This window comes from Brevundimonas diminuta 3F5N (assembly GCF_900163625.1).
GTDB classification, from domain to species: Bacteria; Pseudomonadota; Alphaproteobacteria; order Caulobacterales; family Caulobacteraceae; genus Brevundimonas; species Brevundimonas diminuta_A.
In genome coordinates this window covers 1-54445 of sequence record NZ_FUIE01000057.1, presented here as the reverse complement: position 1 = coordinate 54445, position 54445 = coordinate 1, and the positions used below count along the sequence as shown (strand labels likewise).

Sequence of the window (54445 nt, the reverse complement as noted above, 5' to 3'; positions counted from 1 at the left end):
CCCCAGTCCGCCTTGTCGGTGACGACGACCGGATAGCTGCCGGGAAAGGGATGGTGGGCGCAGTCGGCCGGATCCTGCCACTTGTTGCGCGCCCGCAGGATGCGCCAGCCGCCCAGGGCCTCGGCGGCGGGGTCCTCGGATGAGACCTGCAGTTCTCCGGCTGCGAATTCACGCCCCAGGCCCACGTCGTAGGTGATGCGGACCGGCTCGTCGAAACCCTTGGCCCAGACCGGCATGACCTTTTCGACCTGGGCCCAGACGCCGACGCTCTCGACCCAGACCTTCTGGCCTTTCTGGAACTGGGCGCGCGCCATTCCGAACTTCCCTCGTGCAAAGAAGGGAAGGATGCGGTCCCGGCCGTTATCGCCGGGTTCCGCGAAATGGTTAGCGGCGATTTAACCCTGGGGACGGGAAATCTCTTCCAACGCCTCGCCGGCGTAGCGTTCCTTGACCCGCGTCGACAGGTCGCCCAGCGACACCACGCCGACCAGGCGGCCGTCCTTGTCCACAACCGGCAGGCGACGAATCTGGCGTGAGGACATCAGGTCCAGCGCGACCTTCAGGTCGTCGTCGGCCCGGACCACCAGGGCGTCGCGCGACAGGACGTCCAGCACGCGCGCTTCAGGCCCGGCGCCCGAGGCGACGCCGCGCACCACGATGTCGCGGTCGGTCAGGGCGCCGATCAGCCGGTCGCCGTCGGCCACGGGGATGAAGCCGAAATCCCCCGCCGCCATCCGCCCGGCGACGTTTTGAAGGGTGTCTTCGGGGCGGGCGACCTGCACGTCCTTGCTCATCACGTCGCGAATCTTCATGGCCATCTCCCTTGGCGCGGCCGTTGCGGCCTGGCCTTAAGGAACCCGCGCCGCCGGTCGCGGTTCCGGCGGCGCGAGGCAGGCTAGGGTTCGCGGCGTTCGGGCAGGCTCTGGGCGGCGCGGACCAACTGCACGAACTCGGCCCGTTCGCCGTAAGGATCGGCGCCGCGCGCGCCCTGGGCCTGGTTCAGCACCTGATCCCAGCCGTAGGTCGGCGCCATCCACGGATCGCCGCGCAGCTTCTGGCCGAAGGCGGCGACGGCCAGGGCCCAGCGCGTCGCCTCGGGCGGAGCGGCGTTCGCGCGGTCGGTCAGCGGTTGCTGGATCAACTCCGAACGATCCCGTCCCGGCTGTTTGTAGCGCACCTGGATGAAGCCGATCTCGCCGTTCGGGTCGCCGTCCCCGGTCGCAAGGCGATTGTCAGGATAGCGGCGCTCGGGAATCTGGGTCGGCCCGCCGACAGGCGTGATCTCATACAAGGCCGTGACGGAAGCGCCGGAGCCGACCTCGCCCGCATCGACGGCGTCGTTGTTGAAGTCTTCCTCGTTCAGCAGGCGGGTTTCATAGCCGATCAGCCGCCATTCGGCGACGCGGGCCGGGTTGAACTCGACCTGGATCTTCACGTCGTCGGCGATGGGAAAGGCGCCTCGGTCGAACATCGGCCCGAACAGGCGACGCGCTTCGTTCAGGTCGTCGACATAGGCCGCCGTTCCGTTGCCTGCCTGGGCGATCGCCTGCATCCGGGCGTCCTGATAGTTGCCGCGTCCGAAGCCGTAGACGGACAGGTAGACGCCGGTCTTGCGCTTGTCGGCGACGTAGTCCTCCAGCCGCTTGTCGTCGGTGACGCCGACGTTGAAGTCGCCGTCGGTGAACATCAGGATGCGGTTGACCTTGTCCCGGCCGAAGCTGGCCTGGGCCTGGTCATAGGCGTTGGTCATGCCGGTGGCCCCGGCCGTGCCGCCCGAAGCCCGCAAGGAGGCGACGGCGCAGCGCAGCTTCAGCTTTTGCGTCCCGGCGGTGGGGGCCAGGGTCGTGCCCGCGCCTTCGGCGTAATAGGCCACGGCGACGCGGTCCTGGGGTCGCAGACGGTCGATGATCAGATTCATCGACTGTTGGGCCAGCTCCAGCTTGTCCGGACTGTTCATCGAGCCGGATACGTCGACCAGGAAGGTCAGGTTCAGCGGGCGGCGCTGCCCCTCGGGCAGTTCATAGCCCTGCAAGCCGATATGGACGATCCGGCGCCCTTCGGCCCAGGGCGAGGCGGTGGTGCTCGTGGTGACGGCGAAGGGCCGAGCCGCCGAGGTCGGGCGGGCGTAGCCGTAGTCGAAATAGTTGATCATCTCCTCGACCCGTATGGCGTCGCGCGGCGGCGTCCGGCCCTGATCGATGAAGCGGCGGACGTTGGCGTAGGCGGCGGTGTCCACGTCGATGGAAAAGGTCGAGACTGGCTGATCCGCCGTGCGTTTCACTGCATTGGGCGTGGCGTCAGGATAGCGTTCGGTATCGACGGGCCGCGGCGGCATGGGAGAGCCGGGAGGATAGGGACCGATGCGCGATCCGCTGACGACCACGCCGTTCGCCGTGGCGGGAGGGGCGGCGTATTCGACCCGGTCTTCCTTCTTGGTCGCTTCGATCGACAGGGTGACGGGTGGAGGCGGCGCGGGCTGAGGCGGCCGTGATCGCAGGTGGGGCGGTCGCACCGAGGACGGCGGCGACAGGTCGAAGCCGAACTCGCGACAGGCGGCCGGGCTGGGCGTTCCGTCCTGAACCACAGGGGGCGGAACGGGCGCGGCGCCGACTGGGGCGGCGGTCATGAGGGCGGCGGCGGCGACCAGCGTCAGGCTCGCCGGGCGACGCTGGAATCCGGCGGCGCGGCGCCGTGGATGCTGGGGCATTGATCAATCTCCTCCAACCCTGTCCTGCCCATGAAGAATGACGATGTTCGGCGGAACTAAGGCGAAGGTTCTTCGCTCGGGCGCCTCGTCGTCGCCCTGTGGCGCAGATGTTGTGGTGAGGAACCCCCTCGCCATTGAGCGTTTTCGCCCCCACTATGACGGATCAAGCATAAGGGTGAGCGATGGCTGAGGCTGCGACGGGATTGGAACTGGGCCATGTGGCGGCCCTGCTGGCGGCGGGCGTGGTGGCCGTGCCGATCTTCCGCAAGCTCGGATTGGGCTCTGTGCTCGGCTATCTGGCGGCGGGCGTCGCCATCGGTCCCTTCGGCCTGGCCCTGTTCCGCGAGCCGCAGACGATCCTGCATGTCGCCGAGTTCGGCGTGGTCATCTTCCTGTTCATCATCGGCCTGGAGATGCGGCCCAAGCGGCTGTGGGGGATGCGCAAGGAAATCTTCGGCCTGGGGTCGGCCCAGGTCGGTCTGGCGGGCCTGGCGTTGACGCTGGTCGCCATGGCGGCGGGCGTGTCGGCGCCGGTGGCCTTTGTCGGGGCTATGGGCTTTGTCATGTCCTCGACCGCCGTCATCGTGCAGATGCTGGAAGAGCGCGGCGACCTGCCGACGCCCAGCGGCCAGCGCGCGGTGTCCATCCTGCTGTTCGAGGATCTGGCGATCGTGCCCCTGCTGGCCATCGTCGCCCTGTTGGGGGCCTCGATGGGGCAGTCGGCGGAAAGCACGACGCCGCTGTGGCAGTCGATCGGTCTGGCGCTGGCGGCGCTGGCGGGCGTGCTGGCGGTGGGCATCTACGCCATCAATCCGGTGTTCCGTTTCCTGGCCCGCAACGGCGGGCGCGAGGTGATGACGGCCGCCGCCTTGCTGGTGGTGGCGGGCACGGCCTGGATCATGGACGGGGCCGGCCTGTCGATGGCCATGGGCGCCTTCCTGGCCGGGGTGCTGCTGTCGGACTCGACGTTCCGGCATCAGCTTGAAGCCGATGTGGAGCCGTTCCGCGCCATCCTGCTGGGCCTGTTCTTCCTGTCGGTCGGCATGGCGCTGGATATCGGCGTGGTCATCAACGACTGGCGCATCGTCGTGGCGGGTCTGGCGGCCTTCATGGTGGTGAAGGCTCTGGTCATCTATGTCGTCGCCCGCCTGTTCAAGGCGCGTCACCATGAGGCGATCGAGCGCGCGGCCCTGTTCGCTCAGGGCGGCGAGTTCGCCTTCGTCCTCTACAGCGCCGCCGCTACGGCGGGAGTGATCGACGCACAGGCGGGGGCGGCGCTGACGGCCATCGTCATCCTGTCCATGGCGCTGACGCCGCTGACGACCCTGGCGCTGAAACGCTTTCTGCCCAAGGAGGTCGGCCTGTCGCCGGAAGACGCCGAGGGCGTGGACGCCGCTGACGGTCTGCGCGGTCAGGTGCTGATCATCGGCTTCGGCCGCTTCGCCCAGGTGGTGTCGCAGCCGCTGCTGGCGCGCGACGTGGACGTGTCGATCATCGAGAACGACGTGGAGATGATCCAGGCCGCCGGGAACTTCGGCTTCAAGGTTTACTACGGCGACGGGACGCGCCTCGATACGCTCAGGGCCTCGGGCGCGGGCAAGGCCGAGGCGGTGCTGGTCTGCGTCGACAAACCGGAGGCCGCCGACAAGATCGTGCAACTGGTCAAGTCCGAGTTCCCCGGCGTGAAGCTGATGGTGCGGGCTTTCGACCGCGGCCATTCGCTGCGTCTGATCCAGGCGGGGGTCGATTATCAGGTGCGCGAAACCTTTGAGTCCGCACTCAGGTTCGGCCAGGCCGTGCTGGAGGAGTTGGGCCTGCCGGAGGATGAGGTCGCTGACGTCATCGCCGACGTGCGCCGTCGCGACGAGGCGCGCCTGGACCTGGATCTGACCGGCGGACTGAAGGCCGGCGCCGCCTTGATGCGGGGCAATATGCCGACGCCGCAGCCGACGCCCTACATCAAGCCGCATCGCGAGGGTCGCCTGGTCAATGAGGACGAGGCCCCGCCCGAGGCCGTCATCGAGCCGGCTGCGCAGAAGGCGGACTGATCCGGCATGGCGAGCATCGACCTGGCCAAGCGGGCCTATGACCACGGCTGGCGCCTGGACCCTATCGTTCGCAGTCTGCTCGACACCGACTTCTACAAGCTGCTGATGCTGCAACTGATCTGGCGCCGGTTCCGCGACGTGCCCGTGACCTTCTCGGTCATCAACCGCACGACTTCGGTGCGTCTGGCCGAGGAAGTGGACGAGGCCGAACTGCGCGCCCAACTGGACCACGCCCGATCCCTGCGCTTCACCAACCGGGAGCTGATCTGGCTGGGCGGCAACACCTTCTATGGGGTGAAGTCGATCTTCAGCCCGGACTTTCTGGCGTGGCTGGCCGAGTACCGGCTGCCCGAATACGACCTGTCGCGCAGCGCGGACGGCCAGTATCGGCTGGAGTTCTCGGGCGGCTGGGCCGAGACGACGCTGTGGGAAATCCCTGCTCTGTCGATCCTGAACGAACTGCGCAGCCGCCGCGCCCTGCGCCGCATGGGTCGGTTCGAGCTGGACATCCTCTATTCGCGCGCCAAGACCAAGCTGTGGAGCAAGATCGAGCGCCTGCGAAAGCTGGAGCCGCTGGCCCTGTCCGATTTCGGCACCCGGCGGCGCCACGGCTTCCTGTGGCAGGGCTGGTGCGTCGAGGCGCTGAAGGAGGGGCTGGGCGGCGCCTTCATCGGCACCTCAAACGTGCTGCTGGCCATGAACAACGATCTTGAGGCCATCGGCACCAACGGCCACGAACTGCCCATGGTGCTGGCCGCCATGGCGGGCGAGGACGAGGCGGCCTTGCGCGCGGCGCCCTATCGGGTGCTGGAGGAATGGCGGGCGGCCTATGACGGCAATCTGCTGATCGCCCTGCCGGACGCCTTCGGCACGCAAGCCTTCCTGAACGATGCGCCTGACTGGCTGGCCGACTGGAAGGGCTTCCGCCCCGATTCGGCTCCGCCGATCGAGGGCGGCGAGACCATCATGGCCTGGTGGGCGTCCAAGGGGCGCGACCCTCGCGAACGGCTGCTGGTCCTGGCCGACGGGCTGGACGTGGACGGCATCGAGGCGGCCCATGCCCACTTCAAGGGTCGGGTGCGGACCAGTTTCGGCTGGGGCACCAATCTGACCAATGACTTCCGCGACTGCGCTCCGGTCGAGGCGCCCGAATTGCTGCCCCTGTCGCTGGTGTGCAAGGTGACGCAGGCGGCGGGCCGCCCGGCGGTCAAGCTGTCGGACAACGTCGAAAAGGCCACCGGCGACCGGGCCGAGATCGAACGCTATCTGCGCGTTTTCGGCGAGGCGGGGCGAGGGCGGCGGGTGGTGCGCGTCTGAGACGGAACCGCTAAGCTTGGTTGGACATTTGGCTATCAGCGGCGGCGGACGCCGCCCTTAACTTCAGCGGGACGTCTTTCATGACCACCTATAACGTCGGCTACATCATCGGCAGCCTGTCCAAGGGCTCGATCAACCGCAAGCTGGCCAAGGCCCTGGTCAAGCTGGCGCCCGAGAAGCTGCATTTCCACGAGATCGGCTTCGCCGACCTGCCGCTCTATTCCTACGACTACGACGCCGACTATCCGGCCGTGGCCGAGACCTTCAAGGCGGCGATCAAGCGCTCGGACGCTATCCTGATCGTCACGCCGGAATACAACCGCTCCATGCCCGGCGGGCTGAAGAACGCCCTGGACTGGGCCAGCCGCCCCTATGGAACCAACGCCTTCAAGAACAAGCCGACGGCGGTGATCGGCGCCTCGCCCGGCTCGATCGGCACGGCGGTGGCCCAGCAGGCCCTGCGTCCGGTCCTGGGCTTTCTGCAAGCGCCGCAGATGAACACTGTCGAAGCCTATATCCAGATGACGCCGGGCCTGATCGACGATGACGGCAACGTCACTGTCGCCAGCACTGAACAGTTCCTGCGCGACTATATGGAAGCTTTCCATCAGCACATGGCGCGGGTGCTGACCGTCCTGCCGCGCGACGCCTGAGGCGGCGTCAGGCGTCCAGCGACCAGACCCGCGTGCGCTTGACCTCCTGGTCCTCCAGCTCACGCGTGGTCGGCACGCGGTATTCGGCCAGCAGGCTGAGGCCCTCTTTCGGGAAGTAGGTGCGGCCCGGATCGCCGACCAGCACGCTGGCTCCCGCCGCGCGCGCCTGCTTCAGCCAGGCCAACATCGCCTCGGCCATCGGCCCTTCATAGAAGACGTCGCCGGCGCAGATCAGGTCGAAGGCCGCAGGCGGCGCCTCCAGCAGGTTGTCGGCGGTGAAGGCGATCTCGACGCCGTTGGCCTGGGCGTTCGCCGCCACCGCCGCCGCGCAGAAGGGATCGATATCGGCAGCCAGCACCGAGGCGGCGCCCGCCCTCATCGCCGCGATCGCCACCAGGCCCGAACCCGTCGCCAGGTCCAGCACCCGGCGTCCCGCGACTTCCCTGGGGTGGTCCAGCAGCCAGCGCGCCAGCGCCTGACCGCCCGCCCAGGCGAAGGCCCAGAACGGCGGCGGCAGGCCCATCTCGCCCAGCTCTTCCTCGGTCAGCTTCCAGATGGGCGTGACCTCATCGGCCAGCCACAGGGAAATCTCGGGCGTGTGCGAAACGGGCTGAAGGCGGGTGTTGTCGCGGATGAAACGGGCGGGGTCGGCGATCCGTCTAGTCGAGCTCACGGGCGCCCTCGATCACGGCCTGATAGACCAGAGACCGATCCGGTCCGCGCGTCATGTGCAGCAGCACCCAGGTCGACCCCTTGCGCGCCACGACGACCCGCAACTGATCGTTGAACACGCCGTCGGCGAACCCCGCAGGCGCCACGGCGTCGCTCAGCAGGATCAGCGCGCCCATGCCCGAGCCGCAGCGCGCGATGCCGGTGCAGGCGAAGACGGTTTCATAGCCCCCCTCGCGCAGGGCCTCTTCATAGTGGCGCGCCATGTCGATCGGCGCGACGGCGGGACGGATCACATAGTCCAGGTGGCTGATCTGACCCTGCAGGCGCAGAGCGTTCTCCGGGGCGGCGCCTTCGGCCACTGCGCCGGTCGGCAGGGTGATCTCGGCCACCGACAACTGACGCCAGGCGCGAATGCGCGCGCCGTCCATGCGCGGCAGGTCGTCATGGTCGCGCGCGCCCCGCACGTCCTGCTCGACCGGGGGCGGGGCAGGCGAGGCGGCGGACGCGGCAAGCGGCGCGACGGCCGTCAGGACGGCGAGGACGAAGGCGGGAAGGCTACGCATGACGACAAGCTAGGGGCCGCCGAAGCGGCTGGCAACAAAGTCAGGACAGGCTGATAAAAAGTCAGGTTGACATGACATATTGGCGATGTAAGGTTGTCCTTACACAAAGTCAGGAACGCCTGCCATGTTGACCCTTTCCAAACAGCAGACCCCCGCAGGGCGCCGCTACGTTCTGCGGACCTTCGCCTTCATGGTCCCCTATGTGGCGATCTGCGTGGCGATGATGACGACCGACGCCTTCGACGGCGTGATGGGGCGGCCTGCAGGTTGGGTGCTGGCGGCCGCCGTGGCGGCTCCGGTCGTCGGCCAGATCTGGGCGACGTTGGCGCTGATGCGTGAAAGCGATGAGTTCGTGCGTATGGTCACGGCCAAGCAGTTCATCATCGCTTCCGGCCTGGCGATGGCGGTCGCGACCTTCTGGGGCTTCGGCGAGAGCTTCGCCGGCGCGCCGCATCTGCCGGCCTGGCTGATCTACCCCTTGTTCTGGGCCGCCTTTGGTCTGGTTTCGCCCTTCATCCGGTCGTCGAACTGATGAAGAACCGGCTGAAATTGCTGCGCGTCGAGCGCAACTGGACCCAGGAGCAGCTGGGCCAGGCGCTGGGGGTGTCGCGTCAGGCGGTCAACGCCCTGGAGACCGAGAAGCACGATCCTTCGCTCGACCTGGCCTATCGCATCGCCGCCCTGTTCGAGCGGCCGGTCGAGGATATCTTCGAGAACCCGCACGCCTGACGCGTAAAGTCAGGAAAACCTTACTCGCCTGTTTCGCTTCATCGCCGTCATCCTCGGGCCTGATCCGAGAGGCGAATCCTGCTGCGCGCTGAACCGCGGGCAGGGCCAACACAAAAGGAAACGCCATGACCAAGATCTCCGCGCCCGCCAAGACCCTGCGCGCCTTCATCCTGGCCGCCGCCGTCGGTTTCAGCGCCGCCAGCATCGTCTCCCCCGCTCAGGCCGAACCGGCCCGCGCCGAGGCGCCCGCCTTCGTCTCCGACCGCCTGTCGGTCGAGGTGATCGGGCAGGGAGCGGATGTGATCCTGATCCCCGGCTTCGCCTCCTCGCGCGAGGTGTGGCGGCCGCTGGCGCAGCGTCTGTCGACGACGCATCGCGTCCACTTGGTGCAATTGGCGGGCTTTGCGGGCGAAGCGTGGACGCACGGCGATGGCGCCTTCGTTCAGCCTGCCGTCGATGAACTGGCGCGTTATGCCGCGACGTTGAATCGACCCGCCGTCATCGGCCATTCGATGGGCGGGCTCAGCGGTCTTCTGTTGGCGCAGCAGCATCCCGAGGCGGTCAGCCGCGTGATGAGCGTCGACAGCTTACCCTTCTTCAGCGCCATGTTCGGCCCGCAGGTCACGCCGCAGACGGCGCGGCCCTTCGCCGATCAGGCCGCCGCCTCCATCCTGAACGCGGACGAGGCGGCCTTCCGCGTTCAGCAGGAACGCACCGCTGTCGGCATGATGCGCGACGAGGCCGGACGCGCCGCCATGGTCGACTGGTCGATGGCCTCTGACCGGCAGGCGATGGCCTCGGCCATCCGCGAGGTGATGACCACCGACGCGCGGCCTGGCCTGGCGGCCATGACCACGCCGGTCTGGGCCGTCTACGCCTCAGACGCAGACGGCGGCGCGCCTGCCGCCATGGCCGACGCCCTGTGGAGCCGCGAATACGCCGCCTTGCCGGGCGTGACGCTGAAACGCGTCGACGACGCCCGGCACTTCATCATGATCGATCAGCCTGAACGGCTAAACGTCCTGGCCGACGCCTTCCTGACGGGCGCGGACTGATCGCGGATCAGGCGGCCGGCGCCTTCAACCGCAGGTCGTCGGTGACGTCGCCCGCCTTGGTCGGCGCGCCCGCGAACTCGCCCGCATATTCCGGCGCCAGGGCGCTCTGGAAGGCTGTCAGAGGCAGGGTCAGGTAGTAGGCGCCCTCGACGTAGGGACCGACCGCATAGGCGTCGAGCAGGAAGGTCAGGCCGCCCGCCTTGCCCGGAACCGAGCCCGGCGCCAGGGCCACGGCCACGTCCTTCAGCTTCGGGCAGGCCCACATCTCGCCGCTGGTCGAGACTGGCTCGGCGCCTGGGCGCTTGGTCTTGGCGGTGTTCACCGCCTGACACAGGGCGCGCTCCAGATTGGTCGTGTCGGCCTTGTCGGCGAACAGGTCGGACGCGGCGATGCGGCGGGTCTCGGCCTTGTCCCACAGCAGGCCGGTGGCCACCGTGTTCGGATGGGCGCCGCCCGAATAGTCGAAGTCGGTCCGCATCAGGCTGAACAGGCGGCCGGTCTCGATCGGGGCGCCGTAGACGATGGTCTTCTCATAGGGCGGCATCCCCTCGGTCGAACCGGCTTCGGTGCGGTCGGCCTGGGCGCCCTCGGCGTATTCCTTCAGCTTGGCCACCTCGTCGCGATACAGCGGGGTGTAGAGCGCCGGATAGGACAGCACGGCCTCGGGCAGGCTCAGGCTGACCTTGGCGTAGGGCGTGGCGCTGTCGTACTTCAGCGGCCCCTCGACGGCGTGGGCGGAGGCGGTCGGCGCGGCGGGCGTCTCCTTCTTCTCATTGCGCTGGCACGCTGCCAAGGCGGCGCTCAGCGAGGCCGCGACGGCGGCGGTGACGAGAAGGGCGCGAAGGGGGCGCGAAGGGATCATGCCGGGCTCCTTGGGAACGGTTCGATCAGAAAGCTAGGCCGTTGAACGCGATGGCGGCCAGAAGGATCAACCCCGCATCGCGATTTGACTTGAAAAGACGCAGGGACAGTTTCGGGTCGTCCGGCCGCAACCGCCACACCTGCCAGACGAAATGCAGGGCGTAGAGCGCCAGACCGACATAGAAGAGCGGCCCCAGACCCGCCACGTAGCCCGCCGCGCCCGCCAGGACCACGGCCAGGATGTAAAAGACGGCCACGCCTTCCTTCACCTTGCCGCCCAGCGCCCGCGCCGACGACTTCACCCCGGCCATGACGTCGTCCTCGATGTCCTGAAGCGCGTAGATGGTGTCGTAGCCCAGCGTCCAGAAGATCCCGCCCGCATAGAGCAGCCCCGCCGACAGGGCGAGGTTCCCCATGCGGTTCAGACCCTCGGCCATCCAGAAGCTGTCGCCGCTGATCTTGACCTGCAGCACATAGAGCCAGCCCAGCGCGAACAGCCCGCCCGTCGCGGCGGCGAAACCCAGCAGGGCGCCCCAGTTGAAGGTCAGGCCCAGCCACGCCTGCGGCCACCAGGTGATGCGCTTCATGAAGGGATAGGCCGCCACCAGCCCCAGCGACAGGGCGCCCAGCAGCACCGACATCAGGTTCATCGTCAGCAGGATGCACAGGCTGATGAGGCTGAGGCCGCCGACGAAGGCCCAGGCCTGCTTGACGCTGATCTGGCCGGCCGGAATGGGGCGCAGGGCGGTACGGGCCACCTGGGCGTCGAAGTCGCGGTCGACGATGTCGTTCACCGCGCAGCCCGCCCCGCGCATCAGGGCGGCACCGATGGCGAAGCCGACGATCAGCCACAGCTCATAGCCGCCGAACGGCCGATCATACTGGTTCAGCGCCAGCATAATCCCCTGCCAGCCGGGCAGCAGCAGCAGCCACGTCCCGATCGGCCGATCGAAGCGGCCCAGCTTCAGCCAGGGCTTCAGGCGCTCGGGCGCATGGCGGTCGACCCAGTTCTGGCCGGCGGCGTCGGGAAGCGGGGCTGTGTTCATGCGATGGGTCTTAGACCTTGATGGCGGCGCGGGTGAAGAGGGAGCGTTGAAACGGCGATCTGCAAGGCGTTGCATCGGCGCGTCAGGCCGCCTTTACTGACGCCGAAACAGAGAAGCGAGCCGCCGATGACCGAAGCGCCGATCAAGGGACCCGCGTCCTATTTCCCATCCATCGAGAAAAAGTATGGCCGCCCCGTCGCCGAGTGGAAGGCGGAGATCCGCGCCCAGTACCCGGCCAAGCACATGGAACTGGTGTCCATGCTGAAGGATGAGCACGACATGGGGCACGGCCACGCCAACGCCCTTGTGGCGCACACCCTGGCGGAAGACGGACTGAAATAGCGCTCTGACCGCCATCTGGCGGAAAGGCAAAGTCTCAGATTTATGAAGTTTGCGGCCTAGGCTGGACAGTGAGCACGGTATCCGCCACTGGGCGCGAATGGCTCGCAGCTCCATCCCCCGCAGCGTCTGGATTCTGGGCGTGGTCAGCCTGTTGATGGATGTCTCGTCAGAGATGATCCAGACGCTTCTGCCCATCTATCTGGTGGTCGGACTGGGCGCATCGGCGGTGATGATCGGTCTGGTCGAAGGCTTTTCCGTCGTCGTGGCGACGGCGGTGAAATTCCTGTCGGGCTTCTGGTCGGATCGCATTTCGCGGCCCAAGTGGCTGGCGGTCGCGGGCTATGGGTTGGCGGCCCTATCCAAGCCGATCTTCCCTCTGGCGGCCTCGGTCGAGGGAGTTTTGCTGGCCAAGGGGGTGGACCGGATCGGTAAGGGCATCCGCACCGCGCCGCGCGACGCCCTGGTTGCGGCGGTGACGCCGCCGGACATTCGCGGACGCGCCTTCGGCCTGAGAAAGTCGCTGGATACGGTCGGCGGCTTCGTCGGTCCGCTGCTGGCCATCGGGTTGATGGTGGTGCTGGCGAACGACATCAAGGCGGTGTTCTGGCTAGCCTCCATTCCGGCCTTCTTGGCCGTGGTCTTGCTGGTCGGCGGCGTGTCCGACCCGCCGCGCCCGGACGAGGCCGCCAAGAAGCCGCCCAGCCTGAAAGGGGCGCTGCGTTTGGACGCCGCCACCTGGACCATGATCGCCCTGACGGCGGTGATCGGCCTTGCGCGGTTCAGCGAGTCCTTCCTGTTGATGAAGGGGCTGGACGTCGGCGTCCCCGCCGCGTTCGCGCCGGCGGCCATCGTCCTGCTGCACCTGGTGTTCGGCCTAGCCGCCTTCCCGGTGGGGGCGCTGTCGGACCGCATCGGCCGCACCTCCCTGCTGCTGCTCAGCCTGGTCTTCCTGGCCGCCGCCGACGTGGCGCTGGCGCTGGCCGGGAATCAGGTCGTCTTCTACCTGGGCGTAGCCTTGTGGGGCCTGCATATGGGCTTCTCGCAAGGCTTGCTGATGACCCTGATCGCCGATGCGGCGCCCGCCCATCTGCGCGGCTCAGCCTTCGGCCTGTTCGCCCTGATCTCGGGTCTGATCGCCTTGCTGGGCAATGTGGCGGCGGGCCTGCTGTGGGACGGCTTCGGACCGCAGGCGACCTTTGCGGTCGGCGCGGTGTTGAGCCTCGTCTGCGCCCTGGGCATCGCGGGCTGGATGCGGCTTCAGGCGGCGCGCAGCCGCTCCAGCGCTTCGGAATAACGGCGCGACAGCGGGGCTTCCAGAACGCCCAGCTCCACCGTCCAGTCGCCTGAGCCTTCCGGCCGCAGTCCGGTCATCCGCGCGGCGTTGACCAGCCAGCCTCGGTGCGTCCGCACGAAGCCGAAGCGCGCCAGCTCGCCCTCGACCGCCGCCAGGGTGACGCGCATCAACGGCCTGCGTCCATCGGCCAGAACGAACTCGACGTAGTTGCCCGCCGAGGTCGCGGCCAGAATGTCGTCCAGCGGCGCCCGGATCAGCCGCGCCCCGTCGCGGATGTCGAAGCTGACGGGCCTCAGCGGCGTTTCGCGGGCCTGCCGCAGGCTGCGCACGCCCCAGAAGACGCCGATGAACAGGGTGTAGCTGAGCAGGTCCTTGCGCAGCTCATAGATGAACTTCTCGACCGGCGGGCCATAGTCATAGACCTCGCCCAACAGGGTGTAGACGCCATGCCGCATCGCCACCATCAGCACGACGTGCAGCAGGCTGTAGAGGCAGGCGGCGCCCAGATGCAGGGCCAGGAAGCATCCCCGCGCCCGCCACCCTTCCTGCAACAGTGATGACGGCGCCGCGCCCGCCGCCAGCCACGGCAACCAGATCACCAGCGCCAGCGCCAGGGCGCTGGAGCCCTCCCACACCCACGGCGCCCATGACCGCAGGCCGGGCCAGTCAGCCTGCACCGTGAGGGCGTTGACCACCAGAAACCCCAGGGTGAGGGCGATGATGATCGGCCCGCCGGTCAGCAGGTCGCGCCGGTCCGCCCCGTTCGACCCGGCAGGCGCGCCGTTCGTCCCGGCGCTCCGCGATCCGGCCCCTGAGCCTGACCGAACGGCCCCTGCGCCTTGCCGGGCGCGCGGCGTCGGGGGCACGGCGGATGGCGTCGTTTCCGTCATTTCAGGTTGTCCATGTCCTCAGAAGCCCTCGCCGTCGCCCGCCGCCATGACCTGGACTGGATCCGGGTCGGGGCCTTCCTGCTGCTGATCCTCTATCACGTCGGCATGTTCTACGTGCCCTGGGACTGGCATGTGAACAGCCCGCAGCCGGTCGAATGGCTGGAGCCGGTGATGCAGTTGACCAACCCCTGGCGGCTGACCCTGCTGTTTCTGGTCTCGGGCGCCGCGACCCGTTTCCTGTTCGACAGCTTCCAGCGAGAAGGGAAGGGCGCCGCGCGGCGTTTCGCCGGATCGCGGACCTGGCGCCTGTTGCCGCCGCTGCTGTTCGCCATGTTCGTGATCGTGCCGCCGCAATCCTACTACGAAGTGGTCGAGGCGGCGCAGGGGCTGGGCGTGGTCGATCCGGCGAACTCGCCCTGGCTGGCCGACTTCTGGGTGAAATACGCCACGGGGACCGGCGGCTGGTGCGACGCCGACGGCTGCCTGACCACGCCGACGTGGAACCACATGTGGTTCGTGGCCTATCTGCTCGTCTACAGCCTTGTGCTGGCGGGGCTGCTGGTTTTCGGACGCGTCTGGCTGCCTGTGATCCAGTCAGGGCTGGAGCGCGCCTTGAAGGGCTGGGGCCTGCTGATCTGGCCGGTGCTGTGGCTGTTCCTGCTGCGCTGGACCCTGGCGCGGATCTTTCCGACGACCCACGCCCTGACCGACGACTGGTACAACCACGCGGTGTCGTTCAGCGCCTTCCTGTTCGGCTTTCTCAGCGTGCGCTCGGCGGTGCTGAAGCAAGTCTATGAGCGGCTGCGGCGACCGGCGCTGGTGCTGGCCCTGTGCGCCTGGGCGGGATGGGCGGCCTATGCCTGGACCTATCGCGACGGCGGAAGCCCGCCCGAGGCGCTGAGGGCCGCCATGCGTCTTGTCTATGCGCTGGATCAGTGGGCCTTCATCGCCGCCGTGCTGGGCTATGGCGCGCGCTACCTGAACCGGGGCGGGCCATGGCTGCGTTATCTGACCGGCGGCGTCTTCTGCTTCTATATCGTGCACCAGACCGTCACCGTGGTCGCGGCCTATCACCTGTCGAAGCTAGGCCTGCCGCAGGGGCTGGAGGCGGGGCTGCTGATCGCCGTCACCTTCGGCGGCTGCTGGGGCGCCTATGAAGTCGCACGTCGCCTGGGGCCCTTGGGCCTGTTGCTGGGCGTCCGGCCGCGTCGCCCGTCCGCCTTGCTGACAAAGCCGGTCAGGCCGTAGTCTGAGCCGACGCAAGGCGCAGGAGCGACGCGGCATGGACTACAAGCCCCAGGACCGGCGCCCGCCGATCATCCTCTATCTGACCTGGATCATCCTGATCGGGGCGGCGGTCATCGGCTTCATGACCGACGCCTTCAGCGTGACCTTCGTGGCCGTGGGGACCTTGTTGCTGTCGCTGGTTCCCATGTGGCTGGGCGAGAAGATCGGCGTCGCCCTGCCGACCGCCTTCGTCAGCGCCATCGCCGCCTTCCTGTGCGCGACCCTGTTTCTGGGCGAGGTCGGCGATTTCTACGAGCGGTACTGGTGGTGGGACGTGGTCCTGCACGGCGGCTCGGCGATCGGGTTCGGCCTGGTGGGCTCTCTGCTGATGCTCATGCTGGTGCGCGGCGAGCGCCTGACCGCCGCGCCGATCACCGTGGCATTCTTCGCCTTCTGCTTCGCTGTGACGGTCGGCGCCCTGTGGGAGATCTGGGAGTTCACCCTCGACCAGCTGTTCGGCCTGAACACCCAGAAGTCCGGCCTGGTCGACACCATGTGGGACCTGATCGTCGACGCTGTCGGCGCCCTGATCGGGGCGAGCGCGGGCTGGGCCTACCTGAAGGGACGCGAAGGCGGACCGCTGGTCGGGGCGATCCGCGCCTTCATCGCCAAGAACCGCCGCCTGTTCGGCGACGGTTGAGGACGGCTATTCCGCTAGCCGCCCCTGCGTCTCATCGCCGGGGAAGACCACGTCCGGGTCCTGCTCCCTGCACTCCAGGCCGGGCCGGTTCAGGCGACGCAGGACGTGGCGCAGGATGTTCAGGCGCGCCGTCTTCTTCTTGTCGGTCGCCACCACGGTCCAGGGCGCATAGTCGACATGGGTGCGCTTCAGCATCTCGTCGCGAGCGGCGGAATAGGCGCTCCAGCGGGCCTGGGCCTCGGCGTCCAGGGGCGAGACCTTGAACCGCTTCAGCGGGTGGTCGACGCGCTCCTCCAGGCGGCGGGCCTGTTCGTCGCGGCTGATGTCCAGCCACAGCTTGATCAGGATGACGCCCGACTGGGTCAGCATCCGCTCGAAGTGCGGGGCGTCGTGCAGGAAGCGCTCATGCTGTTCGGGCGTGCAGAAGCCCATGACCGGCTCGACCCCGGCCCGGTTGTACCAGGAGCGGTTGAAGATCACGATTTCGCCCGCCGCCGGCAGATGGGCGGCGTAGCGCTGGAAATACCACTGGCTCGTCTCGCGGTCGGTCGGCTTGGGCAGGGCGACGACCCGCGTCTGCCGCGGCGCCATGTATTCGGTCATGCGCTTGATCGCCCCGTCCTTGCCGGCGGCGTCGCGCCCCTCGAAGACGATGACGACCTTCAGGCCTTGTTCGATGGCCCAGGCCTGGGTCTCGACCATCTGGATCTGCAGGGCTTCCAGGATGTCGGCGTAGTCGTCCTTGGCCATGGGCGTGTCCTTGTGTCGCGATCGGCGAACCTTGCGGCGAATTCACTGGCGTCGCCAGCCTCGCCGTTCAGGGTGCAACGCAAAAGGAGCCGAAAATGATCAATCGTCGTCATGTCCTGGCCGTCGGCGCGGCGGTCGCGGTTGCGCCTTCGGCGGCGCGTGCGCAAGACGAGGCGGCGTTCGACGCCGCCCTGACGACAGCCTTCGAGACGGTCAAGCCGGTCGCCCTGGCGGGCGGGGTGGCGACGGCTCAAGGTCTGGCCTGGTCCGGCGTGCGCGGCGCGCGGCGCGCAGGGCGGGACGATCCGGCGACGACGGACGACCGCTGGCACCTGGGCTCCAACACCAAGGCGATGACGGCGGCGCTTTTCGCCCGTCTGGTCGAGCAGGGACGGGCGCGCTGGGCTATGCCGCTGACCGAGGCCTTTTCCGGCATGACGATCGACGCGGGGTGGGACGGCGCGACCCTGGACGACTTCATGACCCACACGGCGGGGCTGAAGGACGAGGCGGTCATGGGCATGGCCTGGCTGATGACGGCCCGCGCCGATCCTCAATCCCTGGTGGAGCAGCGTCGTGCGATCGTCGAGAAGGCGCTGGCGGCGCCGCCGACGGGTCCGCGCGGGACGTTCGCCTATGGCAACGCCAACTATGTGCTGGTCGGGGCGGCGATCGAGGCCATCACCGGCGGCTCGTGGGAAGAGGCCATGCAGGCCGAGGTGTTTGGGCCGCTGGGCCTGGCCTCGGCGGGGTTCGGCGCTCCGGCCGGAAGCGATAACGCCTGGGGCCACCGCCGCATGGGCGAGACGGCGGCGCCGATGGATCCGGCTGATCCGGGTTCGGACAATCCTCTGGCGCTCGGTCCGGCGGGGACGGTTCACATGACGGCGGCTGACTACGCTCGCTTCCTTCAGGTCTTCCTGACCGAGGGCGGCGGCTGGCTGAAGCCCGAGACGGTGCGGCGTCTGGTCACGCCGAGCGAGGGGCGCAACTACGCTCACGGCTGGATCGTCCTGCCGTCCCAGCCCTGGGCCAAGGGGCCGGTGATCGCCCATGAGGGTTCGAACACCCTGTGGCACGCCATCGTCCTGGTGGATCCGGCGGGCGGACGGGCGGTCTTCGGCCTGGCGAACGACGGCGGGCGCGGCGGCCCGGCCTGTCAGGCCCTGGCTATGGAAATGCTGCGTGTCTGAGCGCCGCCCCGGCGCCTTCTGCGCATCAGGAGCGGCGTTTCTTCGGCGTTTGCGCGAGATGGAGCGTCGCCTGTTCGGTCATGTGCAGTCGTCGGACTATAACACTGCGCGCCGGTGCGCAGTCGGCCGGGCGCTGCGGGACGCAAGCTGCGCGTGCTGCGGCGAAATTAACTGTAAAGCTTGTAAGCTCGATTTCGCTTTACAGTTGACCGCTGTGGATAGTCGGGTGACAACATCGCCGCAGCCCGGATTTCACGTGGGGTCCAAACCCGCGTCTTGCTCCTTCGCCTGAACGAGCTTGTCCAGATGGGCTGACGGGCGCTCCTGCTAGGACGTCCGCCTGGAAAAGCGCGTTTACGGAGACGCAATATGGCGACCGGCACGGTCAAGTGGTTCAACCCCACGAAGGGCTTCGGCTTCATTCAACCCGACACGGGCGGCGCGGACGTTTTCGTCCACATCACCGCAGTGCAAAAGGCGGGTCTGGTGGGTCTCGATGACAACGCCAAGGTCGAGTACGAGCTGGAATCCCAGCGCGGCAAGACCTCGGCTGTGGATCTCAAGCTCCTCTAAGGCCTTACGAACCTTCTGGTTCGTGAAAAAGAAGAAGACGCGGAGGGCGACCTCCGCGTCTTTTTTATTGGGCCTCGCCTTTCTGCTGGGCGGCTAGTCGGCGAAATAGCCCGAGGCGTCGACGAAGGCCTGGACGGCCGCCGGGTCCGAGTAATCCAGTTCGAGCATGGCCTTCAGCGCCGCCGCCTTGTCCGGCGCGCGATCATGGTAGCCGCGCGTGATCGCATAGCCGACGTAGTAGCCGAGATCGCGAACGCCGAAGGCGTTGTCTGCGCTGTTGTAGAGCCAGCCGCTGAAGTCCTCGCCCGCCATGTCGCGACGGAAGGCCGTCTTGATCGCCTCGTCGTGCGCCGGGCCATAGGCCACATAGGCCAAGTCCGGCGTCCGGCCCGTCACCTGTTCGGCGACGAAGTCGGCCACGCCCTCATAGACGGCCTGGGCCAGCAGGTTCGGCCGCTCGCCTCTTTGCTGGGTGTGGACCACCTCATGCACCGCCAGCAGGTCCAGGTTCTCCAGCGGCTTGCTGGCGAAGTAGGAGGCGAAGAAGCGCTGAAGCCCGGCCGGCATCTCGGAGGTGTCGACGCTCTCGTCGCCGGTGGCCATTTCGACGCCCAGCAGAACCTTGTCGCCCTGCGTCGTCCCGGCGGATCGCAAGGCGCCGACCTCGAAATAGATGCCGGCGGGACGCAGGTCGGGATAGAGGGCGCGGAACCGTTCCAGATGCCCCTCGAGCCGCGTCAGGGCCCCGGCGGCCAGCGCCGTGCGGGGCCGCACCGAGTCCCAATAGGACGGATAGGCGCGGATGGCCTGAAGATAGGTGTCCGCCGTATAGCCCTTGGCCTCCATGAAGGCGGTCAGGCCTGGCGTTCCGGCGTCGATATAGAGCCTTTGGAACGCCGCCTTCTGGGCCTCCGGCGACGTTTCCGCGCGGACGGCGTCGTAGGCCGTCCAGAAACGGGCGACGTCGCTGTCTTCCAACTGGATCGGCGATGATCCCGATTGGGCCGTTGCGCCGGTCGCCAGCAGGCTGAGGCCCAAGGTGATCGTCAAAGCCAGTCGGCGCATGGATTTTCCTGCTCTCAAGGGGTCGGAAAAAGAGAACCGACACGACTTCTGTGTCAAATGAAACGCCGGTAATGTTAAGCGCGGGCGACGCGGCAGGGATCGACCTCGCCTGCGGTTGGTTGTCTCCCCACAAGGGAGACGCACCATGCTCAAGAACAAGAACTCCTCAGCCATCGTGGCGGTGAAGGATCTGGAGCGGGCCAGGGCCTTCTACTCCGATGTACTGGGTCTGAACCTGGCGGACACCGGCATGGACGGGGTGCTGGGTTATCGCACCGGCGGCACATGGCTGACGGTCTATCGCTCGGACTTTGCCGGGACGAACCAGGCCAACGCTGTGACTTGGGACGTGGGCGTCGAGGTGGACGACATCGTCGCCGACCTGAAAGCCAAGGGCGTCGTCTTTGAACGCTATGACGGCATGGCGCATGACGGCGACGTCCATGTCGCAGGGCCGCTTCGCCTGGCCTGGTTCAAGGACCCGGACGGCAACATCCTGCACCTGGTCGGCGGGGCGGGCGGCGCCTAGCCTTCCAGCGACACGACCGGCTGGCTGACGGCGGCGCCCTTGCCGCGCGCCTTCAGCCAGGCTCGGATGCGGTTCTGGATCGGCTGATCGATCAGATAGTGCAGGCCGAAGGCGAAGACGAAGGCCGCCAGCACGCCCAGAACCCACAAGCCCCAGCGCCAGGCCTCGCCCAGCGCCAGCTTGTTTGCGAAGGCCTCGGCCAGGCCGAACCAGGCGATGCGCACCACTTCGTTCGAGATGAACATGGAGAAGGAGACCATGGCCGCCGCCTCGACCAGCTTCGACGGCCGCTTGGTCGGCACGGCGCCCGCCGCCAGGATGATGACGGAGATGAAGAACAGCGACAGCAGGGCGTTCTTGTCGAAATACTGGGCCACGGCCAGACCAACGGCGGCCAGCACCCCGGCCCAGCCGGCGATGCGGGCGTTGATCCACACGCCTTGCGCGAACCAGGCCAGTCCCATGCCCAGGATGAACAGGGGCAGGGCGCGCCAGATGCCCAGGTTCAGCGGCATCTGATAGACCGGATACTTCAGGATCGCCCAGCTCAGCTCATTGGCGGCCAGATAGCCGACGACGACCAGGGTCAGCGCCGTCCACGGCCCGATCCGGCTGAGGCCCCGCAGCACGAAGGGGAAGGCGACGTAGCAGCCCAGAAGCGCCGAGATCGACCATGTTGGGGCGTTCCAGCCCAGGCCGCCGTGAACGCCGAACGACTGCACCAGGGCCGCCTGGGCGGGAAGCTGATCCCAGGCGAACCACTCGGGATGGCTGGGCGGCATGCCCGCAGCGGTCGCCGCCAGCACCAGCGCCACCAGCAGACCCAGCACGATCAGGTGCGCCGGATAGACCCTCAAGGCCCGCTTGATGAAGAAGTCGCTCTTCGACATCCGGCCCGAGCCGACGGCGCGGCCATAGACCCGCATCAGCACATAGCCGCTGTCGATCAGGAAGAAGTTGGTCAGCAGGAAGCCGCCCCGCTCGAACACGGGATGCAGCCCCTCGGCCAGGGGGACGGGCGCCGACATCTGGAAGTGATGCAGGATGATCAGGGCGGCCACGATGAAGCGCAGCGCGTCCAGCCAGCCGCCGCGCATGATCGGCGGCGGCTCATTCCGGGACGAAAACACAGCTTGCAGCATCACGGCCCCCTTGTTCGAATGTTGTTACGCAAGAATGGGGCCGGGCCCCCCCGGCCTCCTGGATGAATCTGTCGCTGGCGCTGCGCTTTGCATCTGGTATAACGACGAAATCTCGATGGCGGAGCGAGAGGGGCGACCGTGAAAAAGGCTTTTGCAATGATCGGCGGCGCGACCGCCCTGGCCTTGATGCTGGCGGCGCCGGGCGGCGTCAGCGCCCAGCAGGCTTCATCGCCCCCGGCAGGGGCGATCAAGGCGGGGACGCTCCAGGAGGCGCGGCCCACGGTGACCGTCAATATCGTGAGCGGGGATCTCGCGGGCCAGGAGAAGCGGGACTTCGATCTGCTGGAGCGGGCGATGCGCGACATGCAGGCGCGCGGCTACGCCGGTATGGATCGCCATTTGCCTGCGCTCCGACGTGCGATGGAGCGCGCGCCCGCGATCTATCCGCATACGGAGAAGCGAGCGGCGAACGACTGGATCGTGCGCACGCTGGACATCGCCGAAACCATGGTGATGGCGACGGTGCTCCAGGCCTCAGCGGTGGAAGCCGGCGCCTCCAACGTAACCGTGCGGCAGCAGCCCAACGTCTATCCTCTGATCGCCCTGATGCTGGGCAGCGAGGCGGTCGAGCGCGGGCGTCTGGACGAGGCGATCGCCGTGCTGGATCAGGGCCTGGCCCGCCAGCCGGACGACTGGGTGCTGATCAAGGAAAAGGCGTCGGCCCTGCAGGCGGCGGGGCGCAATGAAGAGGCCTTAAGCCTGGCGACCGAGGCGCTGGCGTCCGATTCCATCCGTATCACGTTGAACGCCGGAGCTCTGCATCGCAGTCGGGGCTTCAGCCTGATTGAATTGAAGCGACTGCCCGAGGCGCGCGCCGCCTATGACGAGGCGTTGAAGCTGGACCCCGAGGATCGATCCGCCAAGGCGCAACTCGCCTATATCGACGGGCTGGAGGCGGGACGGCCGCCGGTGGCCCCGGTGATCGTGAGGCCGTTGCCCGGCGAGGCGGAGAAGCCGGCGAACCCGTAAGGCTCGCCGGTCTGCGGGTCTGGCCTAGCCCCGCACCAGCCGCAGGAATTCCTCGCGCGTACGCGGGTCTTCACGGACGACGCCCAGCAGGCAGCTGGTGATCAGGCTGGCGCCGGGGACATCGACGCCGCGCATGGTCATGCAGCTATGTTCGGCCTCGATGACCACGCCGACGCCGTGGGGACGCAGCACGTCCTGGATGGCGTTGGCGATTTCGGACGTCATCTTCTCCTGGATCTGCAGGCGGCGGGCGTAGCCGCGCACTACGCGGGCCAGCTTGGAGATGCCGACGACCCGGTCGGTCGGCAGATAGGCGACGTGCGCCTTGCCCACCACCGGCAGCATGTGGTGCTCGCAGAAGCTGACGAAACGGATGTCCTTCAGGACCACCAGCTCGTCGTAGCCGCCGACTTCCTCGAACGTCTTCTCCAGATAGTCGCGCGGTTCGACCTCATAGCCCTGGAACAGTTCGCGATAGGACTTGGCCACGCGCTTGGGCGTTTCGATCAGGCCTTCGCGCGCAGGATTGTCGCCGGCCCAGCGGATCAGGGTGCGGACGGCGGCTTCGGCTTCTTCCTGGGAAACGGCGGGGGAGGAGGGGGTCTGGTCGCTCATGACAGGCTGCATACCTCCCCCGCGCAGGTTTTGGAAACGGCGCCGCTGTTTAAAACTGCTTCCGTCCCGATCAGGCCAGTTTGCTGATCAGGACAGGCGGACCAGTTCGACGCGGCGGTTGCGGGCGCGGCCCTCGTCGCTGGCGTTGTCGGCCACCGGCTTGTCGGCGCCGAAGCCCTTGGCCTCCAGCCGCTTGGCGTCGATCCCCTGCTGCGTCAGGGCGGCGACCACGGCGCGGGCGCGTTCCTCGGACAGGGGACGGTTGCGGGCCGGGGCGCCGGTGTTGTCGGTGTGCCCCTCGACGGACAGGCGCAGGGCGGCGTCACCCTTCAGCAGTTGGGCCACGGCGTCGACCTGAGGGCGCGAGACATCCAGGATGTCGGCCTTGTCCAGTGCGAACTCGACCGGCACGGCGACGCGGCCGTCCGCGGCGATCTTGCGCGCCAGTTCGCTGGCTGGCAGCAGGCCGGCGGTCGGCGCCAGGGCCTTGACCTCGGCCACCGCCATCGCGCCTTGCGCGCTGCCGACATAGAGGTGAACCCAGACGGTGCGGTCAGCCTGTCGGATGATCCAGGTCTGCGACGGGTTGTTGTAGATGTCGCCGATGCCGTTCAGGGCCGCCATCTGCACCGCCTCGGGCAAGGCGTGGGCGGCTTCATTGGGAATCTGGCCGTCGAAGATGCGAACGGCGCCCGCCTCCTTCAGCGCGTGCTCCATGTTTCGCAGCAGCTCCAGCCGCGAGAAGCTCTTGCCGCTGTCGTTGGTGATCTGGGTCTGGTGGACGCGGCCTTCGACCATCTGGAAGCCGGCGCCGGTCCAGAAGGGGAAGTCGGCGAAGTCGTGCGTTTCGCTGTTCTGCGGCTTGTAGCCGTCGGGCAGGCGCAGATAGGGGAAGTCGCCCAGGCTAGCGGTCGACAGCGCCACGCTGTTCACGTCGAACGCGCCCGCCGCTTCGTTCGCCGCCGCGGGGGCCGCCGCCGTCTCAGCCGGCTCCGACGCCTTGTTGTCGCACGCGGCGACCAGTGAGGCCGAGGCCGCGACCATCAGGACGGAGGCGAGACGCAGGAACGGTTTCATGAGGCATCCTTCAGGCGTTGATCGGGGGAGGCCGAAAACGTTCGTCTAGTCGCCGCTGTTGTCAATCACGTGAAACCGCATCGACCGGAACATCGGTCTCATTCCATCGTCCTAACGTCGCGTTAACCATCCTGTCGGCATTTTCTGCCCACTGTCCCGCGCGTGTGTTCGGGGCGTCTCGGGGATCGGCGATGAGCGGCGCGGAAGTTCTGGATGTGGGTCGCGACGCCCTGTGGCTGACGATCCAGCTGTGCCTGCCGGCCCTGATCGTGGCCCTGGTTGTCGGCGTGGCCATCGGCCTGTTCCAGGCCCTGACGCAGATCCAGGAGCAGACCCTGGTCTATGCGCCCAAGATCATCGCCATCTTCGTGTCGTTGCTGCTGTTCCTGCCGCTGATGGGCGCCCTGCTGGGCGGCTTCATGCGCGAGATCGCCGCTCGCATCGCGGGCATGTAGGGCGGGGTTGTAGGGCAGGAACATGGAGCCTTACGCCACGGCGGAACAGGTCTGGGCCGGTGGGCTGATCTTCGCGCGCGTCGGCGCGATCCTGATGATGCTGCCCGGCTTCGGCGAATCCTATGTGCCGCCGAGGGTCCGCCTGTCGCTGGCCCTGGTGCTGTCGCTGGCGTTGTGGCCCATCGTGGGCGGCGCCCTGCCGGCCCTGCCTGCGACCCTGGGCGCCACCGTCGGCTGGGTGATCCGCGAGGTGCTGACCGGCCTGGCCATCGGCGCCATCCTGCGCAGCTTCATGACCGCCCTGACCACGGCGGGCGAGATCGTCTCCCTGCAGACGACGCTGGGTTTTTCCCAGACCGCCAATCCCATGCAGGCCCAGCCGGGCACGACCCTGTCGGCCTTCCTCATGCTGCTGGGGGTGACGCTGGTGTTCGCCACCAACACCCACCACCTGTTCATCGGCGGCATGGTCGGGTCGTATGAGGCCATCGCCCCGGCCAAGCCGTTGATCGTCTCGGACTTCACGACGATGGCGGTGAAGACTCTGAGCCAGAGCTTCATGCTGGGGGTGCAACTGGCGGCGCCCGTGCTGGTGTTCGCCCTGATCTTCAACCTGGCCTCGGGGCTGGTGGCGCGGGTCATGCCCAGCTTCCAGGTCTATTTCGCCGCCGCGCCCTTGAGCGTCATCCTGGGCCTGTCGGTGTTCGCGCTCAGCCTGGGCGTGGTGGGGACCGTCTTCATCGACCGCTACCGTTCGGTGGCGGCCTTCTTCACGGGAGGCGCCGTTGGCTGACGGCCCCGATCCCGAGTCGAAAACAGAAGACGCCACCCCGCGAAAACTCGAAGAGGCGCGGAAAAAGGGCGACGTCGCCAAGTCGCCGGACGTGGCGGCGGCGCTGTCGCTGGCGGGCGCGGCAGGGGTGCTGCTGGCGGGCGGCGGCTGGTTCTCGACCCAGATCGCCGAGGGACTGACCCCCTTTCTGGCCCAACCGCACGCCATGATCGGAGGCCTGGAGGCTGGCGCCGGCGTCGAGATCGGGATGCAGGCTGTCTGGGCCGCCGCGCCCTTTCTGGCGGCCCTGATGTTCGCCGTCATCCTGGGCGGGGTCGGCGGCAATCTGGCTCAGTCGGGCCTCATCTTCACCGCCGATAAGATCAAGCCCAAATGGTCGAAGGTGAGCCCGCTGGAAGGGATCAAGCGCATCTTCGGCCCGGACGGCCTGGTGCAGTTCCTCAAGACCTTCATCAAACTGGTCGCCATCGGCGCCGTCTGCTGGATGGTGCTGAAGCCGCATACGCGCGAGCTGGAGAACCTGGCGGCCATGAGCCCGGCGATGATCCTGCCGTTCGCGCGCGATCTGGCGCTGGCGCTGATGGTGTCGGCCCTGGTCTTCCTGGCGCTGACGGCGGGGGCCGACTACCTGTGGCAGCGCATACGCTTCGCCAAGCGGATGCGGATGACCAAGGAAGAGCTGAAGGAAGACTTCAAGCAGTCCGACGGCGACCCGCACGTCAAGGCCAAGCTGCGCCAGATCCGTATGCAGCGCGGCCGTCAGCGGATGATGCAGGCCGTGCCCGACGCCACCGTCATCATCACCAACCCGACTCACTATTCGGTCGCCCTACGCTATGAGCCGGACCAAGGCGACGGCGCGCCGGTCTGCGTGGCCAAGGGCGTCGACGCCCTGGCCTTGCGCATCCGCGAGGTGGCCAGGGAGCACAATGTGCCCGTTGTCGAGAACGTGCCCCTGGCCCGCGCCCTCTATGCGGCGGTCGAGGTGGACGACATCATCCCGCGCGACCACTTCGAGGCGGCGGCCAAGGTCATCGGCTTCGTCATGCAGCAGAGGAAGCGGCGATGAAGGCGGCGGCGGAGGAACGGCGTATGCTGACGAACCCTGATTCGCGCGGGCGAGACGCCATGACCATTTCCCGACCGCAAGACCGCCAGAAGGCCCGCGCCGCGCGCCGTCCGCGCTTTGACCCGTGGCTGGTCGTGATGGCGGTCGGCTTCGCCCTGGCGATCGCGGCCATCGCCTATCCGGCGTTCCGCGCCAGCGCCTTCACCGCGCCGGGGCTGATCCTGATCTTCGCGGCGGGGGCGACGGCGCTGATCTGGCTGTCCGCCTTCGGCCGGTCCGAGCGGCGGCCCGCCTCGGGCGATGCGGCGGTCGAGATGCTGGACGCCATGGCCGAGCCTGCCGCCCTGGTGCAGCCGTCGGGTCAGGTGCTCGCCTACAACGCCGCCTGGGCCGAGGAAAACGGGACCGTCACCACCCTGCCCAGAGCCGGCAAGGGGGGCGGCAAGTCGGCGCAAGCCCTCTACATGGCCTTCGCCCAGGCGCGCGGAGGGCATCAGGGCCGCGCCATCGTCCAGATCGGCGCGCGTGAGATCGAGGTGCTGATCGGTCAGGCGGGGGAGGGGCGCTTCCTGGTTCGCGCCGCGCCCGAAGCCGTTCTGCCGCTGGCCCCGAGCGCGCCCGCCGCGCCCCAACCCCTCGCCCCGACGGGCGAGGCGCGCGCCATGGCCGCCGGCGCGCCCTTCGGTTCGGCGGTGATCGGCGGCGAAGACCTGTTCGCGGGCCGGGTCGAGGAGCCCAACGCGGCGCTGGCCTTGCTGACCGGCCCGGCGGCCTCGGGCGACGCGGCCTTCGGCCATCTGTTCGACCCGGCCGGCGTGGCCGAGGCCAGAACCAAGCTGGAGGCCGGATCGTCCGGCCCGATCGAGCTGATCGCCCGCGCCCACCCGGATCGGCAACTGCACCTCTATGTCGCGCTGGAAGGCGACAAGCGCCGCGTCTGGTTGTTCGATGTGGCGGCGCAGAAGTCGATGGAGCTGCAGCTGTCGCAGGCCCAGAAGATGCAGGCCGTGGGCCAGCTGGCGGGCGGGGTGGCGCACGACTTCAACAACCTGCTGACGGCCATCCAGCTGCAACTGTCGGGCCTGCTGGAGCGGCACCCGGTCGGCGATCCCTCCTATGAGGGGCTGAACGAAATCCGCCAGACGGCCATCCGCGCCGCCGATCTGGTGCGCAAGCTGCTGGCCTTCTCGCGCAAGTCGACGGTGCGGCGCGAGCGGCTGGACCTGGGCGAACTGGTCGGCGAGTTCGCGGTGCTGCTGCGCCGCCTGCTGCGCGAGGACGTGCGGCTGGAGACCGACTACGGCCGCGACCTGCCGCTGGTGCTGGCCGACAAGAGCCAGTTGGAGACGGCGGTGATGAACCTGGCTGTCAACGCCCGCGACGCCATGCGCGGCGTGGTCGAACCGGGCGCGGGCGTCGTCACCATCCGCACCCGCCGCCTGACGGGCGCCCAGGCGCGCGACCTGGGCTGGCGCGAGGCGACGGATGAGGTCGCCCTGATCGAGGTGTCGGACACCGGCCCCGGCGTGCCGACGGCGCTGCTGGACAAGATTTTTGAGCCCTTCTTCACCACCAAGGCGGTGAACGAGGGGACGGGCATGGGCCTGGCCACCGTCTACGGCATCGCCCAGCAGGCGGGCGGCCATATCACGGTCGCCAATCTGGAAAACGCGGGGGCCGCCTTCCGCATCTTTCTGCCCGCCGCCACGGCCGAGGAGCTGGTCGAGGCCCCCGTGGTTGAGAAGGTCGTCAAGGCGCCGCGCGACCTGTCGGGCGCGGGCCGCATCCTGTTCGTTGAGGACGAGGCGGCCGTGCGCGGCATCGCCGCCCGCCTGCTGCGCCAGCGCGGCTATGAGGTGATCGAGGCCGCTGACGGCGAGGAGGCCCTGATCCTGGCCGAGGAATGGGCGGGCCAGATCGACATGCTCATCTCGGACGTCATCATGCCGGGTCTGGACGGGCCGTCGCTGCTGAGAAAGGCGCGGCCCTTCCTCGGCGACGCCCCGGTCATGTTCATTTCGGGTTACGCCGAAAGCGACTTCTCGGACCTGTTGCAGGACGAGGTCGGGGTGTCCTTCCTGCCCAAACCGCTGGACATCAAGACCCTGGCCGAGCGCGTGAAGCAGGAACTGCACGCGGGGTGAGGACTCGAAAGGCGCGTCGCTTGGCTGGGCTAGCGGTCGTCGCCCGTTCGCGTGCGTTGCACTGTTGTGGCGCTTTCCCCGCTTGGCAGGACGGTTGTGGTGGTCGTTGTTGTCGTGGTCCGCTCCCACAGGGTGCAGCCAACGGATGAGCCGCCGTCCGGCTGCGGCGTAGTGCGGCATCGCGTGTCGGCGGAAACGGCGTCTGCGGACCGCACAGGTTCAAGCGGGCCCGTCGAACAGGCTGACAGCGTCAATGCCGCCGTCACGACGACGCAGCATCGGAACATGACGGATCTCCTCGCAATTTCTCGTTCAGCGACTTTGCCCGACTTCGAGCGCTGCGCAAGCGGAGGCTTTGACGGGGTGAGCTTATATTCTAACGTCGAATTGACGCGGCTCGCCCATCCGCCGCTCTCGCGCGGCTTCGTGCAGGGTGTCGGCGAGGTCCAGCAGATGATGGCGTCGAAGGCGCGGAATCACTTCCAGCAATTGCAGGCGCAGACTCTCTGCCTCGGCGTCCGACAGCAGCGCGTTTCGCGAAGAAGCGCGATCAGACATGGCGCATCCCCCTGATAAACGACCTGAAAGACGGTCTGGGGCGTGTGGGAAACGGCTGTTTCGCGCTTTGGGTTCCGAAAAGCGGGTTCACTTCGAGAATTGTGAACAAAGGCGACGTTCAAGGCTTGGGTATGGCGCGCGCGGCCCTAGATAGGGTCCAGAGGAATCAAACGCCGTAAAGAGGAGTCTCCCATGGCCTTCACCCTGCCCCCGCTGCCCTACGCCTATGACGCGCTGGAGCCGGCCATCGACAAGGAGACGATGACCTTCCACCACGACAAGCACCATCAGACCTATGTCGACAACCTGAACAAGTTCGTCGACGCCACGCCCGAGGCGCAAGGCAAGTCGCTGGAAGACATCTTCGCGATCATGTCGAAGCTGCCGAAGCCGATCCGCAACAACGGCGGCGGCGTGTGGAACCACAGCCTGTTCTGGGAACTGCTGGCCCCGGTCGGCACGGGCGGCGAGCCCTCGGCTGAACTGGCCGCCAAGATCGACGCTGAACTGGGCGGCATGGACAAGTTCAAGGCCGACTTCGACGCCGCCGGCGCCGGTCAGTTCGGTTCGGGCTGGGCCTGGCTGATCCTTCAGGACGGCAAGCTGAAGGTCACCTCGACCCCGAACCAGGACAACCCCCTGATGGACGACGCGGCCGAGAAGGGCGCTGTCCTGCTGGCCGCCGACGTGTGGGAGCACGCCTACTACCTCAAGTACCAGAACCGCCGGGTCGACTACCTCAAGGCCTTCTGGTCGGTGGTGAACTGGAACAAGGTCAACGAACTGTACGAAGCCGCTAAGGGCTGATGCAGACCAGACGCCCCGCCGATCTCGGCGGGGCGTTTTTCTTTTGGGGGGGACGATCATGACGCCAACCTTGAAACTGGCCGTCTCGGGCTTGATCCTGGCGGCTCTTGTCGGTGCGGGCGGATGCCAGCGCCAGCCGGAGACGGCGGACAAGGCGAGCCAGGAGGCGACGGTCGCCCCGGCGTCCGCCGATGTTCGTCTCTTCACCGTCGGGGCGCTGCGCCTGGCGGCCCTGCGCGACGGGGTGATCGTCGTGCCCGTGGCTGAAAGTCCGTGGGTCCAGGCGGGCGCGACGGCGGAGCAGGTTCGCGAGCTGCTGACGGCGGGCGGCGCGCCGACGGACGCGGTCCATCTGCCGCTGCAGCCGTTGCTGGTGCGCGACGGCGATCGGGTGGTGCTGATCGACGCCGGGGCGGGCGGTCAGATGGGCACGGCCAATCTGCTGGTCGGTTCGCTGCGGGCCGCCGGCGTCGAGCCGGCCCAGGTGACGGACATTCTGATCTCGCACGCCCACGGCGATCATGTCGGCGGCCTGGTCGACGCTGAGGGCGCCCTGGTCTTTCCCAATGCGATCATCCGCATGAGCGCGCTGGAATGGGACGCGGCCCAGGCTGGGGCCGAAGCGCACGGGGCCGGGCCACTGGTGGCGGCGATCACGCCGAAGGTCGAAACCTTCCAGCCGGGCGCGCAGGTGACGCCCTCGATCCGCGCCGTGCCGTTGAAGGGGCACACGCCGGGCCACTCCGGCTATGAGATCGCCTCCGGCTCCGAGCGTCTGCTCTATCTCGGCGACGCCCTGCACAGCTCCATCATTTCGGTGCCTCGTCCTGACCTGGCCCTGGTCTGGGACAGCGACCGGGCTGCGGGCGTCGCCACGCGCCAGGACATCCTCAAGCGCGGCGCGACGGAGCAGTTGCGTCTGTACGGCGTTCACTTCCCCTTTCCTGGCCTAGGGCGGATCGAGCGCCGGGGCGAGGGCTACGTCTGGGTCGCGGAGGCGGCGCCCGCCGCCTGATCGGCGGTCAGCCGCCTTCTTCCGCCAGAAGCGTCGCCAGCCGCGCCTCGCCGTCCGTGATCGCCTGGCGCTTCAGGGCGTCCGGCGCGTAGGCGCGGCCGTCCAGGATGATGTGACGCAGACGTCGGGTGTCGCGAATGTCCCGCGACGGGTCGCCGTCGACGATCAGCAGGTCGGCGCGGCGGCCCACGGCGATGCGGCCGATGTCGTCGCGCTTCAGGATGTCGGCCGCCGTTCCCGTCGCGGCCGACAGCGCCTGCAGGGGGCTGAGGCCCGCGCGGGTCATCAGCTCCATCTCCAGATGCAGGCCCCCGCCGGGCAGGTTGTAGGCGCCGGCGGGCGTGTCCGACCCGGCGCCGATGCGGCCGCCCAGTTGGGCCAGGCGCGTCATCACGGCCGCGCCGATGCGGGCGTCCTGCCTCGCCTTGTTGTTGCTCTCGGCATTGGCGTGGAAATGCTGATGAACGCCGCGCCATTGCTGATCCAGGCCGTCGCGGACCGTCCCTGCCGCATCGCCCAGCGGCAGGTCGGCCAACACCGGATCGGGCGACTGCGTCTCGGCGGTGAAATGAGAGACGGACAGGGTGGGGACCAGGGCCGTATCCGCCGCCAGCAGGGCGCGGGCTATCTGATCGATCAGCGCAGGATCCAGGCTTTCCGCTTCCAGGTCGCCGCCCAGTCGGCGATAGGCCAGGGCTGCGCCGCTGGCGTGTTCAAGGCTATCCAGACCCAGAGCGGCCGCCTGGAGCAAATCGACGTGCGCGCTGGTGAGGCCGCGGGTCGAGGCCATGCCCAGGTCGGCCATTGTCGGCAGGCCCAGCGCTTTCGCACGTCGGACGGCGGCGGCGAAGGCGTCGGGCGGAAGCTGCTCGTACAGCTTGATCCAGTCGGCCCCTTCGGCCGCCAGGGCGTCGACGGCGACGACGGCCTGCTCGGGCGTCGCGGCGATGAGCAGCTCTATCCCTTCCAGCGAAAGGCCGTCGGCGGCGCGGGCGGGCGAGGGCGCGCCGGGCTTCGCCTCGGGATAGAAGCGTTTGATGATGCTGTTCTCGCCGTCCAGCATCGGCCCGGCCCAGACCAGTCGCGCACGCGGCGCGGGCAGGGCGTTCAGGGCGCGGGCCATCTCTACGGTGGTGTTGGCCGATCGCACCGTCGTCACGCCGGAAGCCAGGAACCAGCCGTAATAATGCGGGCGCGGATGGACATGCAGATCGATCAAGCCGGGGATGATGCTGCCGTCGCCGGCGTCGATGACGGCGGCGTCTTGCGGCGTCGGGCAGTCGGCCGCCCGGCCGACACAGGTGATGACGCCGTCCACGGCCACTACCCGGCCCCCGATGATCGGCGCGGCGCCCGAGCCGTCGATGATCCGACCGGAAACCACCAAGGCGGAGGGCCGGTTGGCGTCGTGCGCTTGCGCCGTCGTCGCCGCCAGAACGGCCAGGGCCGTCGCCGCCGTGAGCCAGAGTTTGCGAGTCATGCCGAAGGCCTCCCGAGCCGTGTCTTCTTATCGTCGGCAACTGCACGGACAGAGGTTGGCGGCTCAAGTTTCCTTTCTGTCATACTGGGATGAAAGGCCGCCGACATTGACTCCTGGCCTCGCCGCCTTCATAAGCGCGCCCTTCTCGCATCGGGTCCCGCCCGAGGCGCGAATTGACTACGGACGATGCGTGAACCGCCGTTGAGATCGCCGCTCCAATCGGGGAGCAGCCGGGCCGCATCATGATGAAGAGTGACACATGTCCAAGCGCCATAGCGCCAAGTACAAACTCGACCGGGCCATGGGTGAAAACCTGTGGGGTCGCGCCAAGTCTCCCGTCAACAAGCGTTCCTACGGCCCCGGCCAGCACGGCCAGCGCCGCAAGTCCAAGGTCTCGGACTTTGGTCTGCAGCTGAAGGCCAAGCAGAAGCTGAAGGGCTACTACGGCAACATCACCGAGAAGCAATTCGCGGCGACCTACGCTGAAGCCGCCCGTCGTAAGGGCAACACCTCGGAAAACCTGATCGGTCTGCTGGAATCGCGTCTGGACGCCATCGTCTACCGCGCCAAGTTCGTGCCGACCGTCTGGGCTGCTCGCCAGTTCGTCTCGCACGGCCACGTGACCGTCGACGGCAAGAAGGTCGACATCGGTTCGTACCGCGTCAAGCCGGGCCAGGTCATCGAGGTCAAGGAAAAGTCGCGCAACATGGCGCTGGTGCTCGAAGCCCAGCAGTCGAGCGAGCGTGACCTGCCTGACTATCTGGAACTGGGCGATCGTGGTTTCTCGGTTCGTTACGGCCGCGTGCCGGAACTGTCCGACGTGCCCTATCCGGTGAAGATGGAGCCGAACCTGGTCGTCGAATACTACTCCTCGTAAGTTCGACGATCCCGCCCGATCCGTCGGGTTGCGGTTCAAGACAAGAAAGAGGCTCCGGCTCGCCGGGGCCTCTTTTTTAATGAGGCACAGCGGCGGTTCCCTTTTGGGCCAAACCAAGGCATGGTTCCTTTTGCTGTCAGGATCGAGCCGCGGGAGGCCGAGATGAGATATCGGATCGCTTTCTGCGCCGTCGTGGCGCTGTCTGTCGCCGCCCTGACCGGATGCGCCCCGAAGCCGGGCGCTCTGGTGCGGACGGAAGGGATGCCGGGTCAGCTGGAGCCGATTCACGCCGCCGCCTTCACCCGCGACCTGGCCGTGTTCCGCGTCAGCTCGAACGGCTGCACCGACAAGAGCGACGTGAAGCCCTTCATCACCCAGCTCAAGGACTCGGCGGTCATCACCCTGCGCCGTCTGGACGAGGATCGCTGCAGCCGTCCGGTCAAGGGCGGGGTGCAGATGGAGTGGACCTTCCAGGAACTGGGCCTTCCGCCCGGCGCCAACGTTCTGGTCAACAATCCTTACATGATGGACGGCGAGGCCGTGGCCGTCAGCCAGTAAGGGCTTAGACGGCTTAAGGGCCGTTTTCTTCAAACTTCATTATTCATATCGAGACAGCCAGGGTTAACGCCTTGGCTTTTAGGACTGTGGACTCCTTTCCTCCACGGCGTCTTCCATGCGTGTCCTGACCTGTCTGACCGACGAGCATCATCTGGGGCTCGTCGCCCTGGCTGCCCTGATCTGCCTGCTGGGCAGCTTCATCACCACAGGGTTGTTGAGACGGATCAGGGAAAACGGAGGGCTGTCGCGCCTTTCGTGGCTGTTCCTGGGGGCCGTCGCGGGCGGGGCGACGATCTGGTGCACCCATTTCGTGGCCATGATCGCCTATCGACCGGGCGTCGAGACGGCCTATGAGCCGATGTTGACGGGCGTCTCCCTGGCGGTGGCGATCCTGGGCGTCGGCCTGGCCCTGGCGACGGCCTCCATGCGCCGCCGTTTCGCCGTCGAGGCGGGCGGCTCCCTGTTCGGCATGGCTGTGGCCGGGATGCACTTCGTCGGCATGGCCGCCCTGTCGGTCGAGGGCGTGGTCCATTGGTCGGCCGTCTATCTGGCGGTCTCCATCGTCGGTTCGGTGGTTTTCGGCGCCCTGGCCTTCCGTCTGGCGTCGGCTGACGATCGTTTCGCGCGGCTGAAGGGCGGGGCGGCCATGGTGCTGGGCATCGTCTGCCTGCATTTCACGGCCATGGCGGCGATGACCGTCATCCCGCTGGGACCGCTGGATGGGATGCTGACCGGCGAGGACGCGCGCCATGTTCTGGCGCTGGGCGTCGCCGGCGTCGGCCTGCTGGTGCTAGGCGCCGGCGCCGCCAGCCACGCCCTGGATCGGGAAGCCCTGGCGCTGAACCGCGAGCGTCTGCAGTATCTGCTCGAGACCGGCGTCGACGGCATGGCGATCGAGCGCGACGGCGTCATCGTGGCCGTCAACGAAGTCCTAGCCGAGCTGGCCGGAACCGACCGCGACAGCCTGATCGGCGCCGACCTGGGGGACTGGGTGCAGGACGCCCACCGTCTCGACGACGGCGCTGTGACCCAGACCATACTGATAGCCGGCGGCGAAGAGATTCCCGTCGAACTGTCGGCCCGCCGCGACCTGACGGCGCGCGGCCGCACCATGATCTACGCCGTGCGCGACCTGCGCGCCCGCATGGCCCAGGAACGCCGCATCGCGCACCTGGCCCGCAACGACAGCCTGACCGGCCTGCCCAACCGCGCCTCCTTCCTGGAGCGGTTGACGCGCCAGAAGCAGACGGCGGCCGAGGGCGAGACCCTGGCTCTGTTCGCCCTGGACCTGGATCGGTTCAAGGAGGTCAACGACCTGTACGGCCACGCGGTCGGCGACCAGCTTCTGTGCATCATCGCCGAGCGTATGAAGGGCGTTCTGCGAGAAGGCGAATTCATCGCGCGTCAGGGCGGGGACGAATTCCTGGCCCTGGCCTCGGTGGCGACCCGCGATGAAGCTCGCGCGGTGGCGGAGCGCCTGCGTCAGGCCGTTGTTCAGACCGTGACTCTCGACCATGCCGACGTGTCGTGCGGTGCCAGCATCGGCGTGTCGCTGTGGCCGGAAGACGCCCATGACGTGTCGACTCTGATCAACAACGCCGACCTGGCCATGTACCGGGCCAAGGCGTCGCTGACCCAGGACGTCTGCTTCTATGAGGCGGACATGGACCAGGCGGTCCGCGCCCGCCGTCGTGTGACCCAGGCCTTGCGTGAAGCGCTCGAAAACGAGCGGTTCGAGCTGCACTATCAGGTCCAGGCTTCGGTCAGCACCGGCAAGGCCACCGGCTATGAAGTCCTGCTGCGCTGGAAGAACGATGAAGGCCGCTACATCTCGCCGGCCGACTTCATTCCCGTGGCCGAGGAGAACGGCCTGATCCTGCCGATCGGCGAATGGGTTCTGCGCCAGGCCTGCCGCCAGGCCGCCGCCTGGGACGAGCCGCATCGCATCGCGGTCAACCTGTCGCCGGTCCAGTTGAGCCACGTCGATCTGCCCCGTCTGGTGCATCAGATCCTGCTGGAGACCGGCCTGTCGCCGTCACGCCTGGAGCTGGAGATCACCGAAACGGCCATGATCACCGACATGGCGCGCACCACCCATGTGCTGCGCCAGCTGAAGGCGCTGGGCGTGAGCATCGCAATGGACGACTTCGGCACGGGCTATTCCTCGCTGTCGACGCTGAAGGCCTTCCCCTTCGACAAGATCAAGCTGGATCGCTCCTTCATGACCGAACTGGACGGCGAGGCGCCGCAGTCGCGGGCCATCATCCGCGCTGTCCTGACCATCGGCGAAAGCCTGTCGATCCCGGTGCTGGCCGAAGGCGTCGAGACCGCAGAGCAGTTGGCCTTCCTGCGCGCCCAGGGCTGCAATGAGGTGCAGGGCTACCTGCTGGGTCGGCCTCAGCCTGAGGCCGACGCCCTGACCCACGGCGCGGCCTGGATCGATCTGCAGGAGACGGCGACCGCCGCGTGATGGGCGGCGATCCTTGCTGATTATTCACATGACCCTGCGACCGGGCGCTGGCAGGGTCCGGCCAAGTTAAAGAAAAGGGACGCGTCTCATGCGCCGCATCATCATCGCCCTGGCCTTGGCGGCCGTCGCCGCGCCGGCTCTGTCGGGTTGCATCATCATCGCCACTGAGAAGCCGACCACGCGCGTCATTCATACGCCGCCGGCGGAAGGCGCCTGATGCGCGGCGCTCTGCTGGCCGTCGGCGTCCTGCTGCCCTTGCTGGGCGGGTGCGTCATCTATTCCAATGAGGGCGGCGAGAAGGTCTCGGTCATTACGGATCGCGATACGGTCAAGACCGAAGCCGTGGAGGCGGTGCGCCGCGTCGACTTCGACGGGCAGCGCCTGAATGTCGTCGTCGGGTCCAACGGATGCACCGAGGCGTCGAGCTTCGAAGTGCAGATCAAGGACTCTGATCCGGCTGAGCTGACGCTGGTGCGCCGCACGCCCGACATGTGCCGCGCGCTCGTGCCCGAAGGCGTGACGGTCAGCTGGACCTATGCCGAACTGGGTCTGGAAACGGGCCAGCCGGTCCGGGTGATCAACCCGATCAGCCTGTAGACGACGCCTTCTCCTTAAGGGGAGGGGCGTTCATCGACGCAGACAGATAGGGGTTGCGGGACCTGGGTCTCGCGGCCCCTTTTTCTTGTCGCGGGCTGTCGTCAGGCGTCGAAGGCGCCGGACAGGACGCCGAACAGCGGGTTCGGCCGACCCTCATCGTTGAACAGCAGGGGACTGTCCCGGCCGTCATCGTTCTCGCCGCGACGCAGCCAGGAGTCGCTGTCGCGCACGCCCCAGACGGTGAAGGCGAACCGCTGGGCGGGCGGCAGGTCCATGAAGGCCTCGGCCAGTTCCGCCACGCGCGCCGTCTGCTGCTCGCGGCGCTGGGCGCGGGAGCGCAGGTCAGGCAGGCGCCCGCCGCGAACCATGGAGGCGTCCAGTTCAGAGACATGGATCGGCAAGCCGAACTGGCGGGCTTCATGCATGAAGCCTGCGATCTGGCCCTTGGGGATTTCGATGTCGAGGTGGGACTGGATGCCGATGCCCTGCACCGGGGCGCCCGCCTTCAGCAGCCGCTCGACCAGGCGCAGGAAGGCCGCGCCTTTCTTGGGCGTGTTTTCGAGGTTGTAGTCGTTCAGGAACAGGGCCGCCTCGGGCGCGGCGATGCGGGCCTGTTCGAAGGCGCGGATGATATAGGCGTCGATCCCGCCCAGACCCCGGCTCCAGACGCAGTCGCGATAGCCGCTTCCGTCATCCTCGACCGGCTCGTTGACCACGTCCCAGCCGACGATTTGGCTGCGCCAGCGCCCGGCCACCTCGGCGATATAGCGGTCATGCTCGGCGATGAAGCGCGCCCGGTCATCGACGATGGCGGTGAACCACGGGTGGTCCTGCGCGTACCAGATCAGGGCGTGGCCGAAGAGGCGGACGCCCAGATCACGCGCGAAATAGGCGATGCGGTCGGGCGCGTCGAAGCGCAGGGAGCCGTCGTCCTGGAGGATGTACTCCATCTTCATCTCCCACTCGGGCGTGAGCTGGGAGAAGTGGGTGGAGACCAGCTGGAACCAGGCCTGATCCGACAACTGGCCGGACATGGCGACAGTGCCGACGGGGAAGGGGGCGATGGCTTTCAGCGCGCGGATGGGGCCGGTCGGGGCGGATGGCGGCGCCTCGCCCGCGCCGCATGACGCGAGCGCGAGGGTCGAGGCCAGCAGGGCGCGACGGTCGATCATGACGCCTCTCCCTCCCGTGAAGCGGAGGGACAAGCTGCGGCTGTCTCAGCCACGGCGGCGCAGGCCCATTTCGTCATAGGCGGCGGCCTCGCGCTTGGCGGCGGCCATCAGCTTGTTCAGCCGGGTGGTCTCGGCGACATGCTCGAACTTCTTCAGTTCCTCGAAGGCGCCGGTCAGGGCGTCGCGAGCGCCGTCCTCTTCGGCGGCGACGGCGGCGACCTCGGCCTCGGCGTCGGCGCGGCGCTGTTTCCAGCCGTTGAGATAGGCCTGCAGCATCATGCCGGAGGACGGGTCATGGCGCGCATTTTCACGTTCGATCTCGGCCTCGGCGTCCAGCACGGCGACGCGCACCTCGGCCTCGGCCTTGCGGGCGCTGATCTCGGCCAGGCGCTTCTGCAGCGTCTCGACCTCATAGTTGGAGATGCGGATCAGGGATTGGGCCCAGGCCGTCATGCGTCGTCTCTCGCGATCATTGGTCCACCATGCCCTGGTTCAGGATGGTTTCAAGTCTGTCGAAACTGTCGGCCAGCCGCGTCACGTCGTCCTTGTCCTGGGTCAAGAAGCCTTCCAGGGCCGGATTCAGGGCGATGGCGCGGTCGACGATGGGGTCGGCCCCGGTGCGATAGGCGCCGATGCGGATCAGCTCTTCCATGTTGGAATAGGCGCTCAGGCACTGGCGCGCGCGGCGGTTCAGTTCGCGCTCGGGCGGGGACTGGTTGCCGGGCATGGTGCGGCTGACGGATTTCAGCACGTCGATGGCGGGGAAGCGGCCGCGCTCCGCGATCTTGCGGTCCATGACGATGTGGCCGTCCAGAATACCGCGTACGGCGTCGGCGATCGGCTCGTCATGGTCGCCCCCGTCCACCAGCACGGTGAACAGGGCGGTGATCGGCCCCGCCTCGGTCCCGTCCGGCCGGATCGGTCCCGGCCCGGCGCGCTCCAGCAACTTGGGCAGTTCGGTGAAGGCGGTGGGGGTGTAGCCCTTGGTCGTCGGCGGTTCGCCCGCCGCCAGGCCGATCTCACGCTGGGCCATGGCGAAGCGGGTGACGCTGTCCATCAGGCACAGCACCTCCAGCCCCTGATCGCGGAAGAACTCGGCCACGGCCATGGTCATATAGGCCGCCTGACGCCGCTTCAGCGCGGGCTCGTCACTGGTGGCGACCACGACGACGGCGCGTTTCAGGCCTTCTTCGCCCAGAGTCTCCTCAATGAACTCGCGGACCTCGCGGCCCCGCTCGCCGATCAGGCCGACCACCACGACATCACAGGTCGCCTGGCGCGCCAGCATGGACAGCAGCACCGACTTGCCCACGCCCGAACCGGCGAAGATGCCCAGGCGCTGGCCCCGGCTGGTGGTGGTGAAGACATCCATCGCCCGCACGCCCAGATCCAGCCGTTCGCCCACCCGGCCGCGCGAATGGGCGGGCGGCGGCGGCGCGCGCAGGGGATAGGGGACAAGGCCCGGCGTCAGCGGCCCCAGGCCGTCGATCGGCTCGCCGAAGGAATCGATGATGCGGCCCAGCCAGGCGGTCGTCGGGCGCACGCTGGCGGCGGCGTTGATGATGCGGATGTCGGCGCCGGGCGCCACGCCCTCGACCGGGCCGAAGGGCATCAGCAGGGCTTTGGCCTCGCGGAAGCCGACGACCTCGGCGGGCAGGGGCGGCTGGCCGCGCCGCTCGATCTCGGCGCGGGCGCCGACAGCCAGACGGGACAGGCCGCCGCGTGACTCGATCAGCAGACCGCTGACGCCCGCCACCTTGCCGGTGACGACCAGCGGGTCGATCGCTTCGACGGCGGCGACAAGATTGCGCAAAGAAGACCCCTGGGCCGCCGGATGCGCAGCCGTTCCCCGCGAACATGCCTCATCATGGTTAATGGGCGGTGAAGTCGGGCATAATTTTTCAACTTATGATTGCGGGTAATAAAGATGAAACCTTTGAAGCGCCGTTGTTATCCGCAGACGTAACTAATCCATCGCCGTTATTCTGAAGGGGAGCGGTTCGGATGTTGAGTGGAAGTCGTCGGCAAAAACAGGCTGCTGATCTGCAGCGGCTCGAGGAACTGGATCGCCGGATGGCGGCGATCGGTCGATCCCAGGCGGTGATCGAGTTCGATCTGGACGGCACGATCCGTGACGCCAACGATAATCTGCTTCAGACCATGGGCTATGGCATGGATGAGATCCGGGGCCAGCATCACCGGATGTTCATGGACCCGATCGAGGCGGCGACGTCTGACTACGCCGCCTTCTGGCGCGAATTGAACGAGGGCCGCTTCGTCGCCCGCAAGTTCCGCCGCATGGCCAAGGGCGGGCGCGAGGTCTGGCTGGAGGCTTCCTACAATCCGGTGCTGGACGAGACGGGGCGGCCGCTGAAGGTGGTCAAGCTGGCCGTCGACATCACCCTGGCCGAACAGGCTTCGCAGCGGGCGGAGCAGGCGCGTATGGCGGCCGAGGCGGCGCAGGCCCGTCTGGTCGGCGCCCTGGCCGAACAGCTTTCACGCCTGTCGGACGGCGATCTGCGCGCCGCCATCGAACAGGAGATGGAAGGCGCCCATCAAGCCGTGAGGGCGGACTTCAACGGCGCGGTGTCCAGCCTCAGGGCGGCGCTGGAGCAGGTGTTGGCGGCGGTGACGACGCTGCGCGGCGGCTCGGACGGGATCAGCCAGGCGTCGGACGACCTGTCGCGCCGCACCGAACAGCAGGCGGCTTCGCTGGAAGAGACGGCGGCGGCGCTGGATCAGATCACAGCCACCGTTCAGCGCAGCGCTGAAGGGGCTCGTCAGGCGGCGTCGGTCGCGTCCAGGGCGCATGCCGAAGCAGGCCGCTCGGGCGAGGTGATGCGCCGCGCGGTCGCCGCCATGGACGGCATCAGCCGCCGCTCGGCCGAGATCAGCGACATCGTCGGCGTGATCGACGAGATCGCCTTCCAGACCAATCTGCTGGCCCTCAATGCGGGGGTCGAAGCGGCGCGGGCGGGCGACAGCGGGCGCGGCTTCGCCGTGGTCGCTTCCGAGGTGCGGGCCCTGGCCCAGCGTTCGGCCGAGGCCGCCAAGGAGATCAAGACCCTGATCGCCGCCTCGGGCGCCGAGGTGGCGCAAGGGGTGGAGCTGGTCGCCGAGACCGGCCGCGCCCTGCAGACGATTGCGGAACAGGTCAATGAGATGGACGGCCTAGTCGCTGAAATCGCCGCCTCGGCTCAGGAGCAGGCCTCGGGTCTGGGTCAGGTCAATCAGGCGGTGAACCAGATGGACCTGGTCACGCAGCAGAACGCGGCCATGGTCGAGCAGACGACGGCGGCGGCTGCCAATCTGAAGACCGAGGCCGAGCATCTGGCCGAACTGGTCGGCCGGTTCCGCACGGGCGCGAACGACGGCGTGGTGCGTGAACTGAAGCGGCCGGAGCCGTCGGGACGCGGCGGCCCGCCGCCGGCGCTGGAGGCGCAGCGCGCCCGCCTGCGCATGGTCAACGGTCCGGAGACGGAAGAGTGGACCGAGTTCTAAGGGATTAGAACAACAGCTTCACGGCCGCCCGCATCAGCAGGGCCAGAACGGCGCCGAAGACCAGACAGGCGATCAGGTTCGGGATCGGCCGTTGCAGCCGGGACAGCAGGAACTTCATCGAAACGCGTCTGTCGTCAGGCGGGGGCGGCCGGATCTTGCAGTGGCTGCGCCTCATCAGAAGGCGAGGTCAGCACGGCGCCGACCGAGGCGGTGATGATGGCGGCGATGGCCAGCCATTGCAGGGTGCTGAGGTGCTCGCCCAGGACGAACAGGCCCGCCAGGGCGCCGATGGCCGGATCGCCGCTGACCGCCACGCCGAAGGTGCGCTTGGGAATGTGGCGCAGGGCGATCATGTCCAGCGTATAGGGCAGGGCGCTGGAGACCAGGGCGACCACCAGGCCGAGGACCAGGATCTTCGGATCGAACAAGGCCAGACCCGCGCCGGCGATGCCGAACGGCACGACGGTCATGGCCGCCACCGACATGCCGATGGCGACCGTGGCGCCGCTGGGCAGATGGCTGACGCGCTTGCCGAAGACGATGTAGCCGGCCCAGAACACCGCCGCCGCCGCTGCATAGGCGCAACCGACCGGGTCCAGCGTCGCCACGCCGCCGTCCAGCGGCAACAGCAGGCCCAGGCCTAGAACCGCCAGGCCGACCCAGGCGAAGTGGATCAGGCGGCGCGAGTTGAACAGGGCGACCGACAACGGCCCCATGAACTCGATCGCCAGCGCCACGCCCAGTGGAATGGTGTTCAGCGCCATGTAGAAGCTGAGGTTCATCAACCCCATGACCCCGCCGTAGATGGCCAGGGCGCGCAGGTCGCTGCGGGTGAAGGCGCTGCGCCAGGGGCGGAAGACCATCAGGAGGAATATGGCCGACAGGCCCACGCGCAGGGCCGCCGTGCCGGCCGGTCCGACCATGGGATACAGCGTCTTGGCGAAGGAGGTGCCGGCCGAAAGGGACACCATCCCGCCGATCAGGGCGAGATAGGGCAAAATGGCCGCGATGCGCGGTGTACGAAGGGCGAGCGTCAGGGAGGACATGGCGCGGAACCTAGCCAAAACCCGCCTGCATTTCTCGCTGATTTCACCTGCCATGATGCAAGAAACAGGCGTATGTTTGCATCAAATGCAAGAAAACATCGATCTCGATTCCTTTGATCGTCGACTGCTGGCCCTGGTGCGGCGCGACAATCTTCAGCCCGCGCGGGTGCTGGCGGAAAAGGTCGGCCTGTCGGAATCGGCGGTGTCCCGACGGCTGCGGCGCTTGCGTGACGAAGGGGTCATCATCGCCGACGTCTCCGTGATCGATCCGGCCCGGCTGGGCCGCGCCCTGACCATGCACGTCCTGGTCGAGATGGAGCGCGAGGGGACGGCCGTCCTGGACGCCCTGATCGACAAGCTGACCGCCCGGCCCGAGGTTCAGGCCGCCTGGTATGTGACGGGGGACACCGACCTGATCCTCTATGTCGTGGTGCCGACGATGGAGGCCTATGAGGTCTTCACGCGCGAAATGCTGAACGACGACGCGCGCGTGCGGGCCTTCAAGACCCTGATCTCGATCCGCGAAGTCCTGCACTTCGATCCCGCCCGCCGCGCCCTGGCGCGATGAGATCGTCTAAAGCCTGCGTCAGAATTCCTGCGCGGGCCTGCTTTGCTCACGGCGTATAAGACTTATCTGTTGAGCCGACACCGCCGCACGGAGACCTTCCCATGTCCGACGCTTCTCAAGCCGCCTATGACGCCAGCCGCCACAAGAAGGCGGGCCGAGGCCGCGTCTATGACAGCATCGTCGACACCATCGGCGACACCCCCCTGGTGCGGCTGCCCAATCTGACGGCGGCGCTGAAGCCCAAGGCCACGGTGCTGGCCAAGCTGGAGTTCTTCAACCCGATCGCTTCGGTCAAGGACCGCATCGGAGTGGCCATGGTCGAGGCGCTGGAGCAGTTGGGCCGGATCAAGCCGGGCGCGACCCTGATCGAGCCGACCAGCGGCAACACCGGCATCGCCCTGGCCTTCGTCGCGGCGTCCAAGGGCTATAAGCTGATCCTGGTCATGCCCGAGAGCATGTCGATCGAACGTCGCAAGATGCTGGCCCTGCTGGGCGCGCGGCTGGAGCTGACGCCCGCCGAAAAGGGCATGAAGGGCGCCATCGCCCGCGCCGAGGAATTGCTGGCGGAAATCCCCGGCTCGGTCAGTCCGGCCCAGTTCGAGAACCTGGCCAACCCCGCGATCCATGAAGCCACGACGGCCGAGGAGATCTGGAACGACACGGCGGGGGCCGTGGACGTGGTGGTGTCCGGCGTCGGCACCGGCGGCACCATTACCGGCGTCGGCCACGCGCTGAAGGCGAAGAAGCCCTCGGTGAAGATGATTGCGGTCGAGCCGACGGCCTCGCCCGTGTTGTCGGGCGGCGCGCCCGGCCCGCACAAGATTCAGGGCATCGGCGCGGGCTTCGTTCCGGCGGTGGTGGATCGCGCCGTCATCGACGGCGTGGAGCAGGTCACGAACGAGGACGCCTTCGACATGGCCCGCCGCGCCGCGCGCGAGGAAGGCATCCCGGTCGGCATCAGCTCGGGCGCGGCCCTGACGGCGGCCTTCCGTCTGGCGGCGCAGGATGAGTATGCGGGCCAGACCATTGTGGCCATCATCCCCAGCTTCGCCGAGCGCTATCTGTCGACGGCCCTGTTCGAAGGGCTGTAACGGCGCTTCCGGCCGCAACTGCACTGCTGGTTAACCGCTGACGCTCTAGGTTGCCGGCATGGGCGAGATCCAGGCCAGTTTGGAAGAGGCGCATGCGCCTCGCAGCCGCACGGCGCGGCAGGTGCTGCTGCGCCGGTTAGCCGATGTCGTCAGCCTGCCGGCCAGCCGGATCAATGCGTTCGAGCGGGCGGTGGCCGGCGATCTTCTGGTCGATGTCCTGCGTCCGGCGCCGCTGGAGGAGCGCCGCCGCGTGTCCCTGCGGCTGGCGCCTCTGGGCGAGTTGCCGGATGCGCTGAAACGCCTGCTTATTCGTGACGAGCCTCAGGTGGCGGCGCCCTTGCTGGAAGATTGCGCCGCTTTGTCGGACGCGGATCTGATCGGCTGCGCGCGAGACGCCACGACCCAGCATCGCATGATGATGGCCGCGCGGCGCGACCTGTCCGAGGCTGTGACGGACACTCTTCTGAGCTGGGGCGAGGAAGCGGTCATCGCCGCCGTCCTGGCCAATCCTTCCGCGCGTCTGACCCAGACCAGCCTCGAGGGCGTGATCGCCCTCAGCCGTTCGTCGCGCGACCTGTGCGCGGCTCTGCTGAAGCGGCCCGAGATGCGGCCCTCCGGCGCCTATGTCATGTTCTGGTGGTGCGGGCCGGCCGACCGACGCCTTATCCTGCAACGCTTCGCCGTCTCGCGCGAAGTGATGCAGACCAGCGTCGAGGATGTCTTCGCCATGGCCGCCGCCGAAGGCTGGAACGATCCTGTGGCGCGCAAGGCCCTTCAGTTCATCGAGCGGCGCCAGAGAAACCGCGCAGCGATCGAGAAGAGTCCCTTTACTGATCTTGAAGCCGCCGTGACGGCCGCCGCGACACAGGGTCTGTCGCGCGAACTGGTCAGTGAGATCGGGTATCTGTCCGGCGTCAAACCGCTGACCGCCGCCAAGATCATGGGCGACCCTGGTGGAGAACCCGTGGCTATACTTTGCAAGGCGACGGGGCTGACGCGGCCTAATCTTCTGGCCTTGTGGCGATCCATGCGTCGACCCGAGACGACCGCTGACGGCGCGGTGCATCCCGACTGGGATCGGGTTCAGCTGACCTATGAAATGTTGGCGGTCGACCGTGCTCAGACAGTGCTGCGTTACTGGAACTGGTCGCTGTCATCGGCCCTGACACCGGCCTTGTTGCGCGCGATCCGGGATGGGGAAGACCAGGCGATCGACGAATACTCGGCGCCTGAGCGTGCGGCGGCTCTCGCCCTGGCGGATAACTTCGGTCGTTGAAATGGCCGTGCCTGTAGAGGCTGAATTCAGACGTTGATTTCGCCTCATGAGCGAGCAACGAGCGTTGCATTGCTTTCAATGTAAAACATAAGTATGAAACTGATCGACGGCAGGTCGATTCAGATCAGTCGATTGAAATTGGGGCATGCAAGAGGCTGATGCAGATGGAAGAAAAACCCGAACTGCTCGAGATGACCGCTGACATCGTGTCGGCCTATGTCAGCAACAACACCGTTTCGGCTGACGCCGTGCCGGGCCTGATCGCTCAGATCCACGCCGCTCTGTCGGGTGTTTCGGTTGCTCCCGTCGAGCCCGAGCCCGAGCCCCAGGAACCGGCGGTCCCGGTTCGCAAGTCGATTACGCCTGACTTCTTGATCTGCCTGGAAGACGGCCGCAAGTTCAAGTCGCTGAAGCGTCACCTGCGCACCAAATACAACATGAGCCCCGAAGAATACCGCGCCAAATGGGGTCTGCCGAAAGACTATCCCATGGTCGCCCCGAACTACGCCAAGGCGCGTTCGGAACTGGCCAAGCAGATGGGCCTGGGCCAGGGCGGCCGCAAGCCGGCCCGCACTTCGCGTAAGTAACGCCTCTACGCGATCAAGACATGAAACGCCCGCTCTTCGATCGAAGGGCGGGCGTTTTGCTGCCAGGCGACCTTCCTGACCCGTAGAGCGAGACGTCTAGTCTTCCAGCATCTGCGCTCGCCCGATGCGCACGGCCTCCGCTGCGCTGCCAACGGTCGGCGATGGCGTGATCGGACTGCAGGCCGCAGCAGCCAGCTCATCTGCGTCGCCGCCAGGAGCAATAGGATAGGGCGGGGCGGTTTCGGCCGTGCGCGGACCCTCCGTCCCGTCAGCCCGCAGGGAGGCGAAGTCGAGGCGATCCGCCGTGCGCGCGGCGCAATCGAACCGCCACCAGGACCAGCCGCCGACATAGGCGACGCCGCCGATCATCATGTCTTCTTCGCTGACCTGAAGCGATCGCATCCGCACGCCGTCGCCATCGGGCGCGATCGACGCCCGATCCGCGAAGACCGCGAACCGCCCTACGCCGGTCAGGGCCAACTCCATCGTCGGTGTTTCCTGGGCGGGCGCGGCGGCGAGAGCGGCGGTCAGCAGCAGGGCGAGGGGCAAGATGACGTCCTTTTACATGACCGAACGGGCGGCGGCGGTTAACCCTGTCCGCATACCCGCCGTTGAAACGGCTGCGCTAGACAGACGTCATGTATCACGCGCCTCACGGTTTCGATCCTTTCGGCCCTCCGCCTGACCGGAGGCGACAAGCCCGTGCGCCGTTTCGTCAGACGCGCCGTCCCGAGGAACGGATCACCCTGCTGGGCGAGCCGGTCGATCTGGTGCGCCCGGAGGAGGTGCTGCTGCACCTCGAACGCAGCGTGGAGGCGGGCGTGCAGAGCGTCGTCGCCAACCACAACCTGCACAGCCTCTATCTGATCCGGCGCACGCCGGGGATGCGGCGCCTGTACGACGCAGCCGACCTGATCGAGTTGGACTCGACGCCGCTGATCCATTTCGCTCGCCTGCTGGGCCATCCGGCGCGGCCGCAGCACCGCTGCACCTATCTGGATTGGCGCGACCATTTCTGGAGCCTGGCCGACCGCAAGGGCTGGCGTATCCTCTATGTCGGCGGGGCCGACGGCGTGGCCGAGGAGGCGGCGCGGCGGCTGTCCGTCCGCTATCCGGGCGCGATGGTGAAGGGGCTCAGCGGCTATTTCGACGCCACGCCGGGGTCTTTGGGCAATACGGCGGTGTTGGCGGCGATCAAGGACTTCGCCCCGACCGTGCTGTTCGTCGGCATGGGGATGCCGCGTCAGGAACTGTGGATCGCGGACAACCTGGCCTCCCTGCCGGCGGTTCCGATCCTGCCGGTCGGCGCCGCCTTCGACTATGAGGCCGGGGTGCAGAAGGCCGCGCCCCGCTGGATGGGGCGCCTGGGCGTCGAATGGCTGTTCCGCCTGTTCGCCGATCCGAAGCGGCTGTTCACCCGCTACTGCGTCGAGCCGTGGTTCCTGATCGGCCCGGCGCTGGGCGACGTGCGCACAGCCATGCGGCGCAGGAAGCACTGACTTTTTCCTCCCCATTTCATGGGGAGGGGGACCGCGCAGCGGTGGAGGGGCCTTGCGACAGCGGAATCAAGCGGCCCCTCCGTCTCGGCTGCTGCGCCGCCGATCCACCTCCCCATTTCATGGGGAGGAGAGGCGCCGCGCCCTACGCCGTCACGATCTCTTCGGCCTGATCCAGGTCGACGCTGACCAGCTGGCTCATGCCGCGTTCGGGCATGGTGACGCCGTAGAGGCGGTCCATTCGGCTCATGGTCACCGGGTTGTGGGTGATGACGATGAAGCGGGTGTCGGTGCGCGAGCGCATCTCGTGCAGCATCCGGCAGAAGCGGTCGACATTGGCGTCGTCCAGCGGGGCGTCCACCTCGTCCAGCACGCAGACCGGCGCCGGATTGGCCAGGAAGACGCCGAAGATCAGCGCCGCCGCCGTCAGGGCCTGCTCGCCGCCGCTCATCAGGCTCATCACCGACAGCCGCTTGCCGGGCGGGCAGGCGTAGATCTCCAGCCCCGCCTCCAGCGGATCGTCGCTCTCGACCAGCTTCAGCTCGGCCTGACCGCCGCCGAACAGGGCCTCGAACAGGGTCTTGAAGTTGGTGTTGATGACGTCGAAGGCGGCGATCAGCCGCTCGCGCCCCTCGGCGTTCAGTTCGTCGATGCCGTCCCTGAGTTTCGCGATCGCCTGCGTCAGGTCGATGCGCTCGGTCTTCATGGCGCTGAGCCGGTCGCCGTATTCGGCCGCCTCTTCCTCGGCGCGCAGGTTGACGGCGCCCAGCGCCTCGCGCTCGCGCTCAAGGCCGTAGAGCAGGCTCTCGGCCCCCGCCGCGTCGGGCGGGCGGGCGATGGCGTCGTCGGTCAGCTTCCGGCCCAGCTCCTCGGGCGACATCTGCGCCGTCTCGCGGATGTTGGCGGCGCTCTCGGTCAGTTTTTCGGCGGCGGCCTCGGCGCGGGCGGACAGGCCCGCCCGGCTCTCGCGGGCCTGAGAGGCGGCGGTCTCGGCGGCGCGCGCGGCGCGGTCGGCCTCCTGCGCGTCCGCTTCGGTCACGGCCACGGCGTCGGTCGCCGCCTGCTTGCGCTTCTCGGCCTCGGCCAGAGTGTCCATCAGGGCGTTGCGCTGCTCGGCGAAGCCGGCGGGGGCTGCCTCTGCTTTTGTCAGGGCGCCTTGCGCCTTCTCCGCATCGCGTTCCAGCGTCTTGAGGCGGGCGCTGCTGTCGCCGGATCGCGTGACCCAGCCCTCGCGGGCGCGGGTCAGACTGCCCAGCCGCTGTTCCCGCATGGCGCGGTCGCGGGCCTCCTCGTCGCGGGTCGAGCGGGCGGCCTGCGCCGCCAGACGGGCGCGTTCGGCGCCGCCGCGCGCCTCGGTCAGTTCCTGACGCAGGCCGACGACGACGTCGGAGGAAGACTCGACCGAACTGGCTTCGGCGAAGGCGGCTTCAGCCTCCTGCACCTCGCCGTCCAGCCGGGCGACGCTCTCGTCCAGCGACTGGGCGCGGGCCTCCTTGCGGGCCTGATCGCGCATCAGGGACTCCAGCCGGTCGCGGGCGGAGACGACCTGCTTGTCCAGGGTGAAGGGGCGCAGGCGCGCGGCCTTCACCTCTTCCTCGGCGGCGCGGAAGGCTTCGCCCGCGGCCTTCAGCGCGCCTTGCGCCGTCTCCAGCGCAGGCTTGCCGAGGTCGATCTCGGCTTCCAGCTCCGACAGGCGGGTGCGCTGGGCCAGACGCACGGCGGCGGGGCGGGGCGCCTCGGCGCGGCTGATGAAGCCGTCCCAGCGATAGAGGTCGCCCTCGAGCGTGGTCAGGCGCGCGCCGCGCGGCAGGGCGCGGGCCAGTTCGGCGATCCGCTCGCGCGGGGCCACGCCGCAGAAGGCCAGACGCGCCGCCAGTTGATCCGGCGCCGTCACATGGGCGGACAGGGGCTCGACCCCTTGCGGCCAGTCCGGCGGCGTGGCCTCGGCGCCTGCCCAGTGCGCCGGAGCGCGGGCGTCCAGCGCGGCGTCCAGATCATCGCCCAGCGCCGCCGCCAGCGCGGCCTCATACCCCTTGGCCGCCGACACCCTGTCCAGCGCCGGAGGGTGCTCGCGCTTGCCTGTGACCAGCAGTTGCGCCAGCCCGCGCGCCTCGGTCTGCAGACGGCCCAGCCGGTCCTCGGCGGCGCGGGCGGCGGTGCGCGCGTCCTGCTCGGCGCGGGCGATGTCGCTGCGTTTCGCCTCGGCGGCCTCAACGGCTTCGCGCGCGGCGGCCAGTTCGGCCTGAGCGGTTTCCAGAGCCGTGCGCGCGGTTTCGATCTCGGGCGTCTCCAGCGGGCCGAGGGCCTCGCGTTCGCGGCGGGCCTGTTCGTGCTGACCCTTCACGCGCGCCAGTCGGGCCTCGGCGTCGCGCTTCCTCGCGCTTTCGGCGTTGGCGCGGGCCTCGACGGCGGCCAGCGTCCCGGCCAGCCGCTCAACCTCGGCGTCGGCGGCCTTGCGCGCGTCCTCGGCTTCCAGCAGGGCGCGTTCCAGTTCGGGGCCGCGCTCGGGGGCGGCGGCGATCTCGGCCTTCAGCTTTTCCAGTTCGCGGTCCAGCCGTTCCAGCTCGCGCCCGGCGTCGGCGGCCATGCCGTCTTCGCGCACGCGGTCGGCCTCGATGCGGGCGACCTCGGCCTTCAGGCGGTCGACCTCGGCACGGGCGGCCTGTTCGGCCATGTCCAGCCGGTCGCGCTCGATGATGGCGCGGTTCAGCAGGGCGGTGGCGACCGCATCTTCCTCGCGCGCCGGCTTCAGGCCTTCCTGCGCGTTCAGGGCCGCCGTCTGCGCTGCCGCCGCCGCCGTGGTCGTTTCGGCCACCAGCCGGTCGGCCTCGCGCAGTTCAGCTGCCGCCGTCTCGGCCGCCGTCTTGGCGTCCGTCCAGCGGACGTAGAGCAAGGCCGCCTGCAGGGCGCGGATCTCGGCCGAGATCTTCTTGTACTTCTCCGCCTGACGCGCCTCGCGCTTCAGCTTGTTCAGCGTCGACTCCAGCTCCTTGCCGATGTCGTCCAGCCGGTCGAGGTTGGTTTCAGCCGCTCGCAGCCGTAGCTCCGCCTCATGGCGCCGGGTGTGCAGGCCCGCCACGCCCCCGGCTTCTTCGAGGATGCGGCGACGGTTCTGAGGCTTGGCGGCGATCAGTTCGCTGATCTGGCCCTGACGCACCAGGGCCGGGCTGTTGGCGCCGGTCGAGGCGTCAGCGAACAGCAACTGCACGTCGCGCGCCCGCACCTCCTTGCCGTTGATGCGATAGGTCGAGCCGCGCCCGCGCTCGATCCGGCGCGAGACTTCCAGCATGGGGCTGTCGGTAAAGGGCTGGGGCGCGCGCTTCTGGGCGTTGTCGATGGTCAGCTGGACTTCGGCGTGGTTGCGCGGCGGGCGGCCCGCGGCGCCCGCGAAGATCACATCCTCCATGCCCTGACCGCGCATGGCCTTGGCCGAGTTGGCGCCCATGACCCAGCGCAGGCTTTCCAGCACGTTCGACTTGCCGCAACCGTTCGGCCCGACGATGCCGGTCAGTCCGGCCTCGATCTGCACCTCGGCCGGGTCGACGAAGGATTTGAAGCCGACGAGCCGGAGGCGCTGGAACTGCATCGCGTCTCGATCAGCGCGCCCGGATCAGCGGGTCGATGGCCGCCGACAGGGCTTCCAGCGAATGGTCGCTGACCCGCCTGCCGTTGACGAAGAAGGACGGCGTGCCCGTCACCCCTGCCGCCACGGCGCCGTCGACCTCGGCCTGAAGAGCCTGGCTGGTCGCGGGGTTCTTCATGCAGGCTTCGATCTGCTCCTGGCTGCGGCCGCTGGTGGCGATGGCGGCGGCGAACCAGTCGCGGGCGTCGCCTCTTTCAAAGGCGGCGGCCTGGCCGCTCATCAGGCTGTGAGCCACGTCGAAGAAGCGGTTCGGGGCGGCGCAGCGCGCTATGCCCGCCGCCGTCGCCGCGATCTGGGCCGGGGGCGTGGGCATGTCGCGGAACACCAGGCGCACCTTGCCCGTGTCGATGTAGCGCGCCTTGAACTGCGGCAGGACGTCGTTGGTCCAATGCGCACAGTGGTTGCAGGTGAAGGAGGCGTACTCGATCACCGTCACCGGGGCGTCGGCCCGGCCGAGCACGCGGTCGGCCGCCGTGACGGCGGGCACGGCCGCCGTCGCAGAGGCGCGCGTTACGGCCGGATCGAGCGCCGCCGAAGGGCTGGCGACGGCGACCGCCGCCAGGGCGGCTGCGCCTAACAGGGCTTTGAGAGTCAGGCGCGACCGCAGCATCGGCTTACTTCGCCAGCTCGGCGTCGATGGCTTCGGACAGGCCCGAGAGCGAGCTGTCGGCCACCTTCACGCCGTTGACGGTGAAGTAGGGCGTGCCGGTCACGCCGGCGCTGATGCCGGCCTGGATGCGCTTCTCCATGGCCTCGATGGCGGCCTTGTCGCGGATGCAGTCGTTGATCTGCTGCTCGCTGAGGCCCGCCGCCTGGCCGGCGCGGAACAGGGTCGTGCGGGGCTGGACGCCCGCCAGCCATTCCTTCTGGCTGGCCATGATGTCGTGGACCACGTCGAAATACTTGTCCGGCCCGGCGCAGCGGGCGATCAGGAAGCCGGCGACGGCGATGTCCTGCGGCGGGGTCGGGAATTCGCGGAAGACGAAGCGGACCTTGTTGTTGTCGACATACTTCGTCTTGAACTCGGGCCAGACTTCCTCATTCCAGGTGGCGCAGTGGCCGCAGGTGACGGAGGCGTATTCCACGACCGTGACCTTGGCGCCCTCGGGCGCGCCCTTGGCCATGTCGCCCGCGACCTCGCCGCTGCCGGCGCCGCCGCCCGAGCAGCCCGCCAGCACGGCCATTGAGGCCAGGGCGGCGGCGGACAGGGCCGCACGGCGGCTCATGGCGGCGTATTTGTAGATCGGGGCCATCGGCTGGTCCTTGTCAGAAATGAGATTCAGAAACGTCGCGCGATTCGCGCGCCCAGGCGAAATCGTCTGACTGTCGAGAACGCTGATGGCGAAGGTTTGTCAACGCCCCTCGTCGCGCGGCGGCTGCGACAGCACGGCGCGGCCCAGCTTGTTCAGCGCCGCCTTCAGTCCGTCCGGCGCCGCCTCGACCGAGGCCTTCAGTTCGGCTTCCGTCGCAGCGGGCAGGGGCGGCAGGACCGCGCGACCACGCGGGCGGGACTTGGCGCCGGCGACAGGCAGGGGCTTCACCGGCCCCTGGGCGATGCGCAGCTTCTCGACGGAGCCTGCGCCCAGGAACAGGTTCACGCGCTGGATGATGTCGGCCGACTGATGCTGGACCAGCAGGGCGGCGGGACCGGCGACGCGCAGCTCCAGCGTTCCGCCTGCATTGCCGCGCCCCTTGGTCAGCTTCTGCGGGCGGGTGACGCGGGCCAGACGCTCGCCCACGATCTCGACCCAGCGCGGCTCCAGCGCCGAGGCGCCGCGCCCGAACTGGGCGTCCAGCTTCTTGATCAGCGGCGCCAGCGACCGCCCCGCCGGGGGCGGCGGGCGCAGCTGCGGGCGCGTCCGGCGTCGTGCCAGGATTTCGCGCGCTTCGCTTTCGGTGGGCAGGGGACGACGCATTCGTCCTATATAGCCTGACCCATGCCCGACGTCCCCTCTCTCCGCGCCGCCTTGCTCGATTGGTATGACGCCCATGCGCGCAGCCTGCCGTGGCGCGCGCCGCCGAGGGCGAAGGCGAAGACCGAGCCCTATCGCGTCTGGCTGTCTGAGGTGATGCTGCAGCAGACCACGGTGCCGCACGCGGCGCCCTATTTCGAACGGTTCACAACGCGCTGGCCGACGGTCGGCGACCTGGCGGCGGTCGAGGACGCCGAGCTGATGGCCGCCTGGGCGGGGCTGGGCTACTACGCCAGGGCGCGCAATCTGCTGGCCTGCGCCCGCGCTGTGGCGGCCGAGCACGGCGGGGTCTTCCCGCAGACCGAGGCCGAGCTGCTGGCCCTGCCGGGGGTGGGCGCCTATACCGCCGCCGCCGTCGCCGCCATCGCCTTCGACCGGCCGGCCAACGTCGTCGACGGCAATGTCGAGCGGGTGATGAGCCGCCTGTTCGCGGTCGAAACGCCTCTGCCCGCCGCCCGGCCTGAACTGCGCCGCCTGGCCGCCCTGTTCGTCGACGACCACAGGCCCGGCGACTGGGCGCAGGCGCTGATGGACCTCGGCTCTGGCGTCTGTCGGCCCCGGTCGCCGCTGTGCGACCAGTGTCCTTTGACCTTCGGCTGCGAGGCGCTGAAGACGGGGGCGCCCGAACGCTATCCGTTGAAGACGAAGAAGGCCGAGCGGCCGCATCGGCGCGGCCACGCCTATGTGCTGACCGATGAGGCGGGGCGCGTCGCCCTGGTGCGGCGGCCGGACAAGGGGCTGCTGGGCGGCATGGCGGGCCTGCCGACCTCGGATTGGGGCGCGTCGCCAGAGTTCGCTCCGCCGATGGAAGGCGACTGGCGAGCGGCCGGATCCGTCGAGCACGTCTTCACCCACTTCAGCCTGACGCTGGATGTGCATGTAACGGAGGGGCAGGGCGGCGACTTCCTCTGGACCTCGGTCGATGAGGCGGCGAAGGCCCTGCCGACCGTTTTCAGGAAGGCGCTGGAGCGGGGGCTGGGAATGCTCTCGCGGCGGGAGAGGGCTTGAGCGCGCCGTCCAAACCCTTCTCCCCTTGAGGGAGAAGGTGGCAGGCGGAGCCTGACGGATGAGGGGTGTGAGCGTGCCCTATCCGAAACCTGCACTACGCGAAGTCGCCAATGGTCTGCCATCGCGCCGACACCCCTCATCCGTCAGGCTCCGCCTGCCACCTTCTCCCTCAAGGGGAGAAGGA

56 protein-coding genes (1 of these 56 cut by a window edge) are annotated in these 54445 nt (G+C 68.1%); 32 read left to right on the top strand and 24 right to left on the bottom strand.

All coding sequences use genetic code 11. The annotated features are described in order from the left end of the window. The 3 genes from FM111_RS11035 to FM111_RS11025 form a co-directional block, all read right to left on the bottom strand. Nucleotides 1-314, bottom strand: the 5' portion of a protein-coding gene (locus FM111_RS11035; RefSeq protein ID WP_087140986.1) for a hypothetical protein. It extends 262 nt beyond the left edge of the window; the window shows 314 of its 576 coding nt (coding positions 1-314); the start codon lies at nt 312-314; its stop codon lies off the left edge, out of view. Between the two features lie 81 nt (nt 315-395). After that, the gene (locus tag FM111_RS11030) at nt 396-812 is read right to left on the bottom strand and encodes a CBS domain-containing protein (RefSeq protein ID WP_087141056.1); all 417 of its coding nucleotides are present in this window, start codon (nt 810-812) and stop codon (nt 396-398) included. Nucleotides 813-895: 83 nt separating this feature from the next. Then, on the bottom strand, nt 896-2707 hold the full coding sequence (locus FM111_RS11025; protein ID WP_256968218.1) for a vWA domain-containing protein: 1812 nt from the start codon (nt 2705-2707) through the stop codon (nt 896-898). A gap of 182 nt (nt 2708-2889) precedes the next feature. On the opposite strand from FM111_RS11025, the gene FM111_RS11020 reads away from it, so the two are divergent. The 3 genes from FM111_RS11020 (at nt 2890) to FM111_RS11010 (ending at nt 6725) form a co-directional block, all read left to right on the top strand. Next, nucleotides 2890-4755 (top strand): monovalent cation:proton antiporter-2 (CPA2) family protein, encoded by a 1866-nt coding sequence (locus FM111_RS11020; RefSeq protein WP_087140985.1) that lies wholly within the window; start codon nt 2890-2892, stop codon nt 4753-4755. Nucleotides 4756-4761: 6 nt separating this feature from the next. Beyond that, nucleotides 4762-6072 carry a nicotinate phosphoribosyltransferase gene (pncB, locus tag FM111_RS11015; RefSeq protein ID WP_087140984.1) on the top strand — a complete coding sequence of 437 codons (1311 nt, stop codon included), beginning with the start codon at nt 4762-4764 and terminating at the stop codon, nt 6070-6072. A gap of 80 nt (nt 6073-6152) precedes the next feature. Further along, nucleotides 6153-6725, top strand: a complete 573-nt coding sequence (locus tag FM111_RS11010; RefSeq protein WP_087140983.1) for an NADPH-dependent FMN reductase — start codon at nt 6153-6155, stop codon at nt 6723-6725. A 7-nt stretch (nt 6726-6732) separates the two neighbouring features. Here the strand turns inward: FM111_RS11010 and FM111_RS11005 are convergent, their stop codons facing one another. Then, nucleotides 6733-7398 carry a class I SAM-dependent methyltransferase gene (locus FM111_RS11005; RefSeq protein WP_087140982.1) on the bottom strand — a complete coding sequence of 222 codons (666 nt, stop codon included), beginning with the start codon at nt 7396-7398 and terminating at the stop codon, nt 6733-6735. Then, nucleotides 7385-7960, bottom strand: a complete 576-nt coding sequence (locus FM111_RS11000) for a hypothetical protein (RefSeq protein ID WP_087140981.1) — start codon at nt 7958-7960, stop codon at nt 7385-7387. Before FM111_RS11000 ends, FM111_RS11005 begins: the two co-directional genes overlap by 14 nt. 124 nt (nt 7961-8084) lie before the next feature. On the opposite strand from FM111_RS11000, the gene FM111_RS10995 reads away from it, so the two are divergent. From FM111_RS10995 to FM111_RS10985, 3 genes are all read left to right on the top strand, one after another. Then, nucleotides 8085-8492 carry a hypothetical protein gene (locus FM111_RS10995; RefSeq protein WP_087140980.1) on the top strand — a complete coding sequence of 136 codons (408 nt, stop codon included), beginning with the start codon at nt 8085-8087 and terminating at the stop codon, nt 8490-8492. Next, nucleotides 8492-8689, top strand: coding sequence for a helix-turn-helix transcriptional regulator (locus FM111_RS10990; RefSeq protein ID WP_003163619.1), 198 nt, complete (start codon nt 8492-8494; stop codon nt 8687-8689). Before FM111_RS10995 ends, FM111_RS10990 begins: the two co-directional genes overlap by 1 nt. A 125-nt stretch (nt 8690-8814) precedes the next feature. Beyond that, the gene (locus tag FM111_RS10985; RefSeq protein ID WP_087140979.1) at nt 8815-9744 is read left to right on the top strand and encodes an alpha/beta fold hydrolase; all 930 of its coding nucleotides are present in this window, start codon (nt 8815-8817) and stop codon (nt 9742-9744) included. Nucleotides 9745-9751: 7 nt separating this feature from the next. Here FM111_RS10985 and FM111_RS10980 read toward each other — a convergent pair whose 3' ends face one another. Then, nucleotides 9752-10606 (bottom strand): DUF3298 and DUF4163 domain-containing protein, encoded by an 855-nt coding sequence (locus FM111_RS10980; protein WP_087140978.1) that lies wholly within the window; start codon nt 10604-10606, stop codon nt 9752-9754. A 25-nt stretch (nt 10607-10631) separates the two neighbouring features. Continuing rightward, nucleotides 10632-11651 carry a UbiA family prenyltransferase gene (locus FM111_RS10975; protein ID WP_087140977.1) on the bottom strand — a complete coding sequence of 340 codons (1020 nt, stop codon included), beginning with the start codon at nt 11649-11651 and terminating at the stop codon, nt 10632-10634. 126 nt (nt 11652-11777) lie between these two features. Between FM111_RS10975 and FM111_RS10970 the strand changes: the two genes are divergently transcribed. Both FM111_RS10970 and FM111_RS10965 read left to right on the top strand, forming a co-directional pair. Then, nucleotides 11778-11993 carry a DUF4287 domain-containing protein gene (locus FM111_RS10970; RefSeq protein WP_087140976.1) on the top strand — a complete coding sequence of 72 codons (216 nt, stop codon included), beginning with the start codon at nt 11778-11780 and terminating at the stop codon, nt 11991-11993. A gap of 97 nt (nt 11994-12090) precedes the next feature. Beyond that, nucleotides 12091-13287, top strand: coding sequence for an MFS transporter (locus tag FM111_RS10965; RefSeq protein WP_087140975.1), 1197 nt, complete (start codon nt 12091-12093; stop codon nt 13285-13287). Here FM111_RS10965 and FM111_RS10960 read toward each other — a convergent pair. Continuing rightward, nucleotides 13251-14177: a LytTR family DNA-binding domain-containing protein gene (locus FM111_RS10960; RefSeq protein WP_087140974.1), complete on the bottom strand. Its 927-nt coding sequence runs from the start codon at nt 14175-14177 to the stop codon at nt 13251-13253. The genes FM111_RS10965 and FM111_RS10960 overlap by 37 nt on opposite strands. Before the next feature lie 12 nt (nt 14178-14189). Here FM111_RS10960 and FM111_RS10955 point away from each other — a divergent pair, with 12 nt between their 5' ends. After that, nucleotides 14190-15425, top strand: coding sequence for an acyltransferase family protein (locus tag FM111_RS10955; RefSeq protein ID WP_087140973.1), 1236 nt, complete (start codon nt 14190-14192; stop codon nt 15423-15425). Between the two features lie 34 nt (nt 15426-15459). Beyond that, nucleotides 15460-16104, top strand: coding sequence for a hypothetical protein (locus tag FM111_RS10950; RefSeq protein WP_256968216.1), 645 nt, complete (start codon nt 15460-15462; stop codon nt 16102-16104). A 6-nt stretch (nt 16105-16110) separates the two neighbouring features. On the opposite strand, the gene ppk2 is transcribed toward FM111_RS10950, so the two are convergent. After that, on the bottom strand, nt 16111-16854 hold the full coding sequence (ppk2, locus tag FM111_RS10945; protein WP_087140972.1) for a polyphosphate kinase 2: 744 nt from the start codon (nt 16852-16854) through the stop codon (nt 16111-16113). Nucleotides 16855-16949: 95 nt separating this feature from the next. Here ppk2 and FM111_RS10940 point away from each other — a divergent pair, with 95 nt between their 5' ends. Together FM111_RS10940 and FM111_RS10935 are read left to right on the top strand one after the other, a co-directional pair. Next, nucleotides 16950-18047, top strand: coding sequence for a serine hydrolase domain-containing protein (locus FM111_RS10940; RefSeq protein WP_087140971.1), 1098 nt, complete (start codon nt 16950-16952; stop codon nt 18045-18047). Nucleotides 18048-18416: 369 nt separating this feature from the next. Continuing rightward, complete coding sequence (locus FM111_RS10935; RefSeq protein ID WP_087140970.1) at nt 18417-18620, top strand: cold-shock protein; 204 nt, start codon at nt 18417-18419, stop codon at nt 18618-18620. A 93-nt stretch (nt 18621-18713) separates the two neighbouring features. On the opposite strand, the gene FM111_RS10930 is transcribed toward FM111_RS10935, so the two are convergent. Further along, nucleotides 18714-19685: a hypothetical protein gene (locus FM111_RS10930; protein WP_087140969.1), complete on the bottom strand. Its 972-nt coding sequence runs from the start codon at nt 19683-19685 to the stop codon at nt 18714-18716. Between the two features lie 145 nt (nt 19686-19830). Here FM111_RS10930 and FM111_RS10925 point away from each other — a divergent pair, with 145 nt between their 5' ends. Further along, nucleotides 19831-20214, top strand: a complete 384-nt coding sequence (locus FM111_RS10925; protein ID WP_087140968.1) for a VOC family protein — start codon at nt 19831-19833, stop codon at nt 20212-20214. Here the strand turns inward: FM111_RS10925 and FM111_RS10920 are convergent. Further along, a complete protein-coding gene (locus tag FM111_RS10920; protein ID WP_087140967.1) occupies nt 20211-21356 on the bottom strand; it encodes an acyltransferase family protein in 1146 nt (381 codons plus the stop codon). The two genes, FM111_RS10925 and FM111_RS10920, sit on opposite strands and share 4 nt — an antisense overlap. A 138-nt stretch (nt 21357-21494) precedes the next feature. On the opposite strand from FM111_RS10920, the gene FM111_RS10915 reads away from it, so the two are divergent. Further along, the gene (locus tag FM111_RS10915; RefSeq protein ID WP_143276098.1) at nt 21495-22385 is read left to right on the top strand and encodes a tetratricopeptide repeat protein; all 891 of its coding nucleotides are present in this window, start codon (nt 21495-21497) and stop codon (nt 22383-22385) included. 24 nt (nt 22386-22409) lie between these two features. On the opposite strand, the gene folE is transcribed toward FM111_RS10915, so the two are convergent. Together folE and FM111_RS10905 are read right to left on the bottom strand one after the other, a co-directional pair. Continuing rightward, the gene (gene folE, locus FM111_RS10910; protein ID WP_087141053.1) at nt 22410-23000 is read right to left on the bottom strand and encodes a GTP cyclohydrolase I FolE; all 591 of its coding nucleotides are present in this window, start codon (nt 22998-23000) and stop codon (nt 22410-22412) included. Nucleotides 23001-23087: 87 nt separating this feature from the next. Next, entirely contained in the window at nt 23088-24077 is a 990-nt protein-coding gene (locus tag FM111_RS10905) for an OmpA family protein (protein WP_218779205.1), read from the bottom strand. A 191-nt stretch (nt 24078-24268) separates the two neighbouring features. Between FM111_RS10905 and fliQ the strand changes: the two genes are divergently transcribed. From fliQ to cckA, 4 genes are read left to right on the top strand one after another with little or no spacing between them, the layout of a single operon-like run. Continuing rightward, nucleotides 24269-24532 (top strand): flagellar biosynthesis protein FliQ, encoded by a 264-nt coding sequence (gene fliQ / locus FM111_RS10900; protein WP_003163604.1) that lies wholly within the window; start codon nt 24269-24271, stop codon nt 24530-24532. A gap of 22 nt (nt 24533-24554) precedes the next feature. Beyond that, nucleotides 24555-25325, top strand: a complete 771-nt coding sequence (gene fliR / locus FM111_RS10895; protein ID WP_087140965.1) for a flagellar biosynthetic protein FliR — start codon at nt 24555-24557, stop codon at nt 25323-25325. Further along, entirely contained in the window at nt 25318-26394 is a 1077-nt protein-coding gene (flhB, locus tag FM111_RS10890; protein ID WP_087140964.1) for a flagellar biosynthesis protein FlhB, read from the top strand. The genes fliR and flhB overlap by 8 nt, the downstream gene beginning before the upstream one ends. 59 nt (nt 26395-26453) lie before the next feature. After that, nucleotides 26454-28538 (top strand): cell cycle histidine kinase CckA, encoded by a 2085-nt coding sequence (gene cckA, locus FM111_RS10885; protein ID WP_218779204.1) that lies wholly within the window; start codon nt 26454-26456, stop codon nt 28536-28538. Between the two features lie 369 nt (nt 28539-28907). On the opposite strand, the gene FM111_RS10880 is transcribed toward cckA, so the two are convergent. Then, the gene (locus FM111_RS10880; protein WP_087140963.1) at nt 28908-29096 is read right to left on the bottom strand and encodes a hypothetical protein; all 189 of its coding nucleotides are present in this window, start codon (nt 29094-29096) and stop codon (nt 28908-28910) included. Nucleotides 29097-29288: 192 nt separating this feature from the next. On the opposite strand from FM111_RS10880, the gene FM111_RS10875 reads away from it, so the two are divergent. Together FM111_RS10875 and FM111_RS10870 are read left to right on the top strand one after the other, a co-directional pair. Continuing rightward, nucleotides 29289-29903, top strand: a complete 615-nt coding sequence (locus FM111_RS10875; RefSeq protein ID WP_087140962.1) for a superoxide dismutase — start codon at nt 29289-29291, stop codon at nt 29901-29903. Between the two features lie 58 nt (nt 29904-29961). Continuing rightward, the gene (locus tag FM111_RS10870) at nt 29962-30918 is read left to right on the top strand and encodes an MBL fold metallo-hydrolase (RefSeq protein ID WP_087140961.1); all 957 of its coding nucleotides are present in this window, start codon (nt 29962-29964) and stop codon (nt 30916-30918) included. A gap of 7 nt (nt 30919-30925) precedes the next feature. Here FM111_RS10870 and FM111_RS10865 read toward each other — a convergent pair whose 3' ends face one another. After that, nucleotides 30926-32398 carry an amidohydrolase family protein gene (locus FM111_RS10865; protein ID WP_087140960.1) on the bottom strand — a complete coding sequence of 491 codons (1473 nt, stop codon included), beginning with the start codon at nt 32396-32398 and terminating at the stop codon, nt 30926-30928. A gap of 259 nt (nt 32399-32657) precedes the next feature. On the opposite strand from FM111_RS10865, the gene rpsD reads away from it, so the two are divergent. The 5 genes from rpsD to FM111_RS10845 all read left to right on the top strand — a co-directional run bounded on the left by rpsD (nt 32658) and on the right by FM111_RS10845 (nt 36900). Next, nucleotides 32658-33275, top strand: coding sequence for a 30S ribosomal protein S4 (rpsD, locus tag FM111_RS10860; protein WP_003169687.1), 618 nt, complete (start codon nt 32658-32660; stop codon nt 33273-33275). A gap of 162 nt (nt 33276-33437) precedes the next feature. Further along, nucleotides 33438-33833: a hypothetical protein gene (locus tag FM111_RS10855; RefSeq protein ID WP_256968213.1), complete on the top strand. Its 396-nt coding sequence runs from the start codon at nt 33438-33440 to the stop codon at nt 33831-33833. Nucleotides 33834-33948: 115 nt separating this feature from the next. After that, nucleotides 33949-36303, top strand: coding sequence for a bifunctional diguanylate cyclase/phosphodiesterase (locus tag FM111_RS10850; RefSeq protein WP_087140958.1), 2355 nt, complete (start codon nt 33949-33951; stop codon nt 36301-36303). Nucleotides 36304-36391: 88 nt separating this feature from the next. Further along, on the top strand, nt 36392-36520 hold the full coding sequence (locus tag FM111_RS16550; protein ID WP_003163590.1) for a hypothetical protein: 129 nt from the start codon (nt 36392-36394) through the stop codon (nt 36518-36520). After that, nucleotides 36520-36900 carry a hypothetical protein gene (locus FM111_RS10845; RefSeq protein ID WP_087140957.1) on the top strand — a complete coding sequence of 127 codons (381 nt, stop codon included), beginning with the start codon at nt 36520-36522 and terminating at the stop codon, nt 36898-36900. Before FM111_RS16550 ends, FM111_RS10845 begins: the two co-directional genes overlap by 1 nt. A 101-nt stretch (nt 36901-37001) precedes the next feature. On the opposite strand, the gene FM111_RS10840 is transcribed toward FM111_RS10845, so the two are convergent. From FM111_RS10840 to fliI, 3 genes are read right to left on the bottom strand one after another with little or no spacing between them, the layout of a single operon-like run. Further along, nucleotides 37002-38072 carry an endo-1,4-beta-xylanase gene (locus FM111_RS10840; protein ID WP_087140956.1) on the bottom strand — a complete coding sequence of 357 codons (1071 nt, stop codon included), beginning with the start codon at nt 38070-38072 and terminating at the stop codon, nt 37002-37004. A 45-nt stretch (nt 38073-38117) separates the two neighbouring features. After that, the gene (locus FM111_RS10835; protein WP_087140955.1) at nt 38118-38525 is read right to left on the bottom strand and encodes a flagellar export protein FliJ; all 408 of its coding nucleotides are present in this window, start codon (nt 38523-38525) and stop codon (nt 38118-38120) included. Nucleotides 38526-38541: 16 nt separating this feature from the next. Then, complete coding sequence (fliI, locus tag FM111_RS10830) at nt 38542-39885, bottom strand: flagellar protein export ATPase FliI (protein WP_087140954.1); 1344 nt, start codon at nt 39883-39885, stop codon at nt 38542-38544. A gap of 191 nt (nt 39886-40076) precedes the next feature. Here fliI and FM111_RS10825 point away from each other — a divergent pair, with 191 nt between their 5' ends. Beyond that, nucleotides 40077-41573, top strand: a complete 1497-nt coding sequence (locus FM111_RS10825; RefSeq protein WP_256968212.1) for a methyl-accepting chemotaxis protein — start codon at nt 40077-40079, stop codon at nt 41571-41573. Nucleotides 41574-41707: 134 nt separating this feature from the next. On the opposite strand, the gene FM111_RS10820 is transcribed toward FM111_RS10825, so the two are convergent. Next, a complete protein-coding gene (locus tag FM111_RS10820; protein ID WP_087140952.1) occupies nt 41708-42619 on the bottom strand; it encodes an EamA family transporter in 912 nt (303 codons plus the stop codon). An 85-nt stretch (nt 42620-42704) separates the two neighbouring features. On the opposite strand from FM111_RS10820, the gene FM111_RS10815 reads away from it, so the two are divergent. The 4 genes from FM111_RS10815 (at nt 42705) to FM111_RS10800 (ending at nt 46141) form a co-directional block, all read left to right on the top strand. Then, entirely contained in the window at nt 42705-43187 is a 483-nt protein-coding gene (locus tag FM111_RS10815; protein ID WP_087140951.1) for an Lrp/AsnC family transcriptional regulator, read from the top strand. A 101-nt stretch (nt 43188-43288) separates the two neighbouring features. Further along, a complete protein-coding gene (cysK, locus tag FM111_RS10810; protein WP_087140950.1) occupies nt 43289-44278 on the top strand; it encodes a cysteine synthase A in 990 nt (329 codons plus the stop codon). Nucleotides 44279-44336: 58 nt separating this feature from the next. Continuing rightward, a complete protein-coding gene (locus FM111_RS10805; protein WP_087140949.1) occupies nt 44337-45554 on the top strand; it encodes a DUF2336 domain-containing protein in 1218 nt (405 codons plus the stop codon). Between the two features lie 164 nt (nt 45555-45718). Next, nucleotides 45719-46141: a MucR family transcriptional regulator gene (locus FM111_RS10800; protein ID WP_087141050.1), complete on the top strand. Its 423-nt coding sequence runs from the start codon at nt 45719-45721 to the stop codon at nt 46139-46141. Nucleotides 46142-46237: 96 nt separating this feature from the next. Here the strand turns inward: FM111_RS10800 and FM111_RS10795 are convergent, their stop codons facing one another. Continuing rightward, nucleotides 46238-46690: a surface-adhesin E family protein gene (locus FM111_RS10795; RefSeq protein ID WP_087140948.1), complete on the bottom strand. Its 453-nt coding sequence runs from the start codon at nt 46688-46690 to the stop codon at nt 46238-46240. Between the two features lie 89 nt (nt 46691-46779). On the opposite strand from FM111_RS10795, the gene FM111_RS10790 reads away from it, so the two are divergent. Beyond that, a complete protein-coding gene (locus FM111_RS10790) occupies nt 46780-47640 on the top strand; it encodes a WecB/TagA/CpsF family glycosyltransferase (protein ID WP_087140947.1) in 861 nt (286 codons plus the stop codon). Nucleotides 47641-47782: 142 nt separating this feature from the next. On the opposite strand, the gene smc is transcribed toward FM111_RS10790, so the two are convergent. From smc to FM111_RS10770, 4 genes are all read right to left on the bottom strand, one after another. Then, nucleotides 47783-51223 carry a chromosome segregation protein SMC gene (gene smc, locus FM111_RS10785; protein WP_087140946.1) on the bottom strand — a complete coding sequence of 1147 codons (3441 nt, stop codon included), beginning with the start codon at nt 51221-51223 and terminating at the stop codon, nt 47783-47785. 10 nt (nt 51224-51233) lie between these two features. Beyond that, on the bottom strand, nt 51234-51890 hold the full coding sequence (locus tag FM111_RS10780) for a DsbA family protein (protein WP_087140945.1): 657 nt from the start codon (nt 51888-51890) through the stop codon (nt 51234-51236). A 4-nt stretch (nt 51891-51894) separates the two neighbouring features. After that, a complete protein-coding gene (locus FM111_RS10775) occupies nt 51895-52533 on the bottom strand; it encodes a thioredoxin domain-containing protein (protein WP_087140944.1) in 639 nt (212 codons plus the stop codon). Between the two features lie 99 nt (nt 52534-52632). Beyond that, nucleotides 52633-53196, bottom strand: a complete 564-nt coding sequence (locus tag FM111_RS10770; protein WP_087140943.1) for a DUF721 domain-containing protein — start codon at nt 53194-53196, stop codon at nt 52633-52635. Between the two features lie 21 nt (nt 53197-53217). Here FM111_RS10770 and mutY point away from each other — a divergent pair, with 21 nt between their 5' ends. Beyond that, a complete protein-coding gene (mutY, locus tag FM111_RS10765) occupies nt 53218-54261 on the top strand; it encodes an A/G-specific adenine glycosylase (protein ID WP_087140942.1) in 1044 nt (347 codons plus the stop codon). Nucleotides 54262-54445 lie beyond the last annotated feature (184 nt).

Bases quoted from the DNA above. Each gene is read 5' to 3' on its own strand.
- rpsD (WP_003169687.1), top strand. From the start codon at position 32,658: ATGTCCAAGCGCCATAGCGCCAAGTACAAACTCGACCGGGCCATGGGT.
- FM111_RS10870 (WP_087140961.1), top strand. From the start codon at position 29,962: ATGACGCCAACCTTGAAACTGGCCGTCTCGGGCTTGATCCTGGCGGCT.
- FM111_RS10815 (WP_087140951.1), top strand. From the start codon at position 42,705: ATGCAAGAAAACATCGATCTCGATTCCTTTGATCGTCGACTGCTGGCC.
- FM111_RS10855 (WP_256968213.1), top strand. From the start codon at position 33,438: ATGAGATATCGGATCGCTTTCTGCGCCGTCGTGGCGCTGTCTGTCGCC.
- FM111_RS10940 (WP_087140971.1), top strand. From the start codon at position 16,950: ATGATCAATCGTCGTCATGTCCTGGCCGTCGGCGCGGCGGTCGCGGTT.
- FM111_RS10930 (WP_087140969.1), bottom strand. From the start codon at position 19,685: ATGCGCCGACTGGCTTTGACGATCACCTTGGGCCTCAGCCTGCTGGCG.
- FM111_RS10995 (WP_087140980.1), top strand. From the start codon at position 8,085: ATGTTGACCCTTTCCAAACAGCAGACCCCCGCAGGGCGCCGCTACGTT.
- FM111_RS11010 (WP_087140983.1), top strand. From the start codon at position 6,153: ATGACCACCTATAACGTCGGCTACATCATCGGCAGCCTGTCCAAGGGC.
- FM111_RS10935 (WP_087140970.1), top strand. From the start codon at position 18,417: ATGGCGACCGGCACGGTCAAGTGGTTCAACCCCACGAAGGGCTTCGGC.
- FM111_RS10775 (WP_087140944.1), bottom strand. From the start codon at position 52,533: ATGGCCCCGATCTACAAATACGCCGCCATGAGCCGCCGTGCGGCCCTG.
- FM111_RS10845 (WP_087140957.1), top strand. From the start codon at position 36,520: ATGCGCGGCGCTCTGCTGGCCGTCGGCGTCCTGCTGCCCTTGCTGGGC.
- FM111_RS10780 (WP_087140945.1), bottom strand. From the start codon at position 51,890: ATGCTGCGGTCGCGCCTGACTCTCAAAGCCCTGTTAGGCGCAGCCGCC.
- FM111_RS10920 (WP_087140967.1), bottom strand. From the start codon at position 21,356: ATGCTGCAAGCTGTGTTTTCGTCCCGGAATGAGCCGCCGCCGATCATG.
- cckA (WP_218779204.1), top strand. From the start codon at position 26,454: ATGACCATTTCCCGACCGCAAGACCGCCAGAAGGCCCGCGCCGCGCGC.
- FM111_RS10825 (WP_256968212.1), top strand. From the start codon at position 40,077: ATGTTGAGTGGAAGTCGTCGGCAAAAACAGGCTGCTGATCTGCAGCGG.
- fliQ (WP_003163604.1), top strand. From the start codon at position 24,269: ATGAGCGGCGCGGAAGTTCTGGATGTGGGTCGCGACGCCCTGTGGCTG.
- FM111_RS10950 (WP_256968216.1), top strand. From the start codon at position 15,460: ATGGACTACAAGCCCCAGGACCGGCGCCCGCCGATCATCCTCTATCTG.
- ppk2 (WP_087140972.1), bottom strand. From the start codon at position 16,854: ATGGCCAAGGACGACTACGCCGACATCCTGGAAGCCCTGCAGATCCAG.
- FM111_RS11025 (WP_256968218.1), bottom strand. From the start codon at position 2,707: ATGCCCCAGCATCCACGGCGCCGCGCCGCCGGATTCCAGCGTCGCCCG.
- FM111_RS10865 (WP_087140960.1), bottom strand. From the start codon at position 32,398: ATGACTCGCAAACTCTGGCTCACGGCGGCGACGGCCCTGGCCGTTCTG.
- FM111_RS10990 (WP_003163619.1), top strand. From the start codon at position 8,492: ATGAAGAACCGGCTGAAATTGCTGCGCGTCGAGCGCAACTGGACCCAG.
- FM111_RS10880 (WP_087140963.1), bottom strand. From the start codon at position 29,096: ATGTCTGATCGCGCTTCTTCGCGAAACGCGCTGCTGTCGGACGCCGAG.
- FM111_RS10985 (WP_087140979.1), top strand. From the start codon at position 8,815: ATGACCAAGATCTCCGCGCCCGCCAAGACCCTGCGCGCCTTCATCCTG.
- FM111_RS10790 (WP_087140947.1), top strand. From the start codon at position 46,780: ATGTATCACGCGCCTCACGGTTTCGATCCTTTCGGCCCTCCGCCTGAC.
- cysK (WP_087140950.1), top strand. From the start codon at position 43,289: ATGTCCGACGCTTCTCAAGCCGCCTATGACGCCAGCCGCCACAAGAAG.
- FM111_RS10955 (WP_087140973.1), top strand. From the start codon at position 14,190: ATGTCCTCAGAAGCCCTCGCCGTCGCCCGCCGCCATGACCTGGACTGG.
- FM111_RS10905 (WP_218779205.1), bottom strand. From the start codon at position 24,077: ATGAAACCGTTCCTGCGTCTCGCCTCCGTCCTGATGGTCGCGGCCTCG.
- FM111_RS10925 (WP_087140968.1), top strand. From the start codon at position 19,831: ATGCTCAAGAACAAGAACTCCTCAGCCATCGTGGCGGTGAAGGATCTG.
- FM111_RS10835 (WP_087140955.1), bottom strand. From the start codon at position 38,525: ATGACGGCCTGGGCCCAATCCCTGATCCGCATCTCCAACTATGAGGTC.
- FM111_RS16550 (WP_003163590.1), top strand. From the start codon at position 36,392: ATGCGCCGCATCATCATCGCCCTGGCCTTGGCGGCCGTCGCCGCGCCG.
- pncB (WP_087140984.1), top strand. From the start codon at position 4,762: ATGGCGAGCATCGACCTGGCCAAGCGGGCCTATGACCACGGCTGGCGC.
- FM111_RS10840 (WP_087140956.1), bottom strand. From the start codon at position 38,072: ATGATCGACCGTCGCGCCCTGCTGGCCTCGACCCTCGCGCTCGCGTCA.
- FM111_RS10980 (WP_087140978.1), bottom strand. From the start codon at position 10,606: ATGATCCCTTCGCGCCCCCTTCGCGCCCTTCTCGTCACCGCCGCCGTC.
- FM111_RS10960 (WP_087140974.1), bottom strand. From the start codon at position 14,177: ATGACGGAAACGACGCCATCCGCCGTGCCCCCGACGCCGCGCGCCCGG.
- FM111_RS10975 (WP_087140977.1), bottom strand. From the start codon at position 11,651: ATGAACACAGCCCCGCTTCCCGACGCCGCCGGCCAGAACTGGGTCGAC.
- FM111_RS10805 (WP_087140949.1), top strand. From the start codon at position 44,337: ATGGGCGAGATCCAGGCCAGTTTGGAAGAGGCGCATGCGCCTCGCAGC.
- folE (WP_087141053.1), bottom strand. From the start codon at position 23,000: ATGAGCGACCAGACCCCCTCCTCCCCCGCCGTTTCCCAGGAAGAAGCC.
- FM111_RS11000 (WP_087140981.1), bottom strand. From the start codon at position 7,960: ATGCGTAGCCTTCCCGCCTTCGTCCTCGCCGTCCTGACGGCCGTCGCG.
- FM111_RS10970 (WP_087140976.1), top strand. From the start codon at position 11,778: ATGACCGAAGCGCCGATCAAGGGACCCGCGTCCTATTTCCCATCCATC.
- FM111_RS11030 (WP_087141056.1), bottom strand. From the start codon at position 812: ATGAAGATTCGCGACGTGATGAGCAAGGACGTGCAGGTCGCCCGCCCC.
- mutY (WP_087140942.1), top strand. From the start codon at position 53,218: ATGCCCGACGTCCCCTCTCTCCGCGCCGCCTTGCTCGATTGGTATGAC.
- FM111_RS10875 (WP_087140962.1), top strand. From the start codon at position 29,289: ATGGCCTTCACCCTGCCCCCGCTGCCCTACGCCTATGACGCGCTGGAG.
- FM111_RS11020 (WP_087140985.1), top strand. From the start codon at position 2,890: ATGGCTGAGGCTGCGACGGGATTGGAACTGGGCCATGTGGCGGCCCTG.
- smc (WP_087140946.1), bottom strand. From the start codon at position 51,223: ATGCAGTTCCAGCGCCTCCGGCTCGTCGGCTTCAAATCCTTCGTCGAC.
- FM111_RS10965 (WP_087140975.1), top strand. From the start codon at position 12,091: ATGGCTCGCAGCTCCATCCCCCGCAGCGTCTGGATTCTGGGCGTGGTC.
- FM111_RS10820 (WP_087140952.1), bottom strand. From the start codon at position 42,619: ATGTCCTCCCTGACGCTCGCCCTTCGTACACCGCGCATCGCGGCCATT.
- fliR (WP_087140965.1), top strand. From the start codon at position 24,555: ATGGAGCCTTACGCCACGGCGGAACAGGTCTGGGCCGGTGGGCTGATC.
- FM111_RS10800 (WP_087141050.1), top strand. From the start codon at position 45,719: ATGGAAGAAAAACCCGAACTGCTCGAGATGACCGCTGACATCGTGTCG.
- FM111_RS10850 (WP_087140958.1), top strand. From the start codon at position 33,949: ATGCGTGTCCTGACCTGTCTGACCGACGAGCATCATCTGGGGCTCGTC.
- FM111_RS10770 (WP_087140943.1), bottom strand. From the start codon at position 53,196: ATGCGTCGTCCCCTGCCCACCGAAAGCGAAGCGCGCGAAATCCTGGCA.